Genomic DNA, 57,671 nt, shown 5'->3' on the forward strand with positions numbered 1-57,671 from the left:
ACCCGAAGGTTCTGGATATCGTCTTGTGGAGTGCCCACACAGATTGTCTGATAAATTGTTAAAGAGCAGTGAGTTAGCCGCCGTAGCTTGCTATCTCGAGGTGGCGTATAATACGCTTTCCTCTTTCAGAGTCAACCCCTAAATTTCAGGATTTTTTCTCTTCGAACCCCGGAGACTCTGTGAAGTTGTTCACATGTTCCGTGTCGATGGAGGCGCATTATAGGGAGCCGGTTCAGAATGACAAGGATTAATATTCACTTTTTATCTGACAGCTCACTATTCATGCACAACGTCTATTAAACCCGCTTTTTGATGGCTTCTGGCAGGTCTGCCAGGCTATTTAGCACCCAATCCGCCAGTTTCTCACCTTGTTCAGTGACCGGCTTACCGGTGCGCACCAGAACTTTAGTACCGACACCTGCCGCTATTGCCGCCTGCATATCTTCCGGTTTGTCACCCACCATATAAGAAGCGGCCATATCAATGTTCAATTCTTGCTGCGCTTGCAACAGCATGCCCGGCTCAGGTTTACGGCAGTCGCATGTCTGGCGGTACTCTTCTATTACTGCTTCAGGATGATGCGGACAGAAATAGATACCGTCCAGGTCAACATCGCGATCGGCCAGCGACCAATCCATCCACTCCGTCAGGTACATAAATTGGTCTTCGCTGAACTTGCCACGCGCAATGCCAGACTGGTTGGTCACCAATACTAAAGCAAAGCCCATCTTTTTAAGTTCGCGACAGGCGTCGATCACGCCATCTATAAAGTGGAAATTATCGATTTCATGGACGTAGCCATGATCGACATTAATCGTGCCGTCACGATCGAGGAAAATTGCTGGAACGCTTTGTGTCACCGGTTTGCTCCTGAGGGCCTGAAAACCCGGACAGTATCGCATGTTTTACCCGGTACTGAGAACGGCAGAGAACAGCGTTGATCGTTGACTTAGACGTCTAGACGCCTTAACATCTGATTTATACCTTGGTCCACGCCAAGGTTTACTTTTATCTAGCCACGGGCAACCACGCTAAAATAAGAAGAATATGATTAAACTTTCTAACATCACCAAAGTGTTCCAGCAGGGTTCGCGCACCATTAGCGCGCTCTCTGACGTGACTCTTCACGTCCCTGCCGGGCAAATTTATGGCGTTATCGGTGCATCAGGCGCCGGTAAAAGTACGCTGATCCGCTGCGCCAACATGCTTGAGCGCCCGACTTCCGGCCAGGTGTTGGTTGACGGACAGGATCTGACCTCGCTGTCTGAAAGCGAACTGACACGCGCACGCCGCCAAATCGGCATGATCTTCCAACACTTCAACCTGCTTTCTTCCCGCACGGTATTTGGCAACGTTGCGCTGCCGCTGGAGCTGGACAACACCCCACGGGCTGAAATCAAAAAGCGCGTGACCGAATTGCTGGAACTGGTCGGGTTGTCGGACAAACACGACGCCTACCCGGCCAATCTGTCCGGCGGCCAGAAGCAACGTGTGGCGATTGCCCGTGCGCTGGCAAGCCAACCGAAAGTCCTGCTGTGTGACGAAGCCACCAGCGCATTGGACCCGGCCACTACCCGTTCCATTCTGGAACTGCTGAAAGACATTAATCGTCGTCTCGGTCTGACCATCCTGTTGATCACCCATGAAATGGACGTGGTGAAACGCATCTGCGATCAGGTTGCGGTCATCAGCCAGGGGCAGTTGATTGAAAAAGACAGCGTCAGCGAAGTGTTCTCTCATCCGAAAACGCCGCTGGCCCAGCAGTTTATTCAGTCCACATTGCATCTGGATATCCCCGATGATTATGCCAAGCGTCTGGCTCCGGAACGCAGCGGTGGCCGTCAGCCGCTGTTGCGTTTGGAATTCACCGGCCAGTCCGTAGATGCGCCGCTGCTGTCAGAAGCGGCTCGCCGTTTCAACGTCAACAACAATATCATCAGCGCCCAGATGGATTACGCCGGCGGCGTTAAATTCGGCGTGATGCTGGCAGAGCTGCACGGCAGCGATGAAGATGCGCTGGCAACGATTAAGTTCCTGCAGGAAAATCAGGTAAAAGTAGAGGTTCTGGGTTATGTCTGAGGCAATGATTTGGCTAATGGCGCGCGGCGTGTGGGAAACCGTCATGATGACCTTTGTCTCCGGCTTCTTCGGTTTCGTACTTGGCTTGCCGGTTGGCGTGCTGTTGTATGTGACTCGCCCGGGGCAAATCGCCGCCAACAATGCGCTATACAGGACGCTGTCCGGGTTAGTGAACGTGTTCCGTTCCATTCCGTTCATTATCCTGCTGGTGTGGATGATTCCCTTTACGCGGATGATCGTCGGTACCTCTATCGGCCTGCAGGCGGCTATCGTGCCGCTGACGGTCGGCGCAGCGCCCTTTATCGCCCGTATGGTAGAAAACGCCCTGCTGGAGATCCCTTCTGGCCTGGTGGAAGCTGCCCGCGCAATGGGCGCGACCCCGATGCAAATCATCAAAAAGGTACTTTTGCCGGAAGCCCTGCCGGGCCTGGTCAACGCTGCCACCATTACCTTGATCACCTTGGTGGGTTACTCCGCTATGGGCGGTGCGGTAGGTGCCGGCGGGCTGGGGCAGATCGGTTATCAGTACGGTTATATAGGTTATAACGCCACAGTAATGAATACCGTATTAGTATTACTGGTGGTGCTGGTCTATCTGATTCAGTTCTGCGGTGATCGGATCGTCAAAGCCGTCACCCATAAATAGTTTTTACAGCAACTGCGCTCACACAGCGTATTTCAAATGCGAGTCTAATGAGGAAGGGATATGTCGTTAAAATTTAAATCCATCGCGGCAATCGGCGCACTGATCGGTACTCTGGCTCTGGCAGGCTGCGGTCAGGAAGAAAAAGATCCGAACCATATCAAAATCGGCGTCATTGTCGGTGCTGAGCAGCAGGTTGCTGAAATCGCGCAAAAAGTGGCGAAAGAAAAATACGGTCTGGACGTCGAACTGGTGACCTTCAACGACTACGTGCTGCCGAACGAAGCACTGAGTAAAGGCGACATCGATTTGAACGCCTTCCAGCACAAACCGTATCTGGATCAGCAGATCAAAGATCGCGGCTATAAGTTGGTACCGGTCGGCAACACCTTCGTTTACCCGATTGCCGGTTACTCCAAGAAGATCAAATCTCTGGACGAACTGAAAGACGGTTCTCAGGTTGCGCTGCCAAACGACCCAACCAATCTGGGCCGCTCCCTGCTGCTGCTGCAGAAGGTTAACCTGATCAAACTGAAAGACGGTGTTGGCCTGCTGCCAACCGTGCTGGACGTGACTGAAAACCCGAAAAACCTGAAGCTGGTCGAGCTGGAAGCGCCGCAACTGCCACGCTCGCTGGACGATCAGCAAATCGCGCTGGCGGTGATCAACACCACTTACGCCAGCCAGATTGGCCTGACACCGGCAAAAGACGGCCTGTTTGTTGAAGATAAAGATTCACCTTACGTGAACCTGCTGGTTGCCCGCGAAGACAATAAAGACGCGGAAAACGTGAAGAAATTCGTTCAGGCCTATCAGTCTGACGAAGTGAACGAAGCAGCCAACAAAATCTTTAACGGTGGTGCAGTTAAAGGCTGGTAATCATTAATTACCGAATTTATTCCTATAATTGCAAGACGGGCTCCGGCCCGTCAGACACTGTTAATAAAATCCTTTGCGACTAATGCAACCATTTAGTACTAATAAAAACAAAGGATTATATTCTCTGCATTACCCCAAACACCCGAAAACCACGTTTTTCGGGTGTTTGTCAGAAATCTAGACGGGCTCCGGCCCGTCTTGTTATTTCCACCATAGATTGCTTCAATAGCGCCACTCACATATTCCATCAAGGCAGAGGAATCTCAATGCGTGCTTTACCTCTCTGTTTGTTAGCGCTCGCGCTTGCAGGGTGTTCGTCGCAGCGTTTCGCGCCACCTTCAACAAGCAGCACCAGCAAACCGGTCTCGACCACACCCGCAAAAACCACGCCAGCAGCACGTCCGGCACCGGTAAAACTGTACAAAAGTGCAGAAGAATTAGTAGGTAAGCCATTCCGCGATCTGGGTGAAGTCTCCGGCGAATCTTGCCAGACGACAGTACAGGATTCCCCACCCAATCTGGCCACCGCCCGTAAGCGTATGCAAATTCGCGCGTCCTACATGAAGGCCAATGCCGTGCTGCTGCATGACTGCCAGATTGTCAGCGGCGTTGCCGGCTGTTACCAACAGGCCATTTGCCAGGGCTCTGCGCTTAACGTTTCGTCCAAATGACCGAGTTTGTTTTCAATCAGATCGGCACTATTCGTTCACCGTATAAAGAAAAATTCGCCGTACCCCGCCAGCCGGGGTTAGTCGAAGACGGTGGCGGCGAACTGGTGCTGCTGCCTCCTTATAACCAGCCGGAAGCAATACGCGGCCTTAGCGACTTCAGCCATCTTTGGGTAATGTTCATTTTCCATCAAACCCTGGAAGGTGGCTGGCGGCCAACCGTTCGCCCTCCTCGTCTGGGCGGTAATGCCCGGATGGGTGTCTTCGCAACCCGCTCGACCTTTCGCCCCAACCCGCTCGGCATGTCGCTGATCGAATTAAAAGGCGTGCGCATTCAAGGCGCTGAGGTAGTACTGGAATTAGGCAGCCTGGATCTGGTTGACGGCACGCCGGTGGTAGATATCAAACCCTATCTGCCGTTTGCCGAAAGCCAGCCGCAGGCACGCGCCGGATTTGCCCAAGCCGCACCGGACGGCGATATGCCGGTGAGCTTTACTGCCGAGGCGGAACAGCAGTTGCTGCAACATCAGCAGCGTTATCCGCAGCTACGTCGGTTTATCACTCAGGTGCTGGCTCAGGATCCGCGTCCGGCTTACCGCAAGGGGCAACAGGCGGAACGGGATTATGCCGTCTGGCTGCTGGATTTCAACGTGCGCTGGCGGGTGGTGGATCAGCAAACCGAGGTGTTGTCACTCGACCTGCGTTAAAATTCCACCGTCTCTCTTTTGACAACCTGCTCGCACTGGTAAACTAAATCACTTTCGAAAATTTTGGCTGCCCTACTACTGGCAGCCGGTTGCAATTTGCAGTTCTAACGGAACCAAAACACCATGCGTACTAGCCAATATCTGCTCTCCACTCTGAAGGAGACACCTGCCGATGCCGAAGTGATCAGCCACCAGCTGATGCTGCGCGCCGGGATGATTCGCAAGCTTGCCTCCGGTCTTTATACCTGGTTGCCTACCGGCCTGCGCGTTCTGAAAAAGGTTGAAAACATCGTTCGCGAAGAAATGAACAATGCTAACGCGATCGAAGTTTGCATGCCGGTAGTACAGCCTGCCGATCTGTGGCAGGAAAGCGGCCGTTGGGAGCAGTACGGTCCTGAACTGCTGCGCTTTGTCGATCGCAGCGATCGCCCATTCGTACTGGGTCCAACGCACGAAGAAGTGATCACCGATCTGATCCGCAACGAGATCAGCTCTTACAAGCAACTTCCGCTGAACTTCTTCCAGATTCAGACCAAGTTCCGCGATGAAGTCCGCCCTCGTTTCGGCGTGATGCGTTCGCGTGAATTCCTGATGAAGGACGCGTACTCGTTCCATACCTCGCAGGAATCCCTGCAGGCGACTTACGATGCGATGTACGAAGCCTACAGCAAAATCTTCAGCCGCATGGGCCTGGACTTCCGTGCGGTGGATGCCGATACCGGCTCTATCGGCGGTAGCGCCTCACACGAGTTCCAGGTACTGGCCGACAGCGGTGAAGACGATATCGTGTTTTCCACCGGTTCCGACTTTGCTGCCAATATCGAACTGGCAGAAGCGGTTGCCCCGGCTCAGCCACGTGCCGCAGCCAGCGAAGAACTGCGCATTGTAGATACGCCGAATGCCAAGACCATCGCCGAGCTGGTAGAGCAATTCCAACTGCCTATCGAGAAAACGGTCAAAACGCTGCTGGTTCGCGCTAAAGAAGAAAGCGGCCACAAGCTGGTTGCTCTGCTGGTGCGTGGCGATCACGAACTGAATGAAGTGAAAGCCGAGAAGCTGCCACAGGTTGCCGTTCCACTGACCTTCGCCACCGAAGAAGAGATCCGCTCCATCGTTGGTGCAGGCCCGGGTTCACTCGGCCCGGTCAATCTGCAGGTTCCGGTCGTAGCTGACCGCAGCGTCGCGGCGATGAGCGATTTTGGCGCCGGTGCCAACATTGACGGTAAACACTACTTCGGTATCAACTGGGAGCGTGATTTGCCGCTGCCACAGCAGGTTGCTGATATCCGTAACGTGGTCGATGGCGATACCAGCCCGGACGGTAAAGGGACATTGCTGATCAAACGCGGTATCGAAGTCGGCCATATCTTCCAACTCGGCACCAAGTACTCTGAAGCAATGAAGGCGACGGTTCAGGGTGAAGACGGCCGTAATCAGGTCCTGACCATGGGCTGCTACGGTATTGGGGTCACTCGCGTGGTGGCGGCGGCTATCGAACAGAATCATGACGATCGCGGCATCATCTGGCCAGATGCTATCGCCCCGTTCCAGGTTGCCATTCTGCCAATGAATATGCACAAGTCCTTCCGCGTGCAGGCGCTGGCGGAAGAGCTGTACAACACCCTGCGTTCCCATGGCATCGACGTGATCCTCGATGACCGTAAAGAACGTCCAGGCGTGATGTTCGCGGATATGGAACTGATTGGCGTGCCGCACTCTATCGTTATCGGCGACCGTAACCTCGACAGCGAAGAGATTGAGTACAAAAACCGCCGTGTCGGCGAGAAGCAAATGATCAAAACCGGCGAAATCGTTGATTTCCTGCTGGGGCAGATCAAACGCTGATCCGCAGAGACAGAAAGCAAAAACCCGCCTAGGCGGGTTTTTTTATGGTCGTTATTTGCTGTCGCAATTTTTGCTGCGGTCGAAAACGAGTTTACCGTCCGGCACCAGCGCCTTTTCAGTCTGCCCTTCTTCCATTGACGGCTGAACACTGAAGTGGCCATTCAACGTCAGGAAGACCGGTTCACCCGGCGTTTTGTAGGCTTTGGCATACCCTTGTTCCAACGCAATGGTATTGTCTACCGGGAACGTCTTGCCCGTGGCGCAGTCTTTAAACACCGCCGCATCCGCCATGTAGGTGTAGCTGCCTTTCAGCGCCATCGGCGTTTTAGGCAAGGCTTTCTCTACCGGATCCAGACGATAATTCAATTTGGACTCGATAATCGCACCGCTTTGATCCAGCATTTCCAGGCTCTTGCCTGCGGGCCGGAAATAGCGTTTGTCGCCACGGCTGTCCGTCAGCACCAGCTTATCGGCGGTTCGTGCCCACTTACCGTAGTCAGCGAAAGTCTGGTCGCCGTCTTTGGTATCACGATAGGTTTCCTGCAGCACGAAAGTGCCGTCTTCATCCAGGAACAGCGAAGTATCCAGGCCGCCGCAGTCTGCACAAGGCAACACGCCCTGATAACTTTGCTGCATTGCCTGAAGAGGCTGTTCCTTTGGCTGATACTGATTATTACATCCCAATAATGAGAGTGCCCCTGCCGCTAAAAACAGGGCTATTGTTATTTTCTTCACAGCTATTCTCCTACTGTGTCCATGTATCCTTAAGTGCGGATTTTGCCGCGCAGCGCTTTCGTTGCGCCTTTACGTACTTTGCCTTCCAGCCGACGTAATTTAGCCCCTTTCGTGGGCTTGGTCGCTCTGCGCGCTTTTTCCACCACCATCGCCTGCTGAATCAGCGCCACCAATCTGGCCAACGCCGCCTCACGGTTTAATTCCTGGCTGCGATATTCCTGCGCTTTAATAATCACCACCCCATCGGCGGTAATTAAATGATTATTCAGGGCCAGCAGCCTTTCCTTATAATACTCTGGCAGGCTGGATGCCCGGATGTCAAAGCGCAAATGGATGGCCGTTGAGGCTTTGTTCACGTGCTGGCCACCCGCACCCTGCGCACGGATCGCCGTCAATTCCAGCTCGTTATCCGGTATGGCAACGCTTCTCGACAGTTCCAGCACCGATCACACCTGCGCCTGTTGCCATTCGGCAAACTGGATTTCCAGACTATTCTGAGCGTCAGAAAGCCAGATAGTTCCCTCTTGCAGTGTGGCCTGCAACGTCATATTACGGCTGGCCAAGGCCGCCAGCTTGCTTAATTGTTCATCATCCAGGAAACGGATGCTTAGGTTTTTGTGGTTTGCCACTTTGCTCTGCATCGATTGCCACCATACGTGGCCGGCACGTTCCCCGTAGGCGTAAAGCACCACTCGCGGAGACTGATTACAGGCTTTCTTGATGCGCTTCTCATCAGGCAGACCCATTTCGATCCACATTTCCAGCCCGTTATGGTCATTACGCTGCCAGATTTCCGGTTCATCTTCAGCACTCAGGCCTTTGGTGAATACCAGGCGCTCGTCGGCGTGGCAAATCCAGGCCAGCAGGCGCAGCATCATGCGCTGTTCGGTTTCGGAAGGGTGTTGGGCCAGGGTAAGCGTGGCGTCGTGGTAGAAATGACGATCCATATCAGCGATATTGACCGTGGCTTTATAAATGGTAGCTTTCAGCGCCATGGGTGACCTCATAATTATCAGGCGACAGTGTACTTGATTTGGCCCAACCGCTGCCAGGCAAAGCGCAGTGCGAAAGCCGCGCGCAGGTGCTAATAACTCCAGAATAGCTGTGCTATAGTCGTCTAGGATAGAGTCAAGCTCCGAGAGCCTGCGCCTCATCGCTAAAGGGTTTCGATGACGCAGAGGTTCTTAAGGGAGGAAACTGTGCAACAATACTGTGAGTTAGTACGCCGTTTTTACGCCGAGATCGGCAGTGGTGATCGCGGCTACGTGCCTGATGCGTTAGCATGTGTATTAAAGGCATTGGACGAAGTTGCTGCGGATAACGCGCTACCGTCCTCCGTTAGGGAACAGGCGGCTTTTGCTGCCGCTAACTTATTGGTGAGCGACTATGTTGATGAATGATGAGTACCAATCCATCAATTGCGATGACTATGAAAGCCTGGAACTCGCCTGTCAGCATAACTACATACTGAAGCTGGAGTTACGCGACGGAGATAAACTCGAAGGCAAAGCCACCGAGCTGAAATTTACCAAGGGCGTTGAGTATCTGATTATCGATCAGGCCGGCAATGCTCTCAGCTTGCGTCTGGATCACATCCTCAGTTTCAGTCATCCGGAAATCGGTACCGTGGTCGTCAGCCTGTCTGATTGATTTTTCGGTAACGCCATCCCAACAGGGCAGCCCAACGGCTGCCCTCGTCATTTAGGGCTTCAGGCTGGTTAAGGTTTAAGGCTGGCATAGTAAGCTGCCAGATCGGCAATATCGTCATCGGACAGCGCTGAAACATAGGCTTTCATCACCTCTGCCTGGCCACCGTTACGTTCGCCTTTCTTATAAGCCTGCAGCGCATGCTCCAGGTACATGGCGTTTTGCCCAGCCAGATTAGGATACATTGGCACCGAGACCTTCCCTTCAGCGCCGTGGCATGCCATGCAACTGGCGGATTTATCCTTACCTGCCGCCGCATCCCCCGCCGCCATGGCCGGCAAACTGCACAAACCAACCAACACCGCTATTGCGCTCACAAATTTCATCATTGCTCCTTACGATCTTATTATTTTTTACGCCAATGCAGCCGCATAGATGGCTGCCCTTCGGATATTTGTCCGGCCTCACTGACAAAAACTCCCAGCGCAGCGATAAGTTGGTCATCATAATAGATCAAAGGAGTACGCTCACGTTGCCACGGTGGAATACTCAACTCTTGCCACAGTTTTTTGATCGGCCGGGAATGCGTGCGCCCGAGGATGCGAAGCGTACCCTGAGCGCTAAAGCGAACACTCACTTTTTGCAGTGGCTGCGGAGCGCGCAGGACAATATCGCCTTCCCCACTCACCAGCTCACCCAGGCCATCCGGCAACATCAGCGGCTCTGTCAACGACCACTCCAGGCAGGTTTGACGCAGATCGGCCATCAATGGCAACAGGTATAAGCGCCGACGGAAACGGCGGATCTGATATTGCCCCAGCTGTAGCTGAGGTTCGGCATCTTCACGGCTGAGCGCCACTTCGTGCCACAGACGCTGCAACTGTTCGCGTGAGGGCATGCTTGCGCCACGTGCTGCGATCCAACGGCGTAACAAAGCAAAACGTCGGGCCGGCGAGCATCCCAACAAACCGTCAATCGCCAGCGCACTTTCTTCATCGAGCAGCGAGTGCAACTGCTCTGCCAGTAGCTCATCCAACAGTTGCTCTTGCTCGGCACACAGGGTGGCGCTACGCGCCGTCGCGGCGGCAAAATGCGGCCAGCGCTGATTCAACACTGGCAATACCTGCAGGCGCAGAAAATTGCGATCGAAGCGCGAGTCCTGGTTACTGTCGTCTTCAATCCAACTGAGCTGATGCTGCTGGGCATAGGCTTCCAACTGCTGCCGGGAACTACCCAGCAATGGACGTAACAAGCCGTTATTTCCCAATGAGGTTTGCGCAGCCATTGCCGACAGGCCCGCCGGGCCGCTGCCGCGCTTTAACGCTAAAAGAAAGGTTTCACATTGATCGTCAAGGTGTTGCGCGGTGAGCAAGGTTTCATCCGCGGCCAGCGTGGCAGCAAAAGCGGAATAGCGCGCCGCCCGGGCCGCGGCTTCGATGCCGTCCTGACGGCCGTCGACCTGCACATATTGCACCACCAATGGCAGTTGCCAGGCGGCACATTGTTGGCGACAGTGTTCTACCCACCGATCGGCAAAAGAACTCAGGCCGTGGTGCACGTGCACCGCGCGTAGCTGCAACTCCGGCAGCTGTTGACGCAACTGCACCAGCAAGTGCAGCAGTACGCTGGAATCCAGCCCGCCGCTGAATGCCACCAGCAAGTGCCGGCGCGCTCCCAGCTGACGGGCTAGCTGTCCAGATAATTGATTGCTATTCATTGATTAGGCTTAATAACGTCCAGATAGCTGCACGTTACCCCCCGCAATACCATCAATCAAGCATTAACCGCACGCAGGTGGCGGCCGGTCAGCAACCACCACATGGCCAACACCGCAATCACTGCAGCAGTACAACCCAATGCCCACCAGCCGATTTGCGAGAACAGGTGCGCGTAGGCCTGTGCGGTCGCTCCGGTTGCCGGATCTTCCGCTGTTTGCCCCGCGATAATGCCCGCCAGATAATTTGCTATCGAGCCGGTGGTCAGCATATAGATGCCCGTCAGTACCCCGGTAGCGCCTGGGATATTCAACCGGGTGATTTGCGCCATGGCGACCGGGTCGATGAACAATTCGGCCAGCCCCATCACGGAAAGCCCGGCGATCATTAGGAACATCGATCCCTGACCGTAGCGGGCATTCAGCGCCATCAGGGTGAAACCGACGCCTATCAGCAGCAAGCCGAAGGCGAATTTCCCCCAAATGCGCAGCGTACGGCTACCGCTGCCGTTGCCTCGTACAAGCCAGGCCAGCATCACACCGCCAAACATCACGGCAAAGGCATTCACTGACTGGAATAAAGCCGTCGGCACCGTCCAGGAAAACCATTGGCGATCGACATAGTGATCGATAAACAGGCTGATGGAGCTACCGCCCTGCTGAGCGAAAGCCCAAAACAAAGTACCCAGCAGCATCAGCATAACGATCTGCCACAGTCCACGGCGTTGCTCTCTCGTAGCCCGGATCATAATCCGCGCCACCATTACCACCGCAGCAGCACACACCAGCATCAGTAATTGTCCCGCCAGACCGTAAATAAACAGCGAGGTAAAAAACAAGGGGGCCAACAACAGCATGGCGCTTAGCCACACCCAGTTCGGTACCTTCAGGGTGTTGGCGCACATCTGCGCACGATCCACCCCGCGTGTGTGGGTGAAATGACGGCTGCCAAACAGGAAGATGGCCAGCCCTGCCAGCATGCCGATCCCCGCCAGCGCAAAACCGACGTGCCAGCCATAGCGCTCTGCCGCCAGCCCACAAGCGATGGGTGCCAGAATCGACCCCACGTTGCCGGCGGCATACAGCAGTGAAAAGCCCCCTTCACGGCGCGAGTCTTGTGGTTGGTATAACTCGCCCAGCAGGCAGCTGATATTGGATTTGAACAGGCCGTAGCCGCAGATGATGATCGCCAGGGCCAGATAGAGTGAATGTGTCGAGACGGCGCTCAGACCGAGGACAATGTGGCCCAGCGTCATCAGTACCGCCCCGGCGATTACCGCAACGCGGTTGCCCAGCAGACGATCGGCAAGCAGGCCGCCCAGGATCGGCGTAACGTAAACCAGAGAGGCATAGGCGCTATAAAGGCTGATAGCGCGGCTATCGGAATAACCAAGTTGATGAGTAAGATAGAGAATAAGTAATGCACGCATGCCGTAAAAGCTGAAATATTCCCAAATTTGTATGGCTACGACATAGTAGATTGCGCGCGGCTGTGAGGGTGTTTTCATGGTTTTCTCCCATCAGTCGGTGAACGACAAAAGGGAGGCGTAAACGCCTCCCCGTTATTTCAGTTATTTATCGTTTTTCAACACCTTCACGGTGTAACGTCCATCCGCCTGACGGTAAGCGCCGTGGATATCAGTTTCGAAGCCCGGATAATGTGCGCCGATTTCGCACAGCATTTGCAGGAACTCCAGTACCGGACGGCTTTCCTCGGTGAGCATTTCACCTGGCATCACCAGTGGAACACCTGGAGGATATGGCAGGATCATGTTGGCATTCACCTTGCCGACCATGTCTTCCAAATAAACCTCTTCCACTTCACCGTGCAGCTCTTTCTGGAACGCATTGAACGGGTTCATAACCAGGGTTGGCAGCACTTCAAATGCGCGGTACATCAGATCCGGCAGGTTGTGCTCAACCACCAGGTTGTGAATGTTCTGCGCCAGATCCTGAATGCGCATGTTTTCATAAAACTCAGGCGCCTCTTTATACAGTGACGGCAGCATGTTTTTCACCCGCAGGTTCAGGTCGAACGAACGTTTGAAATCAGTCAGGCCGCGCAGCAGGCTGAGGGCTTTGGTTTTGTCGATACCGATGCTGAACAGGAACAGCAGGTTATATGGGCCGGTTTTCTCAACGATGATACCGTGCTCGTCCAGGTATTTAGCAACCAGGCTGGCCGGGATACCAAACTCCTGCATTTCACCCTCTTTACTCATCCCTGGGGTCAGGAGAGTGACTTTGATCGGGTCGAGATACATATGTTCATCGTCGATATTTTTGAAGCCGTGCCAGGCGTTGTCAGACTTCAGCGGCCAGCATTCAGCCTGATCGATGTGTTCTGGCTGCCAGACGTCAAAGAACCAACCTTCGGACTCAACGTTCAGCTGTTTGATTTCTTTACGGAACTTGATAGCACGTTCAATAGAGTCGTTAATCAAACGCTTACCGGCATTGCCTTTCATCATCGCCGCAGCAGTTTCGGTAGATGCCACGATACCGTAGTGCGGTGAAGTGGTGGTTTGCATCATGTAGGCTTCGTTGAAGGTTTCTTCGTTGATATCGCCTTTCACGTGGATCATCGAAGCCTGCGAGAACGCCGCCAGCAGTTTATGGGTGGATTGGGTTTCATAAATCACCTTCCCTTCCACACGGCCGCCGCTCATGCCGCATTTGCCTTTGTAGATCGGGTGGAAATTGGTGTAAGGCACCCAGGCGGAGTCAAAGTGAATAGATTTCACATCCAGCGCGTTCTTAATATGATCGGTGTTGTACAGCAGACCGTCATAGGTAGAGTTGGTGATTACCGCATGCACTGGCCAGGTCGCGTTTGGTGTTTCTTTAACACGTTTGGCGATGGTGTCACGGGCAAACTCACTCTGCGGGATACCACCGAGAATGCCGTAAGCATTACGGGTTGGGCGGAAGTAGATTGGCGTAATATCGCTCATCATCATCAGATGGGTCAGCGATTTGTGGCAGTTACGGTCAATCAATACGGTGCTGCCGGCCGGTGCGGAGTACATGCCGACAATTTTGTTGGCGGTAGAAGTACCGTTAGTCACCATATAGCTGCGTTCAGCGTTGAATACGCGGGCAATATACTCTTCAGCTTCTTTGTGCGGACCGGTGTGGTCCAGCAGTGAACCCAGCTCGGAAACCGAAATAGAAATGTCGGACTTCATGGCGTTGGCGCCAAAGAAATCGTAGAACAGGCTACCGACCGGGCTTTTCTGGAAGGCGGTGCCCCCCATGTGGCCTGGAGTACAGAAGGTGTATTTGCCTTCACGCACATATTTGAACAGCGCTTTGGTCAGCGGCGGCAGGATGGTATCGATGTACTCATCGGTGTTTTGTTTGATCTTGGCAGCGATATCGGTAGCCGCACCCAACGCATATTCAAAGAAACGCACCTGCATGCGCAGATCGTTCAGGCTGACATCCAGGGTTGAATGCGTATTGGCAAATGCATACAGCGGCATATATTCATTCAACTGGCTGATTTCTTCACACAACTCGAGGTTGTATTTATCCCAGTCGAAAATCACCCCGCACAAGCGTGCATTATTCTCGATCAGCTTTAACAGGTCTTCGCGATCGTTAGGATAGACAACGCGGAAGTCCAGGCTTTCCAATGCTTTGTGCAGTTCGCGGATAGGCTCTTCTTTAAAGTAGACACCCATGTGGTTCATGATAGCTATAACGTTCATAATCATTTCTCCAGGTAAAGCGAGCCCCTTGCCATCACGAGTGACAATTACTGCAAGGGGCTAAATTAAGAAGTGGGTCAGTACGTGCTTAGTGCGCTTTGGCCGTCGTGTTGCCGTCGAGGGCTACACCGTTGGCTTTGGCGGTCTGACGGGTATTCATTTTGCGGGCGTAGAACATCAGGATGATCAGGCTGATGATGAAGGTACCGGACAGTTCGAACGAGTCGGCACCCATCAGTGCGATGAAGCAGAAGCCACAACCAAGCACCGAGGCAATCAGGCTCAGCAGGTTACGGATATTGACACCTTCGAAGCGGATCAGATCTACGCAGGAGTAGAAGTAAGGCAGCATGGTCAGCAGTACCGCGATACCGGTCAACATGCCGAACAGGTCGGAAGCTTTACCGCCGCCGGAGCTCATGGCCGTAATCAGCACCATCAGCGCAGTCATTTTGCAGCTTGCCAGCAGCAGGCCTTTTTTCGGCACGCCGTTTTTATCGACTTCACCATAAACTTTCGGGAAGTTACCGTCGTTGGCGGCACGTACCCCGGCTTGACCAACCAGCATCATCCAGGAACCAAGTGAAGTGAGGCAGGCGAAGGCGGTGAAGGCAGAAACCATTGGCGCAGCCCAGCCACCCATGATGGTAGAGGCGCTGATAGCGAACGGTGCACCGGAAGCAGCCATCTCAGACGCAGGATACATACCGCTGATAACCTGAGTTGCTGCAACATAGATGATCCCAGCCAGCGCAGTCCCCAGCATGGTTGCCAGCGGTACGGTACGTTTCGGGTTTTTCACCATGCCGGTGCTTACTGCGGCAGATTCCACGCCGATAAACGCCCACAGGCACAGCAGGATACTTTTGATTACGGCATGGAAATCAGTGGTACCGGAGGTATTCCAGTTAGCCTGATAGGTTGCCGCGTCGAACCAATGCCAGCCTGCAGTCGCAGTCACAATCACCGGGATCAGCACCAATACCAGGCCCATAGTCGTCAAACGACTGACCCATGAACCGCCCAGCAGGTTAATAAAGGTAAACACCCAAACAATAGCAATACAGGCAATACCCGCCGGTACCGGATTATTCAGTGCAGGGAAGAAGGTAGAAAGATAAGAAACCGCGGTGATGCCGATGGCCAAATTACCGATCCAGTTCGCATGGTAATAAAGCACACCAGTTTGGAAACCAAACGCCGGGGAAATTTCACCCGCGTAGGCAATGGGACCGCCCTGTTGAGGATTTTTGGTGGCCAGGCGAGCATATACATAGGCCAGCGACATCGCACCAATAATGGATATTACCCATCCCCAAATAGCGATAGATCCGAGACTTGCCAGGTTCGCGGGTAATAATGCAATGCCGCTCCCCATCATATTACCGGCAACAACACCGGTGCAGGCAATAAGCCCGATTTTCTTGGATGAAGCCATGGTCAGTTTCTCCTGATTTTGATTTCTTATAAGTCCAGGTCGTTATGCAGTTTTGCTAATGACCGGACTTGATGGTCAGGATGCTAAAGAATGGCGTCAGTAAAGTCCTAAAGATAAAGTGATATTACGGTCATGATCATACAAATGATAACTTGAGGTTTTCCATTAACAAATAAAGAGCTAAACACGGCATCAAGAAAAGATAAATATCACTAAAAAACAGTAAGATAGATGTGTTATTTTTCATCTACAAACGTGAACAACAGAGAATAAATCACCAACCTATGTATTTATTTAATTTAACAAAATCGGCACAATAAATAACACCGCCACTCAAGATATTGAGTCAGCGGTGTTATCGAAGGTTATTCGCTTTGAGTATAGTTATTGAGATAGGGAACGACGGCGTTAATTGAGGTGTGAAAAACGGCATTACTTATCCAATGCAGCGTATTTTCTCCAGGACGAAGATTAAAGGCGGTGATATAGGAATCTGCCGCCAGGTGATTATTGCCTTGCATTTCATAAACCTTACCCAGCAAAACATAATTCATCCAGGACATCTGCAATTCGATGCCTATATTGATTGCCTGGTGGGCCTCATCGGTATTCCCCTGCCCCAGCGCCTGTATTGTATGGATTTGCTGAATAATCGGGCTCTCTTTTAACGCCGGCAGCGTATTCAGACGGGTGATTTCTGCCTGCAATTGCGCCAATTGTACGCCGTCAAAGGGTTGATAAGAGTTACGCAATAAATCGGCCAGCGCTTTTTCTGCAGAGAGATAAATAAAATTCGGCGTGATTTTTATCATATCCGCCAGCATATTACTCGCATGGGTCAGTGAGTCGTTATCCCCCTGAATCAAGAGCTGGTGCGCCTGATAATACTGTTGCAAGGCCGGGCCGGAATTCGGTAAAAGCTGGGTCAGGCGCTGCTGCAACTGCGGCGGCCAGGGCTGCTTAAGAGCAGTAGACAGACTGCTGAGGAAATCTTCCTGAATTTTTAGCTGGTTGTCATCGGTCACAAAGTAACGCTTATCCAACATGATAGAACTGTCCGCGTTGTTCACCAGACGCACCGACAGGAAACACTGCTGAGCGCGATAATGGCGCTGATTGACGAACTCAATGGTCAGAGACTTACCTGAACTGCTGGGTCCGGTGTAGTTGTAGTTAGTCTGATCGTGCACCAGGAAGGTCGAGTAAGTATTCAGCGAGTCCGTCACCACTTCACTCAGGCCAACTACATAAGAGAGCTGCGGCGTCCAGTTGCTGCAACTGTTACCGCCCTGAATACGGATGTCGATATCACGGGGGTTCATCAGCACCGGCATGGTGGATTCCGGTATGCGCTGCGACAAGGTCGCGATGGCAACAAACACCACACAGGCGCTCAACGCAGCAAGAAATGCCAGCCATACCCAGAATGTTGATTGGCGATAAAAAGGGGTGGTTGAGGTGACCGACGGCGTTTTTGTCTTGGTTGGTTTGGGCGGCTCATAGGCTACCTCGTCTTCTTCGCTGCCGTCGCTGCCATCTTCCGGCTCATGCATGATCACCGCAACCTGCGGCACCGCAGGCGTTGCCACATCGTCCCCTTCACACCACATGACCGGTGCAGCCAGCTTATAGCCGCGTTTGGGTACGGTGATAATGTATTCCGGGCTATTGGTATCGCCGTCTTTCAGGTATTTGCGCAGCTCGGAAATACTCTGGGTCACCACATGATTGGTGACGATGTTGCGTTTCCATACATTATCGATCAGCTCATCTCGGCTCAGCACCACATCCGGATGCCGGGCGAAATATTGCAGCATATCGATCAGGCGAGGCTCCAACGTCTGTTGGCGCCCGTCACGGCTTATTTTGTTGTCTGCGGGAGTAACTAACCATTCTCCAACGCGAAAAACAGGCTCTTGCATAGTGAACATAACTCAAAAGGGGCGTGCGGCAAGCGCGGGATGATAGCATATGCGGGTGCCGCCTGCGCCGCCTGGTCCCGATTAAGCATTCATAGCTCATATAATTCTAGAGGTAACCCATCTGGATCGCTGAAAAAAGTGAAACGTGACTGGGTGTAAGGATCGATACGCACCGGTTCGCAAACCACCCCAGCATTCTGCAAATGCTGGATGGCCTGCTCGATGTCGTCGACGCTGAACGCCAAATGACGCAAGCCGCAGGCTTCCGGACGACTGACGCGGGCCGGCGGTGACGGGAAGGAAAACAGTTCGATGGTGTATTGACCGTTGAGCGCCAAATCCGCTTTCCATGAATCGCGCTCCGCACGGTAAAACTCGCCTAATAGGGTGAACCCCAGAATATCGCAGTAAAAATGCTTACTGGCTGCATAATCTGAGCCTATAACTGCGATGTGGTGTACCTGACGTAATGCCAACATTGTGATGCCTCATTGTCTGTCTGATGAGGCAAGGTATCCGGCAGCGGCGGTATCGTCAACGGCAAAAAGCCCCGCTGGATAAGACGGGGCTGTTATTGAGCTATCGGCAATGCAATAGGTCGATCAGGCTTTAAGATCCGCCAATGCCGCACCGTAGTTAATGTGCAGCACCTGCCCATCCACCACCAATGCAGGGACGCTCTGCACCCCGGTTTTTTCGGCTTCGGCGATACGCGCCGGCGTTTCGCCCAGATGAACCACGTCCACCTGCACATCCTGGCTCAACAGGCCCAACAACTGCTGCTCTGCGCTCACGCAAACCGGGCAACCGGCATGATAGAAAACGGCCTTAGTCATGATAATTCTCCTTGGTTCTGACTGTTGTGGGTGAACTGCGCACCCATTTAGTTTCGATTCGAAACCAATAGCACAATAAATCCTCCACCATGCCTTGTCAATATAGTTTTTAATCGATACTATTTTGCCACACTAGCGAGGATCCCATGTTGACACTGTTTGATTTACTGGAACGACTGAATAGCCTGCAACGCAGCTGGCTGCGGAGTCATGAAGAGCTGGAAAGCCTGCCGCCAGTGCAGCTGAGCGCCTTGTATTACCTGGCACGCTGCAACCATTACTCCAATACGCCGATGGCGGTGGCGGAATATCTCGGCCTGACCAAGGGTACGGTGTCGCAATCGTTGAAAAAGTTGGAAAGTAACGGGATGATCGCCCGTACGGCAGACGAGAAGGACCGTCGCAGCGTCAGGTTAAAGCTGACCGACAAATCGCGCTCGTTGATGGATGCCCTATTCCCGCCGGCCTATTTACAGCAGGCGCAGGATGCCATGCAGCAGGACGGCGGACAGTTGCTGGAATTACTGACGCAGTTGCTGCGTCAGTTGCAAAAACAGGATGATAATGTGGCACTGTTCGGCGAATGTCATCAATGCCGCTATCACCAGCGGCATGACGGGCAGCCATTTTGCGGCCTGACGCAGGAACCGCTGCCGACCAGCAGCGTGAACCTGATCTGCCGTGAGTTTGCTTAAGGCTGCGGTGCTTTGAGTACTTTCACCAGATAACGCCCATCTTCGGTCAGCTTCGCGCCGTGGATATCGGTTTCAAACCCCGGATAGCGCTCGCCGATAGAACACAACATCAGCAAGAAATCGAGCACTGCTCGGCTCTCTTCGGTGATCATCTCCCCCGGCATCACCAGCGGAACCCCTGGCGGATAAGGCAGGATCATGTTCGCCGCGACTTTGCCGACCAGTTGATCCAACTCGCAGGTTTCCACGTTGCCACGCACCTGCTGCTGGAACATTTGGTGTGGCGTCAGCTTCATTTCTGGCAACACATCAAAAGCCCGCTGCATCAAACCCGGCAGATCGTGCCGACAGATCAAGCTATGGATCCCGGCGGCCAGATCCTGAATACGCATATTACGGTAGAAATCCGGATCCTCGGCATACAGGTCCGGCAGCATGTTCTTCACTCGCAGATTGAGATCGTAAGCGCGTTTAAAGTCGGTCAGGCCACGCAGCAGGCTCATCGCCTTGGTTTTATCAATGCCGATACTGAACAGGAACAGTAGATTATAAGGGCCGGTTTTCTCCACCACGATACCGCGTTCGTCCAGGTATTTCGCTACCAGCGCTGCCGGTATGCCGCTCTCTTCCAGCGCGCCAAGCTCATTCATCCCCGGCGTCAGGATGGTGACCTTGATAGGATCGAGATACATGTGATCGCGGTCGGTATTGCCAAAGCCGTGCCAGTTGTCGTCCGGGTTTAGCGGCCAGCACTGCGCCTCGTCAATCTCTTCCGGCTGCCAGATATCGAAGAACCAGCTATCGCTTTCTTCCCGCAAACGCTGCACCTCGCGACGGAAATGCAGCGCACGCTCCACCGAGCGGTTAATCAACCTGCGCCCCGGATTGCCACGCAGCATCGCCGCCGCGGTCTCCATCGACGCCACGATGCCGTAATTCGGCGAAGTGGTGGTGTGCATCATATAGGCCTCGTTAAAGGTACTTTCGTCATAGTCACCCTTAATGTGGATCATCGAGGCCTGCGAAAACGCCGCCAGCAGTTTGTGAGTCGACTGAGTTTCGTAGATCACTTTACCGGGTATACGTTCACCGCTCATGCCGCTCTTGCCGTCATAAATCGGATGGAAATTGGTATAGGGCACCCAGGCGGAATCAAAATGAATTGATGGGACGTCCAGCGTCTGCTTGATGTAGTCGGTGTTGTACAACAGGCCATCGTAGGTCGAGTTAGTGATCACCGCATGGACTGGCCAACTGGCGTTGGCCGTGTCAGCCACCCGAGCGGCAATGCTGTCATGGGTGAATTCACGCTGTGGGATCCCGCCAAGAATCCCGTAGGCATTGCGCAGCGGGCGCAAATAAATCGGCACGATATCGCTCATCATCAGCAGATGGCACAGGGACTTATGGCAGTTGCGGTCGATCAATACCGTGCTGCCGGTCGGTGCCGAATACATGCCGACAATTTTATTGGCGGTAGAGGTGCCGTTGGTCACCAGATAACTTTGCTCGGCGTTAAAGGTGCGCGCAATATACTCTTCGGCCTCCAGGTGAGGGCCAGTGTGATCCAGCAGCGAGCCCAGCTCGGTGACCGAAATCGACACGTCGGCTTTCAGAGTATTGGCACCGAAAAAATCGTAAAACAGGCAACCGACCGGGCTCTTCTGAAAGGCGGTACCGGCCATATGGCCGGGGGTACAGAAGGTGTATTTCCCTTCATGCACGTAGTTAAACAGTGCCTTGGTCAGCGGCGGCGTAATAGTATCGATGTATTCGGCGGTATATTGCTGGATGCGCTGCGCAATATCATCTGCCGCATTAAGGCCGTACTCGAAGAAATACAGCACCATACGCATTTCATGCAGGCTAACGTCGAAGGTGGAATGCGTGTTGATAAACGCATACAGCGGCAGATACTCGTTGAGCTCGTTGATCTCGCTGCACAACTCCAGGCTGTAGTCGTCCCAGTCGAAAATCACGCCGCAAATGCGTGCGTTAGCTTCGATCAGCTTCAACAAATCGCCGCTGTTTTTGGGATACACCAGTTGGAAGTTCATCGCAGCCAGTGCGGTGTGAAGCTCGCGGATCGGCTCGTCTTTATAGTAAACGCCCGCTGGGCTCATGATCGCGATGATGTTCATCGGCTGCTCCTGTCAGTTAACCACCAAACCTCTATAACAACATGAAAATACTGCGGTGTGTAGACAAAAAAAAACCGCCCGAAGGCGGTTTCTTGCAACGCGTGACAGCACTCAGCAATAGCCGTAGTTCATCAGGCGCTGGTAGCGGCGGTTAAGCAGCTCTTCGGTGTTCAGGCCGTCGAGATCTTTCAGATCGGCCAGCAGCTGCGCTTTCAGCGCTTCCGCCATCGCCGGCACGTCGCGGTGAGCAGAGCCCAGCGGTTCCGGGATCACCGAGTCGATCAGCTTCAGCTCTTTCAGGCGCGGTGCGGTAATGCCCATGGCTTCTGCGGCAATCGGCGCTTTGTCGGCGCTTTTCCACAGAATGGAAGCACAACCCTCCGGTGAGATCACCGAATAGGTGCTGTACTGCAGCATGTTCACTTTGTCGCCCACGCCAATGGCCAATGCGCCACCGGAACCGCCTTCGCCGATCACCGTACAGATCACCGGAATTTTCAGGCGAGACATTTCACGCAGGTTATGGGCAATCGCTTCTGACTGGCCACGCTCTTCCGCGCCCACGCCCGGGTAGGCGCCTGGGGTGTCGATGAAAGTGATCAGCGGCATCTTGAAGCGAGAGGCCATTTCCATCAGGCGCAGCGCTTTGCGATAGCCTTCTGGTGCCGGCATGCCGAAGTTACGGCGGATTTTCTCTTTGGTCTCGCGGCCTTTCTGATGCCCGATGATCATCACCGGACGGCCATCCAGGCGCGCAATGCCACCGACAATCGCTTTGTCATCGGCATAGGTGCGATCACCCGCCAGCTCTTCGAAGTCGGTAAAGATGTGTTTGATATAATCCAGGGTATAAGGACGGCGCGGGTGGCGTGCCAATTGGGCAACTTGCCAGGCCCCAAGATCGGAAAAAATCTTGCGCGTCAGCTCAACGCTCTTTTCACGAAGGCGCTGAACCTCTTCGTCCAGATTAATATCTAATTTTTCGTCTTGACGGCTGACTGCAGTCAGCGAGTCAATTTTCGCTTCCAGCTCTGCAATCGGCTGTTCAAAATCAAGAAAATTCAGACTCATAGCATTCCTATTTTAGTCAAATTCCAGTTCCACCTGCTCATTACCTACCAAAGTCCGCAAATCTATCAATAAGCGGTCGGTGGGCGTCACGCGCCAGGTTGCGCCAAAACGCAGCTTGGCCCGCGCATCTTCCCGTTGATAGTAAAGATGCACTGGAATCGTCCCCGAGCGATGGGGTTCCAAAGACTGACGGAGACGGTTCAAAAGCTGGTCATCAATTTGCCTGTCCGTCAGCGAGATAGCAAGTCCGCGAGCGTATTTTTCACGGGCTTCACTGATATCCATTAGCTCGCGGGCGGTCATTTTAAGCCCGCCGCTAAAGTCATCAAAGCTGACCTGTCCACTGGCGATCAGGATACGGTCTTTTTCCAATAAATGCTGGTATTTTTCTAACGCATCGGTGAATAACATCACCTCCAGACGGCCAGAGCGGTCATCCAGAGTACAGATCCCGATGCGGTTACCGCGCTTGGTGACCATAACCCGCGAGGCGATCACCAGCCCAACGGCGGTGGTCATTTTGCCCCGATCCGTCGGGTGCATATCTTTCAAACGCTGGCCACCGGCGTAGCGTTCGATCTCCTTCAGGTACTGGGTGATTGGGTGGCCGGTGAGGTACAACCCCAACGTTTCCCGTTCACCGTCCAGCACCACCTGCTCCTGCCAGCGGGGCACGTTGGCGTAGGATTGCTCCACTTGCTCCGGCGCTTCCGCCAGTACGCCAAACATGTCCACCTGGCCGATCGCTTCGGCTTTGGCATGCTGATCTGCCGCTTTTAACGCATCGGGCAAAGAGTTCATCAATGCGGCGCGGTGTGGCCCAAGGCGGTCGAACGCCCCGGACATGATCAGCTTTTCCAGAATGCGGCGGTTGATTTTTTTGATGTCAGAGCGCGCGCACAAATCGAACAGGTCTTTAAAGTAGCCCTGTTCACCGCTGTTACGCGCCTCCAGAATGGCTTCAATCGGCCCTTCCCCGACGCCTTTGATGGCACCGATACCGTAAACGATCTCGCCTTCATCGTTAACGTGGAAATGGTACTGGCCGCTGTTGATGTCCGGCGGCAGGATTTTCAGCCCCATACGCCAGCACTCATCCACCAGCCCCACCACCTTATCGGTGTTGTCCATATCGGCGGTCATCACCGCCGCCATAAACTCGGCCGGGTAGTGTGCCTTCAGCCACAGCGTCTGGTAGGACACCAGAGCATAGGCGGCGGAGTGCGACTTGTTGAAGCCATAACCGGCGAATTTCTCCACCAGATCGAAGATTTTTACCGACAGTTCGCCGTCGATGCCGCGTGCTTTTGCCCCATCCTCGAAACCGCCACGCTGCTTGGCCATTTCAACCGGGTTCTTTTTGCCCATCGCACGGCGCAGCATGTCCGCGCCGCCCAGCGAATACCCGGCCAGCACCTGGGCAATCTGCATAACCTGTTCTTGATACAGGATAATGCCGTAGGTCGGCTCCAGCACCGGCTTGAGCGACTCATGCTGCCACTGGATATCCGGGTAGGAAATTTCTTCGCGGCCGTGCTTGCGGTCGATAAAGTTATCTACCATGCCTGACTGCAGAGGACCAGGGCGGAACAGCGCCACCAATGCGATCATGTCTTCGAAACAGTCGGGCTTCAGACGTTTGATCAAATCCTTCATGCCGCGCGATTCAAGCTGGAAGACCGCGGTGGTCTCCGAACGCTGCAGCATGTCGAAGCTTTTTTTGTCTTCGAGCGGGATGGCGGCGATATCAATCGGCTCCAGCCCGGTTTTGGCGCGCCGGGCGTTAATCATCTCCAACGCCCAGTCGATGATGGTCAGGGTACGCAAGCCGAGGAAGTCGAACTTCACCAGCCCGGCGTATTCCACGTCGTTCTTGTCGAACTGGGTAACAGGATGCTGCCCCTCGGCGTCACAATACAACGGCGCGAAGTCGGTGATTTTAGTCGGCGCGATCACCACGCCCCCGGCGTGCTTACCGGCGTTACGTGTGACCCCTTCCAGCTTGCGCGCCATGTCGATCAGCGCTTTGACTTCCTCATCGGCCTCGTAAATTTCCGGCAGTTGGGGTTCGGCAGCAAAGGCTTTTTCCAGCGTCATGCCCGGATCGGGCGGCACCAGTTTGGAGATGCGGTCGACGAAGCCATAGGGGTGGCCCAGCACGCGACCCACGTCGCGGATAACCGCTTTCGCCGCCATGGTACCGAAGGTGATGATTTGCGATACCGCCTCACGGCCGTACATATCCGCCACGTGCTCAATCACCAGATCGCGTTTTTCCATGCAGAAATCGACGTCGAAGTCGGGCATCGAAACACGTTCCGGGTTAAGGAAGCGTTCAAACAGCAGGTCAAATTCCAGCGGGTCAAGATCGGTGATTTTCAGTGCATAGGCTACTAAAGAACCGGCACCGGAACCACGCCCCGGGCCAACCGGCACATTGTTATCCTTCGACCACTGGATGAACTCCATCACGATCAGGAAGTAGCCCGGGAAGCCCATCTGGTTGATCACGTTCAGTTCAATATCCAGACGTTCATCGTATTCAGGGCGGCGTTGAGCGCGCACCTCTGGGTCTGGGAACAGGAACTCCAGTCGGTCTTCCAGCCCTTCCTTCGACTTGAGGATCAGGAAGTCCTCGGTGCTCATATCACCGGTCGGGAACTGCGGCAGGAAGTACTCGCCGAGGCGAATAGTCACGTTACAACGCTTGGCGATCTCTACGCTGTTGAGCAACGCTTCCGGGATGTCGGCAAACAGCTCGCACATCTCGTCTTCGTTACGCATGTATTGCTGCGCCGTATAGTTACGTGGGCGCTTGGGATCGTCCAGCGTGAAGCCGTCATGAATGGCGACGCGGATTTCGTGGGCGTCAAAGTCATCCTCGACCAGAAAGCGCACGTCGTTAGTGGCCACCACCGGCAATCCGCGTTCAGTGGCCAGCGCCACTGCGGCGTGCAGATAGTTTTCTTCGTCCGGCCGACCGGTACGGATCAGTTCGAGGTAATAGCTGTCAGGGAAGTATTGCTGATAGAACTCCAGGCACTGCTCCACCTGCGGCTGGTTGCCGCGCAGCAGAAACTTGCCGACGTCCCCCTGGCGCGCGCCAGAGAGCAAGATCAGCCCTTCACGGTGCTCAATCAACCAGTCCCGATCAATAGTCGGACCGGCGGCACCGTAACCACGCTGATAAGCGCGGGAAATCAGCAACGTCAGGTTTTGGTAACCTTCATTATTGGCGGCCAGCACGGTGAGCTGCGCCAGCTCATCGCCCAGCACTTCGCTTTGCACATGAAAATCCGCGCCGATGATCGGTTTGATCCCGGCGCCGTGCGCGCTGCCATAAAACTTCACCAGACCACACAGGTTGGTAAAGTCGGTAATTGCCAAAGCAGGCATGGCTAACGCGGCGGCTCTCTTCACCAACGGCCCAATCTTGGCCAATCCATCTATCATGGAGTAGTCGCTATGAACGCGCAGGTGAATAAAACGAGGTTCGGCCATATCCAGATACCTGAATCTAGGGGCTCAGCGGACTGAACCCGGGTTAACGCTATCGCTTGTCTGGCCCGGATAACCAGGCCTGCAGATTACAGCCCCAGTGCCCTTCTTACCGGGGCAAAACTGCGGCGGTGATGCTCGGTCGCACCCAGAGCGGCCAGCCGCTCCAGATGGAAGGCGGTCGGGTAGCCCTTATGCTGCGCAAAACCGTAATCGGGGAACACAAGATCCAACTCGGCCATTTCGCGGTCACGCGTTACCTTAGCCAGAATGGATGCCGCGCTGATTTCCGCCACGCGACTGTCGCCCTTCACGACCGCCTGCGAACGCATCGGCAATTTAGGGCAGCGATTACCGTCGATCAATACCATGTCCGGCGCGATATGCAAACCGGCCACAGCACGCTGCATCGCCAGCATAGTGGCATGCAGAATGTTCAGTTGGTCGATTTCTTCTGGCTCAGCGCGGCCCAGACTCCAGGACAGCGCTTTCTCGACGATCTCGTCATACAGCGCCAGGCGGCGCTTCTCACTGAGCTTCTTCGAGTCCGCCAGGCCAACGATCGGCCGTGCGGGATCGAGGATCACCGCAGCGGTAACCACTGCGCCAACCAAAGGGCCACGGCCCACTTCGTCCACGCCTGCAATTAGCGTGGCGACAGGATAGATGAAGGGTTCAATCATGCTTTTGCCAGCTCCAACACAGCCTGAGCGGCCTGTTCATCGGCACCGCAACGGATGCTTTGGTGCAAGGTCAGGAAAGTCTGTTTCAGTTCGTCAGTTTGCGGGCCGTCTTCCAGCAGCGGCATTACCGCCGCCGCCAGCTTGTCCGGCACGCAGTCATGCTGCAGCAGTTCGGTGACGATTTCACGGCCTGCCAACAGGTTAGGCAGCGAAACATACGGCGTCTTCACAAGCCGCTGCGCCAGCCAGAAGGTGAACGGTTTCATGCGGTAACCCACCACCATCGGACATTTGGCCAGCATGCACTCCAGTGCGGCGGTACCTGAAGCCAGTAATGCCGCGTCGCTGGCAACCATCGCCTCACGCCCTTGGCCGTTCAGCAGATGGACCCGCAGCTCTGGCGCCACTTCAGCTTTGATCCGCTCGAACTGTTCGCGTCGTTTGGCGTTAACCAGCGGCACCACCAGTTCAAGGTCGGGATAACGGGTACGTAGCAACTGCGCCGTTTTCAGGAAATCGGCGCTCAGCATCTCAACTTCTGCGCTTCGGCTGCCCGGCAACAGGGCCAGACAACGCGCATCGGGTGCGATGCCCAACGTAGCGCGCGCAGCCAATTTGTCCGCCTGCAGCGGCATGGCATCAGCCATGGTGTGGCCGATAAACCGGCAGGGAACGTTAAAACGATCGTAAAACGCTTTTTCGAAAGGGAGAAACGCCAGCACCAGATCGGTGGCTTTGCCAATTTTGAAAACGCGCTTTTGACGCCAGGCCCAGACGGACGGGCTGACATAATGAATGGTGCGAATGCCGCGTTGTTTCAGACGACCTTCCAGGGTGATATTGAAGTCCGGCGCGTCGATACCCACAAACACGTCCGGCTTCAGATCGCTGAACCGGCGGGTAAGATCCTTACGGATCTTTAACAGGCGTGGCAGGCGCTCAAGCACCTCGACCACGCCCATTACCGCCAGCTCTTCCATTTCGTACCAGGTTTCACAGCCTTCAGCCTGCATCAGCGGGCCGGCGACGCCAACAAAACGCGCGTCGGGGACTTGCGCCTTAAGCGCACGGATCAAACCGGCGCCAAGAATATCACCGGAGGTTTCTCCGGCGACCAATCCGATAGTCAATGGGCGATTTTGCATAGGTCAGCGAATGATACCGCGGGTTGAGCGGCCAAAGAAATCCAGGAACTGCTGCACCACCGGCTGCTCTTTTGCCAGGGTTTCGATTTCTGTTTTCGCTTCATCCAGCGTTTTCTCGCTGCGATAAAGGATCTTGTAGGCGTTACGGATTGCCTGCATTTGATCTTTATCGAAACCACGACGCTTCAAGCCCACGGCGTTAACGCCGAATGGCGTGGCGTGGTTACCCTGCGCGATGACAAAAGGAGGCACGTCTTGGGCAACACCGGAACAACCGCCCACCATCACGTGGGTGCCGATGATGCAGAACTGGTGGATAGCCGTCATGCCGCCAATAATGGCATGGTCGTCAATTTCCACATGCCCGGCAAGCGTAGCATTGTTCGCCAAGATACAGGAATTACCCACCACACAGTCGTGCGCAACGTGCACGTTAACCATCAGCAGGTTGTCATTACCTACCTTGGTCAACCCTGTGCCCTGCGCTGTGCCGCGATGAATGGTCACGCTTTCGCGAATGCGATTGCGATCGCCAATCTCGACGCGCGTAGGTTCGCCCGCGTATTTCAGATCCTGATTCACTTCACCGATAGAGGCAAATTGATAGATCTGGTTGTCGCGACCGATTTTGGTCAGGCCATTCACCACAATGTGGGACTTCAGCACCGTGCCTTCGCCGATTTCCACCTGGGAGCCGACGTAACAGAAGGGACCGATGTGCGCGCCAGCGCCGATAACGGCACCTTCTTCAATAATCGCGCTAGGATGGATAAAGGCGGTTTTGTCGATCACGGATTAAGCCTCCCGGCTGCGCGCACACATCATGGTTGCTTCGCAGACAATTTTGCCGTCAACGGTTGCTACGCCTTTAAAGCGCGTCAGACCACGACGTGTTTTCTCAAAGGTGACTTCCATGATCATCTGATCACCAGGCACGACCGGGCGTTTGAAGCGGGCTTCATCGATACCGGCGAAGTAATACAGCTCGCCCGGTTCCAGTTTGCCGACGCTTTTAAACGCCAGAATACCTGTGGCCTGCGCCATGGCTTCCAGAATCAATACGCCTGGAAAAATCGGCTTACCAGGGAAGTGTCCCTGGAAAAACGGCTCATTTACAGATACGTTCTTCACCGCACGCAGGAATTTGTGCTCCTCAAACTCGAGGACGCGATCAACCAGCAAGAACGGGTAACGGTGAGGAAGCAACTCTAAAATTTCTGCAATATCCAGAGTATGAGTGTCAGTAGTCAAAATACTCTTCCTGTCTCTAAAAACTGATGGCATCAACAACACGGCCTGCGCTGACCCCAAAAGGAGATCATCATGCAGGCCGCAAATTAACAACTCTTTGCGCTTTTGGTCTCATGACCAACGCGTTTCGTTTTGTACCCAGTCAGGCGGGCGGTAGTGATTAGTCTTTTCCGACTTTTCGTTCGACAGCTTTTAAGCGCTTGCTAATCTCATCGATATTCATCACCAACGCAGCGGTTTTACGCCAAACTTTGTTGGGTTGTAACGGAATGCCCGAAGAGTATACCCCAGGTTCGGTGATTGGTCGCATAACCATTCCCATTCCGGTGACAACAACCTTGTCGGCGATCTCCATGTGACCATTGATCACGCTGGCTCCACCGATCTGGCAGTAGCGGCCGATTTTCAGGCTGCCCGCCATGATAACACCGCCGGCAACGGCAGTATTGTCGCCAATCACAACGTTATGTGCAATCTGGCATTGGTTGTCGATGATAACACCATTCCCGATCTGGGTGTTATCCAACGCGCCGCGGTCAATGGTGGTGCAAGCGCCGATTTCGACGCGATCGCCGATAATCACCGTGCCCAACTGAGGAATTTTAATCCAGTTGCCGCGTTCGTTGGCATAGCCGAAACCGTCAGCACCAATCACGGTGCCCGATTGGATCAGACATTGCTGACCGATCTCGACTTCATGATAAATCGTTACGTTAGCCCACAGACGCGTTCCTGCGCCAATGCGTGCACGTTTGCCGATAAAACAGCCCGGGCCGATAACCACGTTATCGCCAAGGACTGCGCCCGACTCGATCACCGCATTAGCTCCGATAGCCACGTTCTGCCCCAAGGTGGCTTCAGGGGAAATAACCGCGCTAGGGGCGATATCCTGGGCCGGAGAGGGAGTGGTGTCCATCAGTTGCGCCATGCGCGCGTAGGTCAGGTAAGGGTTTTTAACCACCAGCGCCGCAGAACGGCAGTGTGGTAAATCCGCCTCGGTAAGCACGACTGCGCTTGCCTGGCAGGAAGCCAGCTGCTCTTGATAGCGGCTGTTTGACAAAAACGTGATTTGGCCAGCCTGTGCCGAATGCATAGAAGCAATGCCGGTGATGACGAGATCGCCATCACCGTGCAATTGTGCATCCAACTGCTGTGCTAAATCAGCCAGTCGAATAGAAGGCATGTTGTTATTTAACCTGTTTCAGCACGTCAGCAGTAATGTCTTTAGAAGAACCTGCGTAGGCAACGGCGTTAGCATCGATCACTACGTCATAGCCTTCTTTGCTGGCAACAGATTTCACAGCGTCCTGAATACGGCTCAGGATTTTGTTACGCTCTTCCATCTGGCGGCGACGGTTGTCCTGCTCAAAAGCCTGGGCTTTCTGAGAGAACTGCTCGCGCTGTGCCATCACGTCTTTTTCAAGCTTGCTGCGATCGCTGGCTTTCATGGTAGCGCCATCACGCTGCAGACGTTGCATTTTGGTCTGAAGGCTACGCTCCATATTCTGAAGCTCACCCGCACGGCCTTTAAACTCGTTTTCCAGCTGTTTAGCTACGGTTTCACGAGCCGGCAACTGTTGGAAAATGCTGGAGACGTTAACTACAGCGATCTTATCTGCTGCCTGAACGCCAGCTGAAGCAGCCATTGCTAAACCGAGGCCTGCGGCACACAACCACTTTTTCACTATAAACTCCTTACCATCACCCATTTGTGCCATATGACACTTGAAGTACACAATCTGCCAGACTTATCCCGCAAAACAATGAGAATCATCTCTGTGTTTTGGCAGGCGCCTGGCATTTGCGATTCTTAATAACTGCTTATGCCCAGAAGCTCGACCTGTTACCAGGTCTTACCAATGTTAAATTGGAACTGTTCGGACTTGTCGCCTTCGTATTTCTTGATCGGGTTGGCATAAGAGAACACCAATGGCCCCAAAGGTGACATCCACTGCAAGGCGATACCGGCAGAAACGCGGATATTGCTCGCTTTACTGTAGTCCGGAATATCGTACATGCTGGTCTGAGAATTCTGCCAGTTGGTATCCCATACGGTACCTGCATCCATGAACAGGGAAGTACGCACTGAGTTGGCGTATTTCTCGCTGATGAATGGCGTTGGCGTAATCAGCTCCATACTGGCGACGGCCATGGCGTTACCACCGACCGCATCGTCCGAATTACAAATCGTCGCGCCATTGCTGCAGCTATACGAGTTGGAATTGTAGTACGCCGCTTTTGGACCGATGGTGTTCGAACCGAAACCACGCACGGTGCTGGAGCCGCCGGCGTAGAAGTTCTCGTAGAACGGCATCTCTTTGCCGCCCAGACCATCCGCATAACCCAGACGACCACGCCCCAACAGCACCCAGGTGCGATCGTCGTTGATTGGGACGTATTGCACGCTGTCCAGCGTCAGCTTGTAGTATTCGTTATCCGACCCTGGAATGGTCACTTTACCATTCAGGGTGGTACGGTTACCCGACGTTGGGAAATAACCACGGTCCAGGTTGTTGTAGGTCCAACCCAGGTTCAGCGTGAAGTCGTCCGCAGAGTAGCTGGCACGGTCAGTCTTGTTCGGATCCAGACCCATGGAGTCCAGATAACGCCACATGGCAACCTGCGGCTGCATGTTGGACAGGCCGTTATGCACGTAACCCAAACCGGTACGCAACGAGTTGTTCTCGTTGATTGGGAAGCCCAAAGTACCGTCTATGCCGTAACTCTTGTTGGTATAGTCGGACAGGTCCGCGTCATCCGCTTTAAAGTCGTTGTAGAAGATACGCCCACCCAAACTCACACCGTCAACGGTGAAGTACGGGTTGGTAACCGACAGCTCGGTATAGGTCTGGTAGTCGTTCTTGGTGCCGCTGATACCGACGGAATAACCGGTACCCAGCCAGTTGTCCTGCTGGACCCCCGCCTGGAAGCTCACGCCGCTCTCGGTGCCGTAGCCGACGCCGAAGTTGAAGGTACCGGTGTTACGCTCTTTCACTTTGTAAGTGACGTCTACCTGATCCGCAGTGCCAGGCACGCGCTGGGTTTCCACATCTACCGTTTCAAAATAACCCAAACGGTTCAGACGTTCTTTACCCTGCTCGACCTGAGCGTTACCCAGCCACGCACCTTCCATCTGACGCATTTCACGGCGCAGTACGGAGTCTTTACTGGTGTCGTTGCCTTCGAACTTGATGCGACGCACGTAGAAACGGTTACCCGCATCAATGTTTACGTGCAGCTTCACGGTTTTATCCGCGTCGTTGATTTCAGGTTGCGTAGCAACACGCGGGTAGGCATAACCATAACGGCCCAACATCGTTTTGATGTTGTCTTCCATTTTGGTCACTTTGCTGCCGTTATACAGCTCACCCGGTTCAATCTTGGTCAGTTGCGCGACTTCCGCCGAGTGACCGGCCAGATTGCCGTTAACCATCACGCCGGTGAGCTTGTACTGCTCGCCTTCAGTGATATTGATGGTGATGTAGATGCCTTTTTTGTCCGGCGTCAGGCTGACCTGAGTCGAATCGATATTAAAGCGCGCGTAGCCGCGGTCCAGATAGAAACTGCGCAGGGTTTCGAGGTCACCCGCCAGCTTTTGTTTCTGGTATTTGCGATCGCCAACCAGGTTCCACCACGGCACTTCATCACGCAACTGGAAGCGTGAAATCAGCTCATCGTTAGTGAAGGCATGGTTGCCGACAATGTTGATTTGTTGAATCTTGGCGGAAACCCCTTCCGTGAACACCAGTTTCAGGTCAACACGGTTACGCGGCAACGGCGTGACAACGGCTTTCACCGAGGCGCTGTATTTACCGACGCTGTAATAGAAGTCTTCCAGCCCTTTTTCAATGCTGGATATCGTGGTGCGGTCGAGCGCTTCGCCAACCCGAACGCCAGAGGCCTCCAGGTTTTGCTTGAGCATGTCATCCTTCACCGACTTGTTGCCGGAGAAAGTGATGCTGGCAATGGTAGGGCGTTCCTTAACCTGAACAATCAGCGTATTACCATCGCGCAGCACGCGAACGTCCTCGAAGTTGCCAGTGGCAAACAAGGCACGGATGGTATTACTGATATCATCGTCAGAGACGGTATCGCCTACGCGAACCGGCATGTTGAGTAACGCCGCACCGACGGCGACTCGCTGCAGGCCTTCGAAATGAATATCTTTCACTACGAACCCGTCTGCACCGTATACGGTGGCGCTGCCAAACAGCAGCGACGCTATGAGCAACTTTTTCATCGCCATCGTTGTTATGCGTTCTTCCTAACCTATCCCCGCCCCTAAAGGCGAGAAAAATCATTGAAAAGTGCAAGACCCATTAAAAGCACCAACACGATCGAACCTATGCGGTAACTGTAGTCCTGTACTCGCTCGGAAACCGGCCCACCCTTCAGCTTTTCTATCGCCAGGAAGAGGAGATGCCCACCATCTAACACCGGTAATGGGAACAGGTTGATGATACCCAGGTTGACACTGATCAACGCCAGGAACATCAGATAATACACTAACCCGACCCCGGCTGACGCCCCTGCTCCCTGTGCAATCGAAATCGGGCCACTCAGGTTGTTCAGCTTTACATCACCGGTTATTAATTTACCCAGCATTTTGACCGTGAGGCTCATTAGCTGCCAGGTCTTGTCCCCAGCCTGATACAGCGCTGGGAAAGGTCCATACTGGCGAATCGTTTTATACTCGTCCGGCAGCGGCAGCACTTTCGGAATGATGCCGGCGAAACCCACCGATTTGTCTTTTCCCACCGGCTTTGTATCCGGTATCAGCGTCAAAGACAAGGGGGCGCCGTTTCTTTCAATCTCTAAAACCAGCGGTTGCCCAGGGCCGTTGTGGATCCGTTTAACCAACGTTTGCCAACGACCCAATAGCTGACCGTCGACTTTAACGATCCTGTCCCCCGCTTGTAAACCCGCCTTTTGTGCCGCCGACCCCGGCTGCACTTCGGCAAGGACAGATTCTATCTGTGGGCCGCGCGGAATAATACCCAACGCCACCACGGGATCCTGTTTGTCCGGCTCGAAATTCCACTGGCGCAAATCCAGGGTTTTAGTCACCACCTGAGAAGAGCCAAACGGCGCGATACCCACTTCGGTTTCCGCGTCGCCGATCTTCGCCACCAGCGCCAGACGAACTGATTCCCAATCAGGCGTTTCGATACCGTCAACGGACTTAAGTTCCATTCCAGGCGAAATTTCAGCGTGAGCAGCAATCGACTGTGGCGATATTTCACCAATCACAGGACGGAAGCTGGGAACGCCGATAATAAATACCAGCCAGTAAGCAAGAATAGCAAACAGGAAGTTGGCGATAGGGCCGGCACTGACGATAGCGGCGCGTTGCCACACGGTTTTGTTGTTAAATGCCTGATGGCGGAATTCCGGTGCAACCGAATCAACCCGCTCATCGAGCATCTTCACGTAACCGCCCAGAGGGATCAGGGCAATCACGTACTCCGTCCCCTGACGGTCAGTACGGCGCCATAAGGCGCGGCCAAAGCCGATGGAAAAGCGTTCTACACGGACGCCGCAGCGACGGGCTACCCAAAAGTGCCCGAACTCGTGCACGGTGATCAAAACACCGAGTGCAATAAGAAATGCGACTAAGTTCCAGAGCACGCTACCCATAATCCCTTCACTCCCCGTCGTTGACGGATTAAAACACTAACAGCATCAGGCAGGCAAATACAGGCACTGCTGCGGTCAGGCTGTCGATACGATCCAGTATACCGCCATGACCCGGTATCAAATGACCACTGTCTTTGATACCCGCTTCGCGTTTGAACATGCTCTCGGTAAGATCACCCAGCACGGAAGCCAGTGCGGCAATCACCGAACAAATCAGTAAGGTGGTCGGCACGATATTCAACGGGGCGTAACGGCCAAACAACCAGGATATCAGGGCCGAGGTAATCAAACCACCAATGAGCCCTTCCCAAGTTTTCCCCGGAGAAACTTTTGGCGCCAGCTTATGCTTGCCGAACAGCTTGCCGAACATGTAGGCGCCGGAATCCGCGCCCCAAACCAGCAACATCACATACAGCAGCCACCAGGAGCCGGTGAAGTGGTTTTGTTCATAGCCGAACTGACGCAACGACAGCATGCCCCAGAAGAACGGAACTATGGTCAGCAAACCAAAAATCAGACGTATTGGACGCGAATTACGCCACAGCGCGGCAGACCCCGGATAAAACAGCACCAGCAGCAGCGCCGCCAACCACCAGACCAGTGACAGCCACAGTGGCCCGCCTACCTGAGGCAGGTGAACCGACTGGTGGTAGGCCGGAATGCTGAGCATCATCAGCGCCAGCAGGAAGCCGCACAATATCGCCAGCCAGATGCGCTGCGAGCGGGAGGTAAAACCGGCCAGTTGGCCCCACTCCCAGGCTGCCAGCATGCACACAACCAGCGTTACCAGGGCAAAGCCCACCGGCGGCAGCAAGAACAACGCCGCGATAACAATCGGGATTAAAATCAGAGCCGTTATGAGGCGATACTTCAGCAAAAGTTCCCCCTAGGACGCATTGGCGCCGATAGGTGTTGTTCCCCCGAAGCGACGCTCGCGTTGTGCAAATGCATTCAGCGCACCTTCAAAGACAAGTTCATCAAAATCAGGCCAGAGTACATCAGTAAAGTAAAGTTCGGCATAAGCAATTTGCCACAGTAAGAAGTTACTGATGCGGTGTTCACCGCCCGTGCGGATCACCAGATCCACCGGTGACAGATCGCTCATGCAGACCCGCTCACCCAGTAATTCTTCGCTAATTTGATCCGGACGCAGCGAACCGTCCTTCACCTGCTCAGCCAGTTCCCTTACTCCCTGAATAATATCCCAACGGCCGCCATAGTTGGCAGCAATGTTGAGCGTCAGGCCATCGTTATTTTCAGTCAGTTGCTCAGAGCGACGGATCCGCTCTTGCAAACGCGCGCTGAAACGGCTGATATCGCCGATCACCCGCAGTCTGACGTTATGTTTATGCAGGCTTTTTACTTCGCTGTCCAAGGCTCGGACGAAAAGCTCCATGAGGGCGGAGACTTCCTGCACCGGACGGTTCCAGTTCTCGCTGCTGAAGGCATAAAGCGTGAGCGCATCTAAATGGTTGTTGGCGGCAAAACTGACCGCGCGACGAACCGATTTCACCCCTGCTTTATGACCGAAGACACGTAACTTACCCTGACGTTTAGCCCAGCGCCCGTTACCGTCCATGATAATGGCAACATGCCGTGGCCCCAGAGTGGACGGATTAGCCTCTTGTTGATTTGCGGACGACATAACTCGTACTTATTTCCTCAATAGAAATACAACTGCCCTTCCGGAACATCAGGCCCTTACGCGCAAAAAAAGCCGTGTGCCCGACACGGCTTTTCAGTCTGCCCGGAGACAGTCGGTAATTTCCGCAGCTCCGTTGGCGTTCGAGATATCAATCGGGCCAGAATTCAACGGTATAACCGCTGACAAGTGGCGCAGACTATATCACCTCAGCCGGGCCTGAACAAACGGCCCCACTGCGGCACGCGTAATTTGCGAACAAAATAAGATAAATGCCGTTATCAGTTACGCAGTGATTTAACCAACCCAACTGCAACCTCACGTGCCTGGCGATCTATTTCTAAGACCGCATCAATGCAGGACGGTTCCTGCAGGGATAGCCGTTCGACCACTTTTTGGTTCACCGCCGCAATATCGGTAAAGCGAATCTGCTTCTGCAGGAACGCCGCCACGGCCACTTCGTTAGCCGCATTCAGTGCGGTGGTTGCCGCCTGCCCGGCGTCAAAGGCCTCGATGGCCAGATACAGGCAGGGATAACGTTCCCGTTCAGGTTCGGCAAAGGTCAGCGAGCCGATGCGACAAAAATCCAACGCTTCCACGCCAGAACTGACCCGCTGCGGGTAAGCCATAGCATGGGCGATCGGCGTGCGCATATCCGGCGTGCCCAACTGGGCCAGTACGCTGCCATCGGTGTAGCGCACCATCGAGTGGATCACCGACTGCGGATGCAGAATCACTTCCATTTGTTCAGCCGAGGCGTTAAACAGCCAGCGGGCCTCAATATATTCCAGTCCTTTGTTCATCATGGTGGCGGAATCCACCGAGATCTTGCGCCCCATCGACCAATTGGGATGGGCACAGGCCTGATCCGGCGTCATCGTGGCAAACTGTTCCAGTGGCGTGGTGCGGAACGGGCCGCCGGAACCGGTGAGCACGATGCGCGACACACCATGACTGTCTAATGAAGAGTATCCCAACTGACGCTGAATGCTCTCAGGCAAACTCTGAAAAATCGCGTTATGCTCGCTGTCCAGCGGCAGCAACTGCGTCTGACTTTTTTGCACCGCGTCCATAAACAGGCGCCCACAGGTCACCAGCGACTCTTTGTTCGCCAGCAGCACCTGCTTGCCTGCGCGAATTGCCGCCAGCGTTGGTAGCAACCCGGCAGCGCCGACGATGGCGGCGGTGACCTGATCAACGTCATCCAACGCCGCCAGTTCACAAGCGGCCTGCTCGCCCGCCATCACCTCGGTGGCAACGCCATTTTCCGCCAGCAGGATGCGCAATTCACGCGCTGCGCCTTCGTCTGCCATCGCGGCATAGGTCGGACGAAACTCCATGCACTGCTGCGCCATAACCGCTACGTTGTGGCCGGCAACCAGCGCTTTAATCGCAAAACGGTCGGGGTTTTCCCTGACCACGGCCAGGGTACTGGTCCCCACTGAGCCGGTGGAGCCAAGAATAGTCAGTTGCTTCATGAGCTCACTCTGAATAACTGTCTGATGAGATCGGAGGTGCTCCAGTGTGTAACCTTCGCCACCGCTTGTCCATGATCAATCAGCACGATGAAACGGGATCTGCGCCACAAAAAACAAAGCGCCGCCCAGGCGACGCTTTTTTTCTGCGCGATGCTGATTAGAATTCCATCAGCTCTTTTTCTTTGTCCGCCAGCGCGGCATCGAGCAGCTTGATGTAGGCGTCGGTCATTTTCTGAATGTCGTCCTGAGAACGACGATCTTCGTCTTCGCTGATTTCTTTGTCTTTCAGCAACGCCTTCACTTTGTCGTTGGCGTCACGGCGCACGTTACGTACGGCAACACGGCCCTGCTCGGCTTCACCGCGCACCACTTTGATCAGGTCTTTACGGCGCTCTTCGGTCAACGGAGGCAGCGGAACACGGATCACGCTGCCGGCTGAGCTTGGGTTCAGGCCCAGATCAGACGCCATGATGGCCTTTTCTACCGCTGAACCCAGGGAGCGATCAAACAGGTTGATTGCCAGGGTACGGGAGTCTTCTACGGTCACGTTAGCCAACTGACGCAGCGGCGTTGCAGAACCATAGTATTCCACCATGATGCCGTCCAGGATGCTTGGAGAAGCACGGCCGGTACGGATTTTGCTGATTTGGTTTTTGAATGCTTCTACGCTTTTTTCCATGCGTGAATCAGCATCTTTTCTGATTTCATTAATCACGTTGCAAACCCTTGGAAGCTGGAGACTTGGCAGGCCATACCACAGTATAGCCCGTGAATTTTACTCAAGGAGAGCGCATAACGCACCACGTTACCCGCTCCCGCTAAATTGGGCAGAACAGCCTTATTTGCTGATCAGCGTGCCTTCGTTCTCACCCATCACCACCCGGCGCAACGCACCTGGCTTGTTCATGTTGAATACGCGAATCGGCAGACCGTGATCGCGGGCCAGCGTAAACGCCGCCAGATCCATCACTTTCAGCTCGCGCTCCAGTACATCTTGATAGGTGATATGTTCGTACAGCGTTGCATCCGGATTTTTAACCGGATCAGCGGAGTATACACCATCCACTTTAGTCGCTTTCAATACCACGTCCGCTTCGATCTCGATCCCGCGCAGACACGCAGCAGAATCGGTGGTGAAGAACGGGTTGCCGGTACCGGCGGAGAAGATCACCACGCGGTTATTACGCAGCAGGCTGATCGCCTCGGCCCAGCTGTAGTTGTCGCACACGCCGTTCAACGGAATGGCTGACATCAGGCGGGCGTTCACATAGGCACGGTGCAGTGCATCACGCATAGCCAGGCCGTTCATCACGGTAGCCAGCATTCCCATGTGGTCGCCCACTACGCGGTTCATGCCGGCCTGCGCCAGGCCCGCGCCGCGGAACAGGTTACCGCCGCCAATAACTACACCGACCTGAATTCCCAGTTCGACCAGCTCTTTAACTTCCTGAGCCATGCGATCCAAAACGCTAGCGTCGATACCAAAACCTTCTGCGCCTTGCAGGGCTTCGCCACTCAGTTTGAGCAGAATACGCTGATATACGGGTTTTGCATTGGTTGCCATGGTGTTCTGTCCTAAGAAGCAGTATTAGTATTGGGGATTTCAGCCGATGAAGTGCGCCTGTGATGAGTATCATGCCACAGGGCCTGCCACCGGTGTAATTCTGGCTGGATAAAATGGAACCGCCTGACGGCGGCTCCATTATACCCTTCATCTTTCACGTTGCCGCTGCGTTGGCTGCCTTCACTTACCCCAGTCACCTGGTGAACCAGGCTCCTGGGAGTTCGCTCAGTTGCCGCCTTGCCGCACCGCGAAATCTATCGGGTATACAGTCATTAAGACTGCTTGCTCATTGCAGCAACTTCAGCAGCAAAGTCATTTGCCGCTTTTTCGATGCCTTCGCCCACTTCGAAGCGGATGAAGTTAACGACGTCAGCGTTGTGCTCTTTCAGCACCTGGCCAACGGTTTTGCTTGGTTCGATAACGAAAGGCTGACCGGTCAGAGAAACTTCGCCGGTGAATTTCTTCATGCGGCCTTCAACCATTTTCTCAGCGATTTCTTTCGGCTTGCCAGACTGCATGGCGATGTCCAGCTGAACCTGGTACTCTTTTTCTACCACTTCAGCAGACACATCTTCAGGCTTAACGAATTCTGGCTTGCTCGCCGCAACGTGCATGGCGATTTGCTTAACCAGCTCTTCGTCAGCGCCTTTAGCCGCGATCAGAACGCCGATACGTGCGCCGTGCAGGTAGCTGCCCAGCACTTCGCCTTCCAGGGAAGCCACGCGACGGATGTTGATGTTTTCACCGATTTTGGCAACCAGCGCTACACGTTCTTCTTCGAACTGTGCTTTCAACACTTCAACGTCAGTGATTTTGCCTGCAACAGCAGCGTCCAGCACTTTGTCAGCGAATGCCTGGAAACCGGCATCTTTAGCAACGAAGTCAGTCTGGCAGTTTACTTCCAGGATCACGCCGTAGTTGCCTTCGATCTTGGTTTTGATCACGCCGTCAGCAGCTACGTTGCCTGCTTTTTTCGCCGCTTTGATCGCGCCAGATTTACGCATGTTTTCGATTGCCAGCTCGATGTCGCCGTTAGATTCGACCAGAGCTTTTTTGCAATCCATCATGCCAGCGCCAGTACGCTCGCGCAGTTCTTTTACCAGAGCAGCGGTAATATCAGCCATTTCTTTTTCCTCGGTTATCTCACGTAGAGACAGTTCTCATTCAGATAAGCAAAGGGGGCCAATAAAGGCCCCCCTAACCAACATATTCAATACCTGGTTAATAAGGGCTCAGTGACGAGCTTGCCTTATTATTCAGCTTCTACGAAGCTTTCTTCCGCTTGAACGGCCAGATCTTGAGAACGACCTTCACGGACGGCGGCAGCAACGGCAGTCAGGTACAATTTGATTGCACGGATTGCATCGTCGTTACCAGGGATGATGAAGTCAACGCCGTCTGGATCGGAGTTGGTATCAACGATAGAGAATACCGGGATACCCAGGTTGTTGGCTTCTTTGATCGCGATGTGTTCGTGATCGGCATCGATAACGAACAGAGCGTCAGGCAGACCACCCATGTCTTTGATACCACCCAGGGAGTTTTCCAGCTTGGCCAGTTCGCGAGTACGCATCAGCGCCTCTTTCTTGGTCAGCTTGTCGAAGGTGCCATCTTGAGACTGGATTTCCAGATCTTTCAAACGTTTGATTGACTGACGAACGGTTTTCCAGTTAGTCAGCATGCCGCCCAACCAGCGATGGTTCACGAAGAACTGATCGCAGGTGTTAGCATATTCTTTTACCGCTTCGCTTGCTGCGCGCTTAGTACCAACGAACAGGATCTTACCTTTACGGGAAGAGATCTTGGTCAGTTCAGCCAGTGCTGCGTTGGCCATTGGTACAGTTTTTTCCAGGTTGATGATGTGAACCTTGTTACGTGCGCCGAAGATGAAAGGCTTCATTTTCGGATTCCAGTAACGGGTCTGGTGACCAAAGTGTACACCAGCCTGGAGCATGTCGCGCATGGAAACAGTTGCCATGATTAAACCTCTATAGAGTGAGTTGGGGTTATGCCTCCACGTATCCCATAACGCCGACCCTGGCGGTGATAAATCACCTCAGGGCACCCCGGCGGATGTGCCGATACGTGTGTGTTATTTACACAATGTGAGTGCAGTTAAAGTATTTTCGGCCTTTCCCGTCCTTATCGCAAGGACCAAGACGCGGATCTGCCGGCGCGCTTTATACCATAAACCCACCCCGGACACCAACTTTTGTTGCCACAGTCGTCATCGTCGAGAAATCAAATTTGGCAGCCTCAGGCCGGACTGATACCATAAGAGACTGCTTCTTATATTTCTTTCTGTTGTCGGCGAGCACGACACCTGCGGACGAATTTCATGGCAATCTCAATTAAAACACCTGATGACATCCAAAAAATGCGCGTGGCCGGCCGTCTGGCTGCCGAAGTGCTGGAAATCATCGAGCCGCACGTCAAGCCTGGCGTGACCACCGGCGAACTCGATCGTATCTGTCACGACCATATCACCAACAAGCAGCAGGCGATTTCCGCCTGTCTGGGCTACCACGGTTTCCCGAAATCCGTGTGCATCTCGGTTAATGAAGTGGTCTGCCACGGCATTCCGAGCGATGACAAGGTTCTGAAGGACGGCGATATCGTGAATATCGACGTTACCGTGATCAAAGAGGGTTTCCACGGTGACACATCCAAGATGTTCATCGTCGGCAAACCGACCATTCTGGGCGAGCGTCTGTGCCGCATCACGCAGGAAAGCCTTTATCTGTCGCTGAAAATGGTGAAGCCTGGCATCCGCCTGCGCACGCTGGGCAAAGAGATCCAGAAATTCGTTGAAGCCGAAAACTTTTCCGTGGTGCGCGAATACTGTGGCCACGGCATTGGCGAAGTGTTCCACGAAGAACCGCAGGTGCTGCACTATGATGCCGACGACGGCGGTGTGGTACTGCAACCCGGTATGGCCTTCACCATCGAGCCAATGGTCAATGCCGGTGATTACCGCATCCGTACCATGAAAGACGGCTGGACGGTAAAAACTAAGGATCGCAGCTTGTCGGCGCAGTATGAGCATACTATTGTGGTCACAGATAACGGCTGCGAGATAATGACGTTGCGCAAGGATGACACCATCCCCAACATCATTACGCACGAGATGTAAGCGCCGCGGCGTATTGCCGCGATGCATGATGTCACAGGCCGGCTTTTGCCGGCCTTTTTTATGGGCTGCGTACTATGTCTGAAAACTTTCGCCAACAAGACACCTCGGTCATTCCACGACAGGCCGTGCCGGAGCAGCCTGAATATCCCAACGCCTATGGCGATGAGGAGCTCAACTGCGTCGCGCTGAAACAGCGCCTCGAACAGTTCCAACTGTGGCTGGCAGAAGCGTTCAATGCCGGCTCCAGCGCCGAAAGCCTGGTCGCCGCCCGCAGCGACTTTATCGATCGCCTGCTGCGTCGCCTGTGGGTGTTTTACGGTTTCGAAGATATTCCGGAAACCGCTTTGGTGGCGGTCGGCGGTTATGGCCGTGGCGAATTGCACCCGCTTTCGGACATTGACGTGCTGGTGCTGAGCCAGCGCCGGTTGAATGAACAGCAATCCCAGCGCGTGGGGGAATTTATCACCCTGCTGTGGGATCTTAAGCTGGAAGTGGGCCACAGCGTACGTACGCTCGAGGAGTGCCTGCTGGAGGGTCTGGCAGATCTGACCGTCGCCACCAACCTGATTGAATCACGCATGATCTGCGGCGATGTGGCCTTGTTCCTGCAAATGCAAAAGCACATTTTCAGCGACGGCTTCTGGCCCTCCCCCCAATTTTTCCACGCCAAGTTGGTCGAACAGCAAGAGCGCCACCAACGCTACCACGGCACCAGCTACAATCTGGAGCCGGACATCAAGAGCAGCCCCGGTGGCCTGCGGGACATTCACACCCTGCTGTGGGTAGCGCGCCGTCACTTCGGCGCCACTTCGCTGGACGAAATGGTCGGCTTTGGTTTTCTGACCCAGGCCGAACGCAACGAACTTAACGAATGCCAAAGCTTCCTGTGGCGCATTCGCTTCGCGCTGCATCTGGTGTTGCCCCGCTACGATAACCGACTGCTGTTCGATCGCCAGCTTAACGTGGCGCAGTTGCTGCGTTATGAGGGGGAAGGCAACGAACCGGTCGAGCGCATGATGAAAGATTTTTATCGCATGACCCGCCGCGTCGGCGAACTGAACCACATGCTGCTGCAGCTGTTCGATGAGGCGATTCTGGCCCTGGACGCCACGGAAAAACCCCGGCCGTTGAACGAAGATTTTCAACTGCGTGGCGACCTGATCGACCTGCGTGACGAAACGCTGTTTATTCGTCAGCCGGAATCGATCATGCGGATGTTCTACCTGATGGTGCGCAACCGCGAAATCAAAGGCATTTACTCCACCACCGTCCGCCAGTTGCGTCATGCGCGCCGCCATCTGAAACAGCCGCTGTGCACCATTGCGGAAGCACGCGATCTGTTTATGGCCATCCTGCGTCACCCAGGTGCCGTTTCGCGGGCGCTGGTGCCGATGCACCGCCACAGCGTACTGTGGGCCTATATGCCGCAGTGGGGCAAAATTGTCGGGCAAATGCAGTTCGACCTGTTTCATGCCTACACCGTCGACGAACACACCGTTCGCGTCCTGCAAAAACTGGAAAGCTTTGCCGATGCCGAAACGCGGCCACGTCACCCGCTGTGCGTTGAGCTGTATCCGCGCCTGCCGAACCCTGAACTTCTGCTGCTGGCGGCGCTGTTCCACGATATCGCCAAAGGCCGCGGCGGCGACCACTCGATCCTCGGCGCGCAGGACGCGTTGGAGTTCGCCGAGCTGCACGGTTTGAATTCCCGTGAGTCTCAACTGGTGGCCTGGCTGGTTCGCTGCCATTTACTGATGTCGGTCACCGCCCAACGGCGCGACATTCAGGATCCGACGGTGATTCAGCAGTTTAGCGCCGAAGTGCAGAGTGAAACCCGCCTGCGTTATCTGGTTTGCCTGACCGTAGCGGACATCTGCGCCACCAACGAGACCCTGTGGAACAGCTGGAAACAGAGCCTGTTGCGTGAGCTCTATTTCGCCACCGAAAAACAGCTGCGCCGCGGCATGCAGAACAGCCCTGATTTGCGCGAACGCGTGCGTCACCACCGCCTGCAAGCGCTGGCGCTGCTGCGCATGGACAATATCGACGAAGAAGCGCTGCACCGTATCTGGAGCCGCTGTCGTGCCGATTACTTCCTGCGCCATTCGCCGAACCAATTGGCCTGGCACGCACGCCATCTGCTGGCCCATGACTCCACCCAGCCTCTGGTGCTGGTCAGCCGCCAGGCGACGCGCGGCGGCACCGAGATTTTCATCTGGAGTCCGGATCGCCCATACCTGTTTGCCGCCGTGGCCGGCGAGATGGATCGTCGCAACCTGAGCGTGCACGACGCACAGATCTTCACCAATCGCGACGGCATGGCGATGGATACCTTTATCGTACTGGAGCCGGATGGCAGCCCGCTGGCGCAGGACCGCCATGCGGCGATCCGCCACGCGTTGGTACAGGCCATTACCCAGCGGGAATATCAGCCGCCGCGCGTGCGCAGGCCGTCCTCCAAGCTGCGTCATTTCAGCGTGCCGACCGAAGTCAGCTTCCTGCCAACCCATACCGACCGCCGCAGCTATCTGGAACTGACCGCGCTCGATCAGCCAGGCCTGCTGGCCCGGGTAGGCGAAGTGTTCGCCGATCTCGGTTTGTCACTGCATGGCGCGCGCATCTCCACCATTGGCGAGCGGGTTGAGGATTTATTTATTCTGGCCGACAGCGATCGACGCGCCCTTAACCCGGAAACGCGCAGAAAGTTGGAACAACGGTTGACAGAGGCCCTCAATCCAAACGATAAATTGTGATACAAGTAACCTTTTCGTAGACAACATCAGGACAGAGAACAGCATGCAGCAATTACAAAACGTTATTGAAAACGCCTTCGAGCGCCGCGCGGAAATCACCCCGGCGAACGTAGACACCGTAACGCGCGAAGCGGTAAACCAGGTGATCGGCCTGCTGGACAGCGGCGCCCTGCGCGTTGCCGAGAAGATTGACGGTCAGTGGGTAACGCATCAGTGGCTGAAAAAGGCCGTGCTGCTTTCTTTCCGCATCAATGACAACAAAGTGATGGACGGTGCAGAAACCCGTTATTACGACAAAGTGCCAATGAAATTCGCCGATTACGACGAAGCGCGCTTCCAGAAAGAAGGCTTCCGCGTAGTGCCACCGGCGACCGTTCGCCAGGGCGCATTCATCGCCCGCAACACGGTTCTGATGCCATCCTATGTAAACATCGGCGCTTACGTTGACGAAGGCAGCATGGTGGATACCTGGGCTACCGTCGGCTCTTGCGCGCAAATCGGCAAGAACGTTCACCTGTCCGGCGGCGTCGGCATCGGTGGCGTACTGGAGCCTCTGCAGGCCAACCCGACCATCATTGAAGACAACTGCTTCATCGGTGCGCGTTCAGAAGTGGTTGAAGGCGTGATCGTAGAAGAAGGTTCCGTAATTTCCATGGGCGTATACCTGGGCCAGAGCACCCGCATTTACGACCGCGAAACCGGTGAAGTGCACTACGGCCGCGTGCCTGCCGGCTCGGTGGTGGTTTCCGGTAACCTGCCGTCCAAAGATGGCTCTTACAGCCTGTACTGCGCAGTGATCGTCAAAAAAGTCGATGCCAAGACGCGCGGCAAAGTCGGCATTAATGAGTTATTGCGCACCATCGACTAAATTAAGATAGCGGGTGAATCACCCGCTATTTTTTTGTCTTCATTACGTGAGCAGTCACAGTCTCTGGCGTGGTTATTCGCCATAATCCCAGACCGTGGAATAAAGTCTATTTATAAGGTGGCGCTATTATGTATGACAACCTGAAAAGCTTAGGAATCAATCAACCGGAAGATGTCGATCGCTATAGCCTGCGTCAGGAGGCCAATAACGACATTCTTAAGATTTATTTCCGCAAGGATAAAGGCGAGTTCTTTGCCAAAAGCGTGAAGTTCAAATACCCGCGCCAACGCAAGACCGTGGTTGCGGACAATGCCGGCCAGGGTTACAAAGAAATCCACGAAATTAACCCGAACCTGCGTTACGTGATTGATGAGCTGGATCAGCTGTGCCAGCGGGACCAGGTTGAAGTGGATCTGAAACGCAAAATTCTTGATGACCTGCGTCATCTGGAAGGCGTGGTTTCCCACAAGATTGCCGAGATCGAATCCGATCTGGAAAAACTGACCCGCGGTAAGTAAGGGTTCAGCGAACTGGATCTACTGGACTTCATTTTTACCCTATGAATTTCAAGTTGCAGCTAACAACGCTGCAACTTGAAAGGCAACGGGTAATTCTATTTCAGCAATGTGGCCCACTGCTCGACCCACGGGCAGGAAACCACTTCCGGCTCCGGCTGTTCCATCGCATCGATTTCCAACACCTCACCTACGCGAGTTGCTCCTTGCTCCTGCAGCAATGCATCAAATGCGCGCCCTGCACCGCAGAAGTTATCGTAGCTGCTGTCACCCAACGCGATCAGTCCGTAACGCAGCTCTGGCTGGTAGCCGACCCGATCGCGAATAGCATGGAACAGCGGTGCAATGCTGTCCGGCAAATCGCCCTGACCGGTGGTGGAGGTAATTACCAACGCGTAATGCTGACGGTAAAACTGCCAGGCTTCAAGCGTGCCCTCCTCGAACAGTTTGACCTCATGCCCCTGTTCGCTGAGGATATTTTCCGCTTCTTCCGCCACCAGCAGTGAGTTACCGTAAACCGTTCCCACGAAGATTCCAACCTGAGCCATTGCTCCTACTCCCTTAAATACCTTTAGAAATGATCAGTTATCCTGACCGCTAGCTGAAGGAAACTCAACCCTGGCAAGCTCAGGGATACTCTCCGCCCAGCCAAACTGTGACATAACGCCCTGCCAGGACTCGTCCCAGCGAGCGGAAATCTGCAGCGGCTCACCGGTCACCGGGTGATTCAGCTGCAGGTGACTGGCGTGAAGCATCAGGCGTGAACAGCCGAAATGCTCCGCCATGCCGCGGTTCTGACGCAGATCGCCGTGCTTGCTGTCACCGATGATGGGATGGCGGATATGCACCATATGGCGCCGCAGCTGGTGCTTGCGGCCATGCTCCGGTTTCAGTTCAACCAGGCTGTAGCGCGCGCTGTCGTAACGGCCAATCGCCACCGGCATCTCTGCCTGCGCCAGCGGCCGATAATGGGTGACTGCCGGCTGCGGACCTTTGTCCGCCGAGGCAAACTTGTCGGCAATTTTGTCCAGCTCTTCCGTCAACGGGTAATCGAGGGTATCGCCTTCCAGCACGTAACCGCGGACCACCGCATGGTAGGTTTTCTGCATCTGATGCTGTTCAAGCTGCTGCGACAACAGCCGCGCCACCTCGCTGGACAGCGCCATCAGCAATACCCCGGATGTAGGACGATCAAGGCGATGCACGGTAAACACGTGCTGGCCAATCTGATCGCGCACGGTCTGCATCACAAACCGGGTTTCATGGCGATCCAGCCAGCTGCGGTGCACCAGCCAACCGGACGGCTTGTTCACCGCCACCAGGTGCTCATCCTGATACAAAACCTCAATCACAATCTCTTTTCCTACGTAAAAGCCCAGATTCCGGCGCGAGTATACAGCAGTGCGTCAGGGCTAGTTAACCCATTCGATGGTCACCAGACGACTATCGGCCCGGCCGCGATCGTCCACCGCCCGAATGCGGTACTGCCCATTGTTGATCGGCCGCCAGTCGATAGCCTTTTTGCTGGCGCTGCTACCGAGATAGATATCGTCAACAAACCAGTACACCGTTTTGCTGTCGGCATCGGTCACTGCGTTGAAGGCAATTTTATCGCGTCCCTGCTGCGATTGCCGCAGGGTATAGGTGGTGTTCTTAAGCGGCGAGGTGATGCGCGGCGCATTACCCCCGACGGCAATACCGTTGTCCTTACAGCGATTTATCGGCGGCGAACGCTTAGGCAACCCGGCCTGAGCGAACACGTTGGCCAGATCGGAAGGCCAGAACTCAAACACCTCAGTGCGGGTTTGTGCCTGGTCATAGGGCGGACAGGCCACCTCACCGCTGTGAATATCCAGCACCACCGGCCGATAAACGCTGTCGACCTTGATCGGTGACTTGCCGGGAATAAACCAAGTTTTGCCCTTTTGCTGGCACCAGGGGGTGGGTAAATCGCCGCTGGCCAGACAAATATCCACCCGCCGCAGCCGCTTCGGAAATGGCTTTCGGGGCTCCCGCAGCGTGGGATAGCTGGCATGCACACTGTCGATAATATTGAAGAATAACGGAGCCGCTGCATCGGCGCCCACCAGGGCATTATTGCCGCGACTGTCGAAGTTCCCCTCCCACACCACCAGAACATAGGGCCCGAAAATCCCTACGCTCCAGGCATCGCGAAATCCCCATGAAGTCCCGGTTTTCCAATAGACCGGCAGCGACGATGAACGCTGCGCCAAGGTATCTCCCGGCCGTCGGTGTTGACGCAGCATATCCAGCGTAATAAAACTGGCCTCTTCGCTGAGCAAGCGCACCGCCGGCGTCTCCGCATCGCTACTCAGCATGCGTAACGGACGCAATGCGCCGCGATTCGCCAACAGAGCATAGAGCTTCGCCAGTTCCTGAGCGGTAACCTCACCGCCCCCCAATACCAGCGACAAGCCATAGTGATTCTCGCTGGCCATATTCTCAACGCCGGTCAGGCGCAGGAACTGATAGAACGTCGGCTGCCGCAGTTGCGACGCCACGTACACAGCGGGAATATTGCGGCTAAAATTCAGCGCATCGGTGGCGGTTACCGGCCCAAGAAAACGCCGGTCAAAATTCTCCGGCGCGTAGGCACCAAATGAGGAAGGTACATCTTTCAGGATGGTCATCGGATGCAGCACGCCTTGCTCCATGCCCAGGGCATAGATAAAGGGCTTCAGGGTCGAACCGGGCGAACGCTTGGCATGGGTCCCGTTCACCTGCCCTTGGATCTGGCGGTTGTAATAGTCTGCTGACCCCACCAGCGCCCTGACCCCCATATCGCGGCTGTCCACCAGCAGCACTGCAGCATTGTGGATCCCACGGCTCTGATTACGGACGATAAAGGCATTTACCTGGCGTTCGACCAAACGTTGCAGCCCCACGTCCAGCGTGGTGTCGACGCGGCTATTACGCTGCACCAGCTGCTGAGTCTGCTGACGCAGTTGCTCGATAAAGTGTGGTGCAATATAGGGCATCTGCTCGGGTTGACGCAGCGCTAGCGGGAGCCGAAACAGGGCCTGTTGGCTGCTGTCGGTCGCGTAGACTTGCTGCCAGCGCTGGAACAAGCGGTCGCGCGCCTGCGTCAGGGCAACACCCAGCACGCCCGTTTTCGGTTCCAGACGGTAACTGGGTGACTGCGGCAATACGGCCAGGGTTAACGCTTCCGGCAGAGTCAGGTCTCGCGGTGGCTTGGCGAAGTAGATCAGGCTGGCGGCACCGATGCTTTCGATATTGCGACCGTAAGGAGCGTAGTTCAGGTAGGCTTCCAAAATATCGTGCTTGGAGTAGCTCAGTTCTAGCTGTATCGCACGCGCCACTTGCAGCAGTTTGCCACCCGGCGTACGGGTGTTGAGATGCCAGCGCATGCGCGCCAGTTGCATGCTGATGGTCGAACCGCCCTGCATCCTGCCACCGGAAACATAGCTGCGCCAGAAGCCGCGCGCCAGGCTAACGGGGTTAAAACCGGGGTTGTAGTAAAACCACCGATCCTCATGCAGCAACAGACCACGCACCGCCAAAGGTGAAATATCCTCCAGCGGAGTCCATAGCCGGTAACGATCGTCGTTGGCCAGCGTGATGCGCATCAGCGTACCTTGGCGATCATAGTAGGTGGAGGACAGCGGTAATTCTTGCGCCAACGGCGGGTGGGGCCATAACCGAATGGCACCCAGCACCAGCGCGAGCAGAAAGACCGCCATCAGGCTATTCTGCAGCCAGGGTGTTTTCAGGATTTTCATCGGATCTCAACGCGCTGGCGTCGGGCGGATATCCGCCCGACGCCAGTCACGGCTTATTTATTTTCCGCCGGCACCACCACCAGTTTACCGCTGCCGACCGACATGGCCTGTACTTCACGGTCATACATGGCTTCGCCATAGGCCGGTGGGATAATAAAGCTGCCGGTATTGGTCGCTTTGATCTGGTAAACGAACTCCTGTACGTCGGTGCTGGCACTGCCGTAAATGATCACCCGATCTTCACGAATGTCGCTGTAATCCGGCGCCCAGCTGGATCCTGAAGCCGCCAGCGGTGACTGCCAACCGCTGCTTGGCGCTTCCGCTTCGCTGTCCTCGTCAGCAGCAGGTTCCGGCGGCGTTTGCTGCACCACTTCGAACCCGCCCGGCAACAGATCGACGATCGCCAGATTGCTCAGCCCCTCTTTAGCGTTAGCACGGATTTTCAGATGTACATTGACCTTCTGGCCCAGCGTTACCTGCGTGACCGGCTTACCCTGCTCATCGGTGTAATCGCGGGTGATTTCCAGCCCGCGTGCCAGGGCTTTCTGTGGCGCAGCAAGGTCATAACCGGCCTGCGTCACCGAGTACCAGGCCGGCGCATCACCGCTGTTGGTAAAACGGACAGCGGCGGCATCAGCGGTAAACTGCCCTTTGGCAAACAGCCCCTGCAGCTCGGCTATCCGCTGTGGTGCTGCATTGCCGCCTTTACCAATCTGCGTAATGTCCAGCGAACCCGCGTTGGCTGACTGCGCCACCTGGGCCGAATAGCTCTCCAGCGCCAGTATGCTCATCGCGGAAGAGTAGGTGGTGTAGCGCTCTTCTTTCAGCGCCTTCACCATGTTCTCCAACACCTGCGGCGGAATCGATGCCACCTTTTCCGGGAAATGGCGGGTAATCAAATACAGCCGCGTCGCATCCTGCACCAGCGGATCAAAGTAATTCTGCGTCCACCAGGCGCTGTCATAGGCTTTGCTCAACTGCTGCCAGCTTGGCTGCAATAGTGCGGCTGCCTCGTCATCCATCTTCAGCAATTGATAAGACGATGCCAGATACAGCGCGCTCAGATCGGTTTTCCAACTGTCCGGATAGCGTTTTTGCAGCGTATCCTGCACCATTGCCAGCGCATTGGTGGTCACCTCGCCTTGCCGCGTCAGCAGATAGATAGCCCAGCTGCGCAAACGCAGCCGATACAGGTCATCAAAGCCGCTGGCCGCCAATTCACGCAGTGCGCCGTTGGCCTCCTCAAGCATCCCCTCCGGCAGCGCATACCCGGCTTGTTTCGCTTCCAGCAGATACTGGACCACATACGGCGTAACGAAAGGATCGGCATCCGGCGATGACCGCCAGGCGCCAATGGCCCCGCTGTCATTCTGACGAGAACGCAACACGCCGAGCAGGTTGCGTAGCTGTTTGCTAACCTCGGACTGGCTCAGGCCCCCCGCCATTTCCGGATGACGGCTCTGCAGGATCAGCGGAATGGAGCGGCTGACGATCTGCTCGGAACAGTAGTAAGGGTAGTCTGCCAGGTATTGAGCCAGCCCGTTGGTCAGCACCAGCGGTGAATGGGAAACCGCCGCCTGACGCTGCGCATAGGCGTCAAACATCTGACGCAGGCCTTCGACGTTTTGGCTGCCGCCGCTCATCCGCCCCATTACCGTTTGGGTGCGATACGGCATAGCCGGCCGCACCGAGGTGCTGACCGTGCGGCGGCTGCTCTTGTCGCCATAGCTGGCGTCAAACACCAAAGGCGCATCCCCCAGCGCAGACTTGGCACGCAGGCGGAAGTTAACCACACCCTCGCGTTTTTCCGCCAGTGACAGGCCTTGCACGGCGTTGCCAACCACATCCAACTGAGGAGGCGGCGTCAAGTGCACGCTTACCGCCACCGGTTGACCGTTCAATCCTTCGAGGTTGTTACTGACGCCCACGCTGACGTCAAACTCATCGCCCGGTGCCACCATCGCCGGTACGTTTGGCGTCATGATGAAGTTGTCCCGCACCGTCGCGGCGGTTTGCGCCTTGCCGATCTTGTCCGGCGTGACCGAGATAGCCATGACCCGGATTTTACCGTTGAAGTAATCCGGCACCGGATAGACGAACGCCTTCTCGCCGTTCACCTCGGTGATACCTGACCAGTAAGCGACCGGCTTATCACGCTTGCGTTTGAACGGGTTCAGGTTGAGATCCAAACCTTCCCCCGCATCGCCGCCCGGGGCCGCCGTCAGCGCCATCAGCTTGCTGAACTCCGGCAGGATCAGGTCAAGAATTTGCGAGCTGGTAACGCTCAGTTCACGCTTGCTGAAGAAGAACTCCAGCGGATCTTTTAAGCGGTAGCGAGCCACCTGCAGGATCCCTTCATCGACGGCGAACAACGCCACCTGCTGCGGGCCATCGGTTTTCACCGTCATGGTCAGATCTTCGCCTGGCTTAATCACCGTTGGTGCTGTCACTTCCAGCCCATTCTGCCGTGCGCGGGTGCTGATTTTGAATGGCATAACGCCGTAACTCAGCGGGCTCATAAAGATTTCGCTGGAGTTGACGTCGCGCACAAACTGCACGTTGATATAGCCGTTGCCCTCCATGCTGGCTGGCAGGCGGATTTTTTGTACCGAACTAGTGGTATCGCTATGGAACCACTGCCAGGCGTAAACGTGATCTTTCTCGATGGTGATCAGACCGCTGCCGGTGTAAGGCGCGTTGATCGACACCTCTATTTCTTCGCCAGGTTGATATTCCGCCTGGTTCAGCTTCAATTTCAGTTCCGCATTGCGATCCAGCGAACGACTAAGGTTGGCATTCCCGGCCACGCTGTAGGCTACGCGATTGAGCACCTTGCCCTGCGCATCTTCAATCACCAACACAAAATCGCCCGGCTTGTCGGTCGCCAGCCGCAGATCATTCCCCTGTTCACTCAGTGCCAACGGCTGCTCCGACAGCGTCACTTCCTTCATTTTCGATTGATATTTGTAAACGCCGGAATCCTGCTTGGTCAGCACGGAAATGAATTTCTGTTCGATCAGCACCAGCTTCAGATCCGCCAGGGCAATCTGTTTGAGCGACGGATCTACGGCAATCACATTTAGATGACGCGCCGCATCGCGGTTAATATAGCCAAGATCCCCATCCGCCTTCACGCCGACAAGATAATCATAAGGCGATACCAGGGTTCTGGCGGTAGCCGCCACCGAACGCCCGCCGCCTGCGGCAAAGGCTTCCGACAACAGCTGCAACTGATAAGTGGCGTCGGCATAACCTTTGAGATCCAGCGGGATGTTAGCCGCGCCCTGCTCGTCGGTAGTGCGCTCTTCCAACTCGGTTTCGAAGCCGTCGCTGTTTTGCCGGTTTTCGTAGAAGGCGTAGTCCGGGAAGCGATCAAAGCTCGGATACATGGGGCGCAGCGTCAACCTGGAAGTGACACGACGATCTTGCGCCGGCGTGCCAAACAGGTTCTGCACGTCAATATTGGCTTTCAATTCAGAAGGTTTCACCCAGCCCTGTTGCCGGTTTGGCGTCAGCTCCAGCTTCACCTTCAACTGATCCGGCTCAAACTCTTTCACATTGACGGAGGTATGACCAAGCAGCGTTGAGGTGTCGTGGTTTTTCCCCACCAGATACAGATAGACGTTCCACTCGCCGGTGGGTGAATTCTCATCGGTGGTGTAGCTCAGCTCGTTGAACCCACTGGCGCCCAACGTCAGTGGCACCGTGGTCATCAGCTTATCGCGCGGATCGCGGATTTCAGCACGTACCGGCACGCCGGCCAGCCCCACGCTCCAATCAGCAGCACGGGTGATCAGGCCAACATTAAAGGTATCTCCCGGCCGGTAAACGCCCCGATCGGAGAACAGATAGCTACTGAGCGCACGCGGATCGGTCGGGGTCTGCTCACCGGCAATGTCGAAGCGCGAGAAATCCAACCCGCGATCGTTATAGCTGCCGGTAGGCAAGAAGGAAACATCGCCCTCCTTTTCCACCAGGAACATCACCGGCTGGCGTTCATTGGTGTAAACATCAAGCGCCGGGAAGCGCACGTGGCCGTTGGTATCGGTGATTTGACTGAGCAAGGTTACGCCGTTTTTCGCGATCACCGACACTTTCGCGCTGCCGACCGGTGCGCCGCTGTGAATCGATTGGACAAATACATCGCGCGTTTTGTCCTGGGAGCTTTTGGCGACGATGCCCAGATCGGTTACTACCACAAAACGTGAATCGCCGACCCCAGCTTGATCGCCGCTTTCTTCCTCAGACTCATCCGCTCCTGCCTCTTCCTCCGCCGGCTTCTTGTTCGGCTGCCATTCGGACAGCGTCAGCAGGAAAACGCCGCGGTGAGAATCAGGATTGGTGGACAAGTAGCGGGAAAGATCGATGCCCTGATAATTCACCACGCCCGGCTGGTCATTATTGAGCGCGGTCTGGTATTTAAAATGCTCGGTAAAATATTCGTCATCCAGCCGGTTAAACTCGGCGGAAGAGTATTCCCTGCTTTTGAAAGAAACGATGTGCTGCAATTGGCTTGGGATCACCCGTTTGATATCCAGGCGCAGGCCCGCCACGTTGCGCGCGGCAACGCTGATCTGCTTATCGCCGTTGACCGACAGGAGCGACCCTTGCGACATGAACTGCAGAGATTTCGGGAACTCCGGCACTTCAATCACCCGGTAGGCCTTTTTCGGCATTTTGTAACCGCCGTTGGAGACCAGCTGATTGTCGATCTCAAGCAGCATGAAGCGATGTGCCGGGGCATCGAATTTGAAGCTGAACTGTGGCTGGTAGCTCTCTTCAGCTTCGTTGAGCGTCAGAGTCAGCGGCGTGGACTGCGCCAGCACATTCTTGGCGACGCTGTCGGTATCCCACTGATAAAAATCATTCGGGTCTTTAGCGGCTTCAGCATCGCTGGGATCGTGCTGTGGCAGCAACCAGGCCTTGGTCGCGCGCACCAGCTCTTTATCCTTGACGGCGTCGCTGAAAGCGACGATCAGGGCCCGCTGCCCCTTGGCACCCTCGGCGTCGACCACCTGGGCGCTGGCATCGCTCAGCGCCAGGCTGTACAGCGTCGGCACCGTGACCCGGTTGCTTTTCACCTCGTCGATGGCGTTGGCGGGCACCGTCGCTTTGATGCCCTTGCCGACGGTCAGGTGCACCACACCGCCCTGATCCAGCGCCTGCAGCGGCTCTGAGTGGATCCAGGCGTTGAGTTTTTTCTCATCGTAGACCAGCGAGAAGTTAAGCTTTTTCTCCGACTTGGCGTTGCCTTCCTTCAATCCCAGCGAGACCTGTTTTTCAAAGCTGGTGACGTCCAACGGCGCATTGAACTTCAGATTAAAGATAGCGCTGCGCTTCTTCGGATCCTGCGGGTCCTGGTAATACTCGGCCTGCCCCAGTTGGAAATTAAAAGCGGGCACGTTAAAGGTGTAACGGGTATTGGCGAGCTTGATCTGCGGGGCCAGCAACGTGGCAGGATCGAGGTTAACCTGGTATTGCGTGCCCATCGGCAGCGGTTTTTTCGGCGTAAAGACCAGGGTTGAGGCGTCGTTCCAGATCCACTGGCCCTCGGCCTGCGGCTTAAGCGTCACGCCTCTGGTCACCGCTTTACCAACGTCGGTCAAAGGTGCCGCCGAGTGACTGAACGTCAGGCTTAGCTTCTGCGGTGTCGGCTTCTGAACCGCGTAGTTTATCGCTTCAGGGCCAGCGGCCTGTACGTCGGTTTGCTGATACACCATGGGTGCCGGTTCGATCGGTTGCGGTCGGTTCAGCCACCAGTGCCAGCCGTAGACAGCGCCACCGGCGATACACAACAAAACCAGCAACGCCAGACTGATGGCTTTCGGGTATTTGTTTACGCCGCTTTCCAGCCGCAAAAACGCCCGTTTCACACCGCCGGACAGCGCAGTCCACCAGGCAGGCGCACTCCAGGCAAGATTACCGATCAGCGGCCTGAATAACCGGCCCAGTAACGCCAGGCTCAGTGCCAGCAGGCGAAATGCGCCCTTGATTAACGTAAAAGGCAGACGAAGGATAAACTTTAATAAATCCATTATTGCAGCACCTTATAATCCTTTGCAGATCCCCGGATAAACGGCCAAGGTTTATCGGGTTCGAAAGACGCCGCCAAATACCCTATCCTGGCGCCTGCGCTAATACACCCATCTGCCGCCTGGCGAAAATCAGCGGCCACGTCGGAATATAATTACGACTCTTTATTCAGCATGTTATCCAATTTCTGCAGCACAACCAGCAGCGGCATGCAGTTGGGGTCATTATCTTTCAGCGCCTCTTCAAAATAAGGCGTGATGGCGAAACGCGTCGGCAACGGCGCATCCGCATCCAGCAGCGCGTACATACGCGGCAGAAACACCCATTGCAGCCAGGCTTCGGCCGACATGCTGTCTACGCAGAAAGGTTCAGTGCTGGCGAAGGCCTCAGGCTCAGGCGGCGCGGCCTGCCAAAGAGCCAGATCGCGCATTGACTGTTCAATCGCCTGCAAACTGTGGCGAACCTGATTATTTATACTCATCTGCATTCCCGATCTATTTTCATGATGATGATTCAGCCGCGTGGCTGAAAAGCGGCAAAGCATAGCATTTTTATAGCCCAAATTCGGCTGACTTGACTAGCACGGCCGTTTTTATCTGGTGGCGTCCAGCGCCCCACGGCACAATAGGCCCACCGACTAAACCAAACAGATTAGACACATGCCTGCAATCACAACGACAAAAAACCACGCCACGCCCGGCAAAGCCATGCTAGCTTCGGTCACCGGCTACGCCATGGACGGCTTTGACTTGCTGATCCTCGGCTTTATGCTGCCGGCCATCAGTATCGAAATGGGATTGAGTTCTTCCGCCGCCGGTTCGCTGGTCACCTGGACGCTGATCGGCGCCGTACTGGGCGGGGTGATTTTCGGTCACCTCAGCGATCGCTTTGGTCGTATCCGGGTATTGACCATCACCATCCTGATGTTCTCGGTGTTTACCGGCCTTTGTGCCCTGGCACAAGGCTACTGGGATTTG

At 54.9% G+C, this 57,671-nt stretch carries 49 protein-coding genes (1 of these 49 running past the window's edge); 14 read left to right on the top strand and 35 right to left on the bottom strand.

The window, feature by feature from the left end; genetic code table 11:
* Positions 1 to 296: 296 nt before the first annotated feature.
* Positions 297 to 860, bottom strand: a complete 564-nt coding sequence (gmhB, locus tag AC1RKG_RS18325; RefSeq protein WP_048759140.1) for a D-glycero-beta-D-manno-heptose 1,7-bisphosphate 7-phosphatase — start codon at positions 858 to 860, stop codon at positions 297 to 299.
* 187 nt (positions 861 to 1,047) lie between these two features.
* On the opposite strand from gmhB, the gene metN reads away from it, so the two are divergent.
* The 6 genes from metN to proS all read left to right on the top strand — a co-directional run bounded on the left by metN (position 1,048) and on the right by proS (position 6,821).
* On the top strand, positions 1,048 to 2,079 hold the full coding sequence (gene metN / locus AC1RKG_RS18330; RefSeq protein ID WP_020828330.1) for a methionine ABC transporter ATP-binding protein MetN: 1,032 nt from the start codon (positions 1,048 to 1,050) through the stop codon (positions 2,077 to 2,079).
* Positions 2,072 to 2,725 (top strand): methionine ABC transporter permease MetI, encoded by a 654-nt coding sequence (locus tag AC1RKG_RS18335; RefSeq protein ID WP_493183559.1) that lies wholly within the window; start codon positions 2,072 to 2,074, stop codon positions 2,723 to 2,725. The genes metN and AC1RKG_RS18335 overlap by 8 nt, the downstream gene beginning before the upstream one ends.
* Before the next feature lie 60 nt (positions 2,726 to 2,785).
* Positions 2,786 to 3,601, top strand: coding sequence for a MetQ/NlpA family lipoprotein (locus AC1RKG_RS18340; RefSeq protein ID WP_020828332.1), 816 nt, complete (start codon positions 2,786 to 2,788; stop codon positions 3,599 to 3,601).
* Between the two features lie 266 nt (positions 3,602 to 3,867).
* A complete protein-coding gene (rcsF, locus tag AC1RKG_RS18345; protein ID WP_020828333.1) occupies positions 3,868 to 4,272 on the top strand; it encodes an Rcs stress response system protein RcsF in 405 nt (134 codons plus the stop codon).
* Complete coding sequence (gene tsaA, locus AC1RKG_RS18350; protein ID WP_130016981.1) at positions 4,269 to 4,976, top strand: tRNA (N6-threonylcarbamoyladenosine(37)-N6)-methyltransferase TrmO; 708 nt, start codon at positions 4,269 to 4,271, stop codon at positions 4,974 to 4,976. The genes rcsF and tsaA overlap by 4 nt, the downstream gene beginning before the upstream one ends.
* Positions 4,977 to 5,099: 123 nt before the next feature.
* On the top strand, positions 5,100 to 6,821 hold the full coding sequence (gene proS, locus AC1RKG_RS18355) for a proline--tRNA ligase (protein ID WP_493183560.1): 1,722 nt from the start codon (positions 5,100 to 5,102) through the stop codon (positions 6,819 to 6,821).
* A gap of 51 nt (positions 6,822 to 6,872) precedes the next feature.
* On the opposite strand, the gene nlpE is transcribed toward proS, so the two are convergent.
* From nlpE to AC1RKG_RS18370, 3 genes are read right to left on the bottom strand one after another with little or no spacing between them, the layout of a single operon-like run.
* Entirely contained in the window at positions 6,873 to 7,556 is a 684-nt protein-coding gene (nlpE, locus tag AC1RKG_RS18360) for an envelope stress response activation lipoprotein NlpE (protein ID WP_041414885.1), read from the bottom strand.
* A 29-nt stretch (positions 7,557 to 7,585) separates the two neighbouring features.
* Positions 7,586 to 7,999 (bottom strand): alternative ribosome rescue aminoacyl-tRNA hydrolase ArfB, encoded by a 414-nt coding sequence (arfB, locus tag AC1RKG_RS18365; RefSeq protein ID WP_046372783.1) that lies wholly within the window; start codon positions 7,997 to 7,999, stop codon positions 7,586 to 7,588.
* 3 nt (positions 8,000 to 8,002) lie between these two features.
* Complete coding sequence (locus tag AC1RKG_RS18370) at positions 8,003 to 8,551, bottom strand: YaeQ family protein (RefSeq protein WP_020828338.1); 549 nt, start codon at positions 8,549 to 8,551, stop codon at positions 8,003 to 8,005.
* Positions 8,552 to 8,755: 204 nt separating this feature from the next.
* On the opposite strand from AC1RKG_RS18370, the gene AC1RKG_RS18375 reads away from it, so the two are divergent.
* Together AC1RKG_RS18375 and rof are read left to right on the top strand one after the other, a co-directional pair.
* Positions 8,756 to 8,956 (top strand): YaeP family protein, encoded by a 201-nt coding sequence (locus AC1RKG_RS18375; protein WP_041415645.1) that lies wholly within the window; start codon positions 8,756 to 8,758, stop codon positions 8,954 to 8,956.
* Positions 8,949 to 9,206: a Rho-binding antiterminator gene (rof, locus tag AC1RKG_RS18380; RefSeq protein WP_230090436.1), complete on the top strand. Its 258-nt coding sequence runs from the start codon at positions 8,949 to 8,951 to the stop codon at positions 9,204 to 9,206. Before AC1RKG_RS18375 ends, rof begins: the two co-directional genes overlap by 8 nt.
* Before the next feature lie 68 nt (positions 9,207 to 9,274).
* Here the strand turns inward: rof and AC1RKG_RS18385 are convergent, their stop codons facing one another.
* From AC1RKG_RS18385 to AC1RKG_RS18420, 8 genes are all read right to left on the bottom strand, one after another.
* Positions 9,275 to 9,592 (bottom strand): c-type cytochrome, encoded by a 318-nt coding sequence (locus AC1RKG_RS18385; RefSeq protein WP_162838000.1) that lies wholly within the window; start codon positions 9,590 to 9,592, stop codon positions 9,275 to 9,277.
* A gap of 17 nt (positions 9,593 to 9,609) precedes the next feature.
* On the bottom strand, positions 9,610 to 10,920 hold the full coding sequence (gene tilS, locus AC1RKG_RS18390; protein WP_493183561.1) for a tRNA lysidine(34) synthetase TilS: 1,311 nt from the start codon (positions 10,918 to 10,920) through the stop codon (positions 9,610 to 9,612).
* 56 nt (positions 10,921 to 10,976) lie between these two features.
* Positions 10,977 to 12,425, bottom strand: a complete 1,449-nt coding sequence (dtpD, locus tag AC1RKG_RS18395) for a dipeptide permease DtpD (protein ID WP_048759154.1) — start codon at positions 12,423 to 12,425, stop codon at positions 10,977 to 10,979.
* 63 nt (positions 12,426 to 12,488) lie between these two features.
* The gene (locus AC1RKG_RS18400) at positions 12,489 to 14,630 is read right to left on the bottom strand and encodes a lysine decarboxylase CadA (RefSeq protein WP_020828344.1); all 2,142 of its coding nucleotides are present in this window, start codon (positions 14,628 to 14,630) and stop codon (positions 12,489 to 12,491) included.
* Between the two features lie 88 nt (positions 14,631 to 14,718).
* Complete coding sequence (gene cadB, locus AC1RKG_RS18405; protein WP_020828345.1) at positions 14,719 to 16,068, bottom strand: cadaverine/lysine antiporter; 1,350 nt, start codon at positions 16,066 to 16,068, stop codon at positions 14,719 to 14,721.
* Positions 16,069 to 16,433: 365 nt separating this feature from the next.
* Positions 16,434 to 17,990 (bottom strand): lysine decarboxylation/transport transcriptional activator CadC, encoded by a 1,557-nt coding sequence (gene cadC / locus AC1RKG_RS18410; protein ID WP_130016978.1) that lies wholly within the window; start codon positions 17,988 to 17,990, stop codon positions 16,434 to 16,436.
* 89 nt (positions 17,991 to 18,079) lie between these two features.
* Positions 18,080 to 18,469 (bottom strand): VOC family protein, encoded by a 390-nt coding sequence (locus AC1RKG_RS18415; protein ID WP_020828347.1) that lies wholly within the window; start codon positions 18,467 to 18,469, stop codon positions 18,080 to 18,082.
* Positions 18,470 to 18,592: 123 nt separating this feature from the next.
* Entirely contained in the window at positions 18,593 to 18,826 is a 234-nt protein-coding gene (locus AC1RKG_RS18420) for a glutaredoxin family protein (protein WP_493183562.1), read from the bottom strand.
* A gap of 149 nt (positions 18,827 to 18,975) precedes the next feature.
* On the opposite strand from AC1RKG_RS18420, the gene AC1RKG_RS18425 reads away from it, so the two are divergent.
* Entirely contained in the window at positions 18,976 to 19,521 is a 546-nt protein-coding gene (locus AC1RKG_RS18425) for a MarR family winged helix-turn-helix transcriptional regulator (protein WP_116691874.1), read from the top strand.
* Here the strand turns inward: AC1RKG_RS18425 and AC1RKG_RS18430 are convergent.
* The 18 genes from AC1RKG_RS18430 to rpsB all read right to left on the bottom strand — a co-directional run bounded on the left by AC1RKG_RS18430 (position 19,518) and on the right by rpsB (position 41,609).
* Entirely contained in the window at positions 19,518 to 21,662 is a 2,145-nt protein-coding gene (locus tag AC1RKG_RS18430; protein WP_122080072.1) for a lysine decarboxylase LdcC, read from the bottom strand. The genes AC1RKG_RS18425 and AC1RKG_RS18430 overlap by 4 nt on opposite strands.
* Positions 21,663 to 21,773: 111 nt before the next feature.
* Positions 21,774 to 22,733, bottom strand: coding sequence for an acetyl-CoA carboxylase carboxyl transferase subunit alpha (accA, locus tag AC1RKG_RS18435; RefSeq protein ID WP_020828351.1), 960 nt, complete (start codon positions 22,731 to 22,733; stop codon positions 21,774 to 21,776).
* 12 nt (positions 22,734 to 22,745) lie between these two features.
* Positions 22,746 to 26,234 (bottom strand): DNA polymerase III subunit alpha, encoded by a 3,489-nt coding sequence (gene dnaE / locus AC1RKG_RS18440; RefSeq protein WP_020828352.1) that lies wholly within the window; start codon positions 26,232 to 26,234, stop codon positions 22,746 to 22,748.
* An 86-nt stretch (positions 26,235 to 26,320) separates the two neighbouring features.
* Positions 26,321 to 26,914, bottom strand: a complete 594-nt coding sequence (gene rnhB, locus AC1RKG_RS18445) for a ribonuclease HII (protein WP_020828353.1) — start codon at positions 26,912 to 26,914, stop codon at positions 26,321 to 26,323.
* Positions 26,911 to 28,059, bottom strand: a complete 1,149-nt coding sequence (gene lpxB / locus AC1RKG_RS18450; protein WP_044553119.1) for a lipid-A-disaccharide synthase — start codon at positions 28,057 to 28,059, stop codon at positions 26,911 to 26,913. Before lpxB ends, rnhB begins: the two co-directional genes overlap by 4 nt.
* Before the next feature lie 3 nt (positions 28,060 to 28,062).
* The gene (lpxA, locus tag AC1RKG_RS18455; protein ID WP_020828355.1) at positions 28,063 to 28,851 is read right to left on the bottom strand and encodes an acyl-ACP--UDP-N-acetylglucosamine O-acyltransferase; all 789 of its coding nucleotides are present in this window, start codon (positions 28,849 to 28,851) and stop codon (positions 28,063 to 28,065) included.
* Between the two features lie 3 nt (positions 28,852 to 28,854).
* On the bottom strand, positions 28,855 to 29,310 hold the full coding sequence (gene fabZ, locus AC1RKG_RS18460) for a 3-hydroxyacyl-ACP dehydratase FabZ (protein WP_017893789.1): 456 nt from the start codon (positions 29,308 to 29,310) through the stop codon (positions 28,855 to 28,857).
* A gap of 160 nt (positions 29,311 to 29,470) precedes the next feature.
* On the bottom strand, positions 29,471 to 30,493 hold the full coding sequence (lpxD, locus tag AC1RKG_RS18465; RefSeq protein WP_020828356.1) for a UDP-3-O-(3-hydroxymyristoyl)glucosamine N-acyltransferase: 1,023 nt from the start codon (positions 30,491 to 30,493) through the stop codon (positions 29,471 to 29,473).
* Between the two features lie 4 nt (positions 30,494 to 30,497).
* Entirely contained in the window at positions 30,498 to 30,995 is a 498-nt protein-coding gene (gene skp, locus AC1RKG_RS18470; RefSeq protein ID WP_020828357.1) for a molecular chaperone Skp, read from the bottom strand.
* A gap of 158 nt (positions 30,996 to 31,153) precedes the next feature.
* Positions 31,154 to 33,556, bottom strand: coding sequence for an outer membrane protein assembly factor BamA (gene bamA, locus AC1RKG_RS18475; RefSeq protein WP_122080076.1), 2,403 nt, complete (start codon positions 33,554 to 33,556; stop codon positions 31,154 to 31,156).
* 35 nt (positions 33,557 to 33,591) lie between these two features.
* On the bottom strand, positions 33,592 to 34,947 hold the full coding sequence (rseP, locus tag AC1RKG_RS18480) for a sigma E protease regulator RseP (RefSeq protein ID WP_130016976.1): 1,356 nt from the start codon (positions 34,945 to 34,947) through the stop codon (positions 33,592 to 33,594).
* A 28-nt stretch (positions 34,948 to 34,975) separates the two neighbouring features.
* Entirely contained in the window at positions 34,976 to 35,824 is an 849-nt protein-coding gene (gene cdsA / locus AC1RKG_RS18485) for a phosphatidate cytidylyltransferase (RefSeq protein ID WP_116691861.1), read from the bottom strand.
* A 9-nt stretch (positions 35,825 to 35,833) separates the two neighbouring features.
* The gene (gene ispU, locus AC1RKG_RS18490; protein WP_020828361.1) at positions 35,834 to 36,592 is read right to left on the bottom strand and encodes a (2E,6E)-farnesyl-diphosphate-specific ditrans,polycis-undecaprenyl-diphosphate synthase; all 759 of its coding nucleotides are present in this window, start codon (positions 36,590 to 36,592) and stop codon (positions 35,834 to 35,836) included.
* 278 nt (positions 36,593 to 36,870) lie between these two features.
* Positions 36,871 to 38,067 (bottom strand): 1-deoxy-D-xylulose-5-phosphate reductoisomerase, encoded by a 1,197-nt coding sequence (ispC, locus tag AC1RKG_RS18495; RefSeq protein ID WP_128865126.1) that lies wholly within the window; start codon positions 38,065 to 38,067, stop codon positions 36,871 to 36,873.
* 157 nt (positions 38,068 to 38,224) lie between these two features.
* The gene (gene frr, locus AC1RKG_RS18500; RefSeq protein WP_020828363.1) at positions 38,225 to 38,782 is read right to left on the bottom strand and encodes a ribosome recycling factor; all 558 of its coding nucleotides are present in this window, start codon (positions 38,780 to 38,782) and stop codon (positions 38,225 to 38,227) included.
* Between the two features lie 123 nt (positions 38,783 to 38,905).
* Positions 38,906 to 39,631, bottom strand: coding sequence for a UMP kinase (pyrH, locus tag AC1RKG_RS18505; RefSeq protein ID WP_004952223.1), 726 nt, complete (start codon positions 39,629 to 39,631; stop codon positions 38,906 to 38,908).
* A gap of 272 nt (positions 39,632 to 39,903) precedes the next feature.
* The gene (gene tsf / locus AC1RKG_RS18510; RefSeq protein WP_020828364.1) at positions 39,904 to 40,755 is read right to left on the bottom strand and encodes a translation elongation factor Ts; all 852 of its coding nucleotides are present in this window, start codon (positions 40,753 to 40,755) and stop codon (positions 39,904 to 39,906) included.
* A gap of 128 nt (positions 40,756 to 40,883) precedes the next feature.
* Entirely contained in the window at positions 40,884 to 41,609 is a 726-nt protein-coding gene (rpsB, locus tag AC1RKG_RS18515; protein ID WP_020828365.1) for a 30S ribosomal protein S2, read from the bottom strand.
* 360 nt (positions 41,610 to 41,969) lie between these two features.
* Between rpsB and map the strand changes: the two genes are divergently transcribed.
* The 4 genes from map to AC1RKG_RS18535 all read left to right on the top strand — a co-directional run bounded on the left by map (position 41,970) and on the right by AC1RKG_RS18535 (position 46,903).
* The gene (gene map, locus AC1RKG_RS18520; RefSeq protein WP_020828366.1) at positions 41,970 to 42,764 is read left to right on the top strand and encodes a type I methionyl aminopeptidase; all 795 of its coding nucleotides are present in this window, start codon (positions 41,970 to 41,972) and stop codon (positions 42,762 to 42,764) included.
* Positions 42,765 to 42,838: 74 nt separating this feature from the next.
* Complete coding sequence (glnD, locus tag AC1RKG_RS18525; RefSeq protein WP_176984336.1) at positions 42,839 to 45,517, top strand: bifunctional uridylyltransferase/uridylyl-removing protein GlnD; 2,679 nt, start codon at positions 42,839 to 42,841, stop codon at positions 45,515 to 45,517.
* A 43-nt stretch (positions 45,518 to 45,560) separates the two neighbouring features.
* Positions 45,561 to 46,385 carry a 2,3,4,5-tetrahydropyridine-2,6-dicarboxylate N-succinyltransferase gene (gene dapD, locus AC1RKG_RS18530; RefSeq protein WP_020828368.1) on the top strand — a complete coding sequence of 275 codons (825 nt, stop codon included), beginning with the start codon at positions 45,561 to 45,563 and terminating at the stop codon, positions 46,383 to 46,385.
* 128 nt (positions 46,386 to 46,513) lie between these two features.
* Positions 46,514 to 46,903: a DUF3461 family protein gene (locus tag AC1RKG_RS18535; protein ID WP_006318690.1), complete on the top strand. Its 390-nt coding sequence runs from the start codon at positions 46,514 to 46,516 to the stop codon at positions 46,901 to 46,903.
* Positions 46,904 to 46,998: 95 nt separating this feature from the next.
* Here the strand turns inward: AC1RKG_RS18535 and AC1RKG_RS18540 are convergent, their stop codons facing one another.
* The 5 genes from AC1RKG_RS18540 to AC1RKG_RS18560 form a co-directional block, all read right to left on the bottom strand.
* Positions 46,999 to 47,448 carry a flavodoxin gene (locus AC1RKG_RS18540; protein WP_020828369.1) on the bottom strand — a complete coding sequence of 150 codons (450 nt, stop codon included), beginning with the start codon at positions 47,446 to 47,448 and terminating at the stop codon, positions 46,999 to 47,001.
* 33 nt (positions 47,449 to 47,481) lie between these two features.
* Complete coding sequence (gene truC / locus AC1RKG_RS18545; RefSeq protein ID WP_020828370.1) at positions 47,482 to 48,252, bottom strand: tRNA pseudouridine(65) synthase TruC; 771 nt, start codon at positions 48,250 to 48,252, stop codon at positions 47,482 to 47,484.
* A gap of 60 nt (positions 48,253 to 48,312) precedes the next feature.
* Positions 48,313 to 50,661 carry a penicillin-binding protein 1C gene (gene pbpC / locus AC1RKG_RS18550; protein ID WP_493183563.1) on the bottom strand — a complete coding sequence of 783 codons (2,349 nt, stop codon included), beginning with the start codon at positions 50,659 to 50,661 and terminating at the stop codon, positions 48,313 to 48,315.
* A gap of 53 nt (positions 50,662 to 50,714) precedes the next feature.
* Complete coding sequence (locus AC1RKG_RS18555) at positions 50,715 to 56,696, bottom strand: alpha-2-macroglobulin (protein ID WP_493183564.1); 5,982 nt, start codon at positions 56,694 to 56,696, stop codon at positions 50,715 to 50,717.
* 152 nt (positions 56,697 to 56,848) lie between these two features.
* On the bottom strand, positions 56,849 to 57,175 hold the full coding sequence (locus AC1RKG_RS18560) for a YqcC family protein (protein ID WP_170868555.1): 327 nt from the start codon (positions 57,173 to 57,175) through the stop codon (positions 56,849 to 56,851).
* Between the two features lie 178 nt (positions 57,176 to 57,353).
* On the opposite strand from AC1RKG_RS18560, the gene AC1RKG_RS18565 reads away from it, so the two are divergent.
* Positions 57,354 to 57,671: the 5' end (the start) of an MFS transporter gene (locus tag AC1RKG_RS18565; protein ID WP_493183565.1), read on the top strand. The gene runs 921 nt beyond the window's last position; only the first 318 of its 1,239 coding nucleotides appear in the window; it begins with the start codon at positions 57,354 to 57,356; the stop codon falls past the right edge of the window.

It is taken from the genome of Serratia sp. GW822-FHT06D09 (genome assembly GCF_058799515.1).

Bases quoted from the DNA above. Each gene is read 5' to 3' on its own strand.
- rof (WP_230090436.1), top strand. From the start codon at position 8,949: ATGAATGATGAGTACCAATCCATCAATTGCGATGACTATGAAAGCCTG.
- AC1RKG_RS18340 (WP_020828332.1), top strand. From the start codon at position 2,786: ATGTCGTTAAAATTTAAATCCATCGCGGCAATCGGCGCACTGATCGGT.
- AC1RKG_RS18540 (WP_020828369.1), bottom strand. From the start codon at position 47,448: ATGGCTCAGGTTGGAATCTTCGTGGGAACGGTTTACGGTAACTCACTG.
- AC1RKG_RS18400 (WP_020828344.1), bottom strand. From the start codon at position 14,630: ATGAACGTTATAGCTATCATGAACCACATGGGTGTCTACTTTAAAGAA.
- rpsB (WP_020828365.1), bottom strand. From the start codon at position 41,609: ATGGCAACTGTTTCCATGCGCGACATGCTCCAGGCTGGTGTACACTTT.
- pbpC (WP_493183563.1), bottom strand. From the start codon at position 50,661: ATGAAAATCCTGAAAACACCCTGGCTGCAGAATAGCCTGATGGCGGTC.
- tilS (WP_493183561.1), bottom strand. From the start codon at position 10,920: ATGAATAGCAATCAATTATCTGGACAGCTAGCCCGTCAGCTGGGAGCG.
- rseP (WP_130016976.1), bottom strand. From the start codon at position 34,947: ATGGGTAGCGTGCTCTGGAACTTAGTCGCATTTCTTATTGCACTCGGT.
- tsaA (WP_130016981.1), top strand. From the start codon at position 4,269: ATGACCGAGTTTGTTTTCAATCAGATCGGCACTATTCGTTCACCGTAT.
- map (WP_020828366.1), top strand. From the start codon at position 41,970: ATGGCAATCTCAATTAAAACACCTGATGACATCCAAAAAATGCGCGTG.
- rnhB (WP_020828353.1), bottom strand. From the start codon at position 26,914: ATGATTGAACCCTTCATCTATCCTGTCGCCACGCTAATTGCAGGCGTG.
- ispC (WP_128865126.1), bottom strand. From the start codon at position 38,067: ATGAAGCAACTGACTATTCTTGGCTCCACCGGCTCAGTGGGGACCAGT.
- ispU (WP_020828361.1), bottom strand. From the start codon at position 36,592: ATGTCGTCCGCAAATCAACAAGAGGCTAATCCGTCCACTCTGGGGCCA.
- AC1RKG_RS18560 (WP_170868555.1), bottom strand. From the start codon at position 57,175: ATGAGTATAAATAATCAGGTTCGCCACAGTTTGCAGGCGATTGAACAG.
- pyrH (WP_004952223.1), bottom strand. From the start codon at position 39,631: ATGGCAACCAATGCAAAACCCGTATATCAGCGTATTCTGCTCAAACTG.
- lpxB (WP_044553119.1), bottom strand. From the start codon at position 28,059: ATGCAAAATCGCCCATTGACTATCGGATTGGTCGCCGGAGAAACCTCC.
- dtpD (WP_048759154.1), bottom strand. From the start codon at position 12,425: ATGAAAACACCCTCACAGCCGCGCGCAATCTACTATGTCGTAGCCATA.
- AC1RKG_RS18430 (WP_122080072.1), bottom strand. From the start codon at position 21,662: ATGAACATCATCGCGATCATGAGCCCAGCGGGCGTTTACTATAAAGAC.
- metN (WP_020828330.1), top strand. From the start codon at position 1,048: ATGATTAAACTTTCTAACATCACCAAAGTGTTCCAGCAGGGTTCGCGC.
- AC1RKG_RS18555 (WP_493183564.1), bottom strand. From the start codon at position 56,696: ATGGATTTATTAAAGTTTATCCTTCGTCTGCCTTTTACGTTAATCAAG.
- AC1RKG_RS18420 (WP_493183562.1), bottom strand. From the start codon at position 18,826: ATGACTAAGGCCGTTTTCTATCATGCCGGTTGCCCGGTTTGCGTGAGC.
- accA (WP_020828351.1), bottom strand. From the start codon at position 22,733: ATGAGTCTGAATTTTCTTGATTTTGAACAGCCGATTGCAGAGCTGGAA.
- AC1RKG_RS18335 (WP_493183559.1), top strand. From the start codon at position 2,072: ATGTCTGAGGCAATGATTTGGCTAATGGCGCGCGGCGTGTGGGAAACC.
- lpxD (WP_020828356.1), bottom strand. From the start codon at position 30,493: ATGCCTTCTATTCGACTGGCTGATTTAGCACAGCAGTTGGATGCACAA.
- cadC (WP_130016978.1), bottom strand. From the start codon at position 17,990: ATGCAAGAGCCTGTTTTTCGCGTTGGAGAATGGTTAGTTACTCCCGCA.
- AC1RKG_RS18535 (WP_006318690.1), top strand. From the start codon at position 46,514: ATGTATGACAACCTGAAAAGCTTAGGAATCAATCAACCGGAAGATGTC.
- rcsF (WP_020828333.1), top strand. From the start codon at position 3,868: ATGCGTGCTTTACCTCTCTGTTTGTTAGCGCTCGCGCTTGCAGGGTGT.
- AC1RKG_RS18415 (WP_020828347.1), bottom strand. From the start codon at position 18,469: ATGTTGGCATTACGTCAGGTACACCACATCGCAGTTATAGGCTCAGAT.
- cadB (WP_020828345.1), bottom strand. From the start codon at position 16,068: ATGGCTTCATCCAAGAAAATCGGGCTTATTGCCTGCACCGGTGTTGTT.
- proS (WP_493183560.1), top strand. From the start codon at position 5,100: ATGCGTACTAGCCAATATCTGCTCTCCACTCTGAAGGAGACACCTGCC.
- tsf (WP_020828364.1), bottom strand. From the start codon at position 40,755: ATGGCTGATATTACCGCTGCTCTGGTAAAAGAACTGCGCGAGCGTACT.
- dnaE (WP_020828352.1), bottom strand. From the start codon at position 26,234: ATGGCCGAACCTCGTTTTATTCACCTGCGCGTTCATAGCGACTACTCC.
- dapD (WP_020828368.1), top strand. From the start codon at position 45,561: ATGCAGCAATTACAAAACGTTATTGAAAACGCCTTCGAGCGCCGCGCG.
- AC1RKG_RS18385 (WP_162838000.1), bottom strand. From the start codon at position 9,592: ATGATGAAATTTGTGAGCGCAATAGCGGTGTTGGTTGGTTTGTGCAGT.
- glnD (WP_176984336.1), top strand. From the start codon at position 42,839: ATGTCTGAAAACTTTCGCCAACAAGACACCTCGGTCATTCCACGACAG.
- bamA (WP_122080076.1), bottom strand. From the start codon at position 33,556: ATGGCGATGAAAAAGTTGCTCATAGCGTCGCTGCTGTTTGGCAGCGCC.
- AC1RKG_RS18370 (WP_020828338.1), bottom strand. From the start codon at position 8,551: ATGGCGCTGAAAGCTACCATTTATAAAGCCACGGTCAATATCGCTGAT.